Source organism: Amycolatopsis sp. NPDC104775, assembly GCF_055583325.1.
The window spans coordinates 113,398-169,612 of record NZ_JBVJOE010000003.1; the positions used below are offsets into that span (position 1 = coordinate 113,398).

Below are 56,215 nucleotides of genomic sequence, written 5' to 3' on the forward strand. Positions count from 1 at the left end.
CCTCCCAGCAGTACATCGCGCTCGCGGTCTGGTTCGACAACGAGGACCTGCCGCAGCTCGCGAAGCACTTCTACAAGCAGTCGGTGGAAGAGCGCAATCACGCGATGGCGCTCGTGCAGTACATGCTCGACCGGGACCACCACGTCGAGATCCCCGGCACCGGCGAGGTCCGCAACGAGTTCTCCGCCCCGCTCGAGCTGCTTGAGCTCGCGCTGGAGCAGGAGAAGGGCGTCGCCGCCGACATTTCCGCGATGGCGAAGGCTGCCCGGGCCGAGGAGGACTACATCAGCGAGCAGTTCACCCAGTGGTTCCTCAAGGAGCAGGTCGAGGAGATCTCCCAGATGTCGACGCTCGTCACGGTCGCGCGGCGCGCGGGTGACAACGTCTACGAGATCGAGAAGTTCCTGCACCGCGAGGCCGTCGGCGACGCCGGAGCCGACTCCGGGATGCCCCCGGTCGCGGGTGGCGCGCTGTAACGCCCGGAACAGGCCTGGAGCCCGGTTGTCCCCAGTGTGGACAACCGGGCTTCCCCATGTGGATAACTTCATCGCCGCGCGTAGTGCGTGATGAGTACGCCGGTGGTGGTCGCGACGCTTCCCGTCAGCGAGAACTCGGTCAGCGGGGCCGGTCCCTCGAACAGTCGCGCGCCGCGGCCGAGCGTCAGCGGATGGATCAAAAGCGTGTAGTTGTCGATCAGTCCGGCGGTGTGCAGCGAGCGCACGAGCGAAACGCTGCCGATGATCGAAAGGTCCTTGCCCGGCAACGCTTTCAGCTCCGCCACGGTCTCCATCGCGGATCCGCGCAGCAGCACCGAATTCTGCCAGGCGTCCGCGTTTTCCAGGGTGGTGGAGACGACGTACTTCGTCGCGGCGTTCATATGCGTGGTGAACGGATTCCCGTCCGTCCGCGGCCCCCATGCCGTGGTGAAGTCCTCCCAGGTACGCCGTCCGAACAGCATGTCTCCGGGGCGGCTCATACCCTTACCCATCTCACGGGCCATGACGTCGTCGCTGTAGCCGGTGCCCCAGCCGCCTAGGTCGAACCCACCGCGCGTGTCCTCGTCGCTGCGGCCGAGGCCTTGGACGACGCCGTCGAGAGTGATGCTCAGGGTGACGCTGATCGAACGCATCAGGATGTCCTTCCGCTTCCGCGGGCCGCCGACCGGCCCGTCACCCGCTACACGAGCGGCGCGGAGCCACATCGACATCGCCCCGGCGGAATTTTCAGCTGGCGCAATCCTGTGTCTTCGCCCGGACCTCGATGCCCTGGACCGCCCCGTCCGAATTCAGCGTGAAGTGATACGCGCCGTCGTCACCGGTCGGCGACACGAGCGCGCTCCCTGACTCCGACGTGCCCGGGTAGATCGCGGTGACCTGGTCCTTCGGCGATCCCTCGCCCACGCCTTCCGGGGTGTGCGCGGCACCGTCGGGCTTCACCGCGACGACGCCGTTCTTCTGCGACACGACCGCCGTCGCATCGGGCACTCCGGCACCGCTGACGTCGTAGTAAGTGCAGCCAGCCGACTCTTTCACCGCCGTGAGCTTCATGCCCTGGTCCGCAAGCTGCTGCTCGGTCATGCCGAGCTTCACCGCACCGAGACCGTCCGCGGTCACCAGCGCTCCGGACGCGGCTTTCGGCAGTGTGGTCTGCGGCGGCGCGGGCTTCGTGTGGTGCGGACGCGCGGGCGGTACCGGCGGATCGGCCACGCTGGTCTCCATCGGCGCGGACGGCGCTTCCACCTGCGTCGATTCGGCACTCGACGGGGGTTCGGCTGCCAAGGAAGGCGTCGTGGGCTGAGCCGAAGCGACCTGCCGGGCGGCGACGTCAGATGCCGTGGGCTGCGTCCGCAACTGGAGCGCCACCAGTCCGGCCGACGCCACCGCCAGCACGCACGCCGCCCCGGCCGCGGACGTCAGGATCCGCTGCCTGCGCCGCCGCCGGCGCGCGCCCGCCACGATGGCCGACGCGGCGTCCTCGGCTGGTTCGACGGCTAGCCGGTCGTCGGCGAGGAGGGCGCGGAGCCGCTGTTCCAGATCGTCGGGCGCGCTCACCCAGCGTCGCCTCCTTCCTGGTTCCTCAGTTTCGCCCGCAGGGACGCGATCGCCTTGCTCGCTTGGCTTTTCACCGTCCCCTGGCTGATGTTCAGCGCCTTGGCGATTTCCACTTCGGACAGTCCTTCGTAGTACCGCAACACCATCACCGTGCGCTGCCGCGGCGGGAGGTCGCGCAGCGCCTGCCACAGCGGCTCGTGCTCGAACGGATCCTTCGGCGCGCACGGGCTGGTGTCGGGCAGGTCCGCGACCAGGTTCTCCCGGCGCGTCCGGCGCCAACGGCTGACGTGCGCGTTCGCCATCGAACGCCGCACGTACGCCAGCGGGTCGCCGGTCTTCTCCTGCACGTACGACCAGCGTGCGCCGATCTTTTCGAGCACGGTCTGGACGAGGTCCGCGGCGTCGTGCGGATTTCCGGTGAGCACGTGGCCGTAGCGGAGCAGCCCGGGCAGCGCCTCGCGCACGAAGTCGCCGAAGTCCGCGATGGCGTTGACGGCTTCCGCCTGCTGGCCAGCCCAGGGCGGATCCCCGCTCGCCAGGGGCAATGCGGCTGCCGTCACCGTATCGCCCCCTCCCCGGATGACCGCGTCCAGCGACGGTTCCTCGTCATCCCCACCACGCATGAGCGCCCCCGAGGGTTGTCCCGGCTCCGTCGCTACTTTCCGTAGCTGTGGACAACCGAGGTCAGCGCACGGAAAGAGACTCGGGCAGCTGCAGGGAGCCGCCGGAGTCAGTGGGGAAATCGTGGACCGCGACCACAGCGTTTCGCGGGATCGGGCCGTAGATGTGCGGGAACTGGATTCCGCGCGGGTCCGGCGGCGCCCCGTCCTCCCAGCGGACCGGCGCGTCGACCAGCTTGGGATCGATTTCCAGCAGCACCAGGTCGGTTCGGCCGCGGTAGAGCGCGTTGGCGGGCAAGGCGACCGTGCCCGGGTCCGAGCAGTGGATGAATCCGGCGTCTTCGAGCGACGGCGCGCGGTATTCGCCGTCGGCGGGCACCGCGGCCCACTCGTCACGAGTGCAGATGTGGAGGATCACGGGGCGATCATCCACCTGTGGACAACTCAGGTCGAGGTGTCCACAGGTGGATGACTCAGCGGATGGTGAGCTGCCGCCCGATCAGGCCGTCGCGGGCACGCCGCTCGGCGGCGTTGAGCGGCTCGTGCTCGAGCGACTTGAGCGCCTCGTCCAGCCGGGAGCCGAGCTGGTCCTTGGGCTCGGCCCACTCGCGGGCGTGCGCCTCCGGGTCGAGGTCCCACACCGGGACGAGCAGGCCGTGCGCGCGGAACGATCCGGCGTAGCGGGTGCCCTCGCCGAGGCCGAGCGTGCCCGCCGCGGACAGCCGCGCAAGCGCTTGCAGCAGCAGGTTCTCCGGTTCCGGGCGGACCCAGCGCAGGTGCGCCTTCTCGCCGGCGAGCACCCAGTACGCGCCGGAGCCGAGCCGGTCGGTGGGCATGATCGCGGCGTTCGCGCGCTCCAGGGACACCGCGACGTCACCGGTCGCGTCCGCGTCCTCGGGCAGCCACCACGCGAAGTCGGTGTGGAGAGCGACCTCCAGTTCCGCGCTCGGCACGAGCAGGTCCTGGAGCCGGTTGTGCTCGTCCGGATCGGTGGGCGACGTCGTGTCCGGCACCGACAGCACGTCACCCGGTTCGGCGTCGAGCAGCCAGCGCAGCGCGCGGCCGAGGTCGCGGCTGATGTCGGAGGACCGCGTCTGCACCTGCAGGCCGAGGAAGCGCTCGCCGTCCGAGCGGACGAACGCCGCCGCGGCCATGGGCAGCACCGTGCCGAGCGTGACGTCGCCGCCGTCGGCGAGCGTGAGCTTCGCCGTGGCCGACGGGACGAACTCGCGCAGCGCGATCAGCTCCGGCTCCGCCGCCAGACCCTCGAACGGCTGGCCGACGAAGACGTCGCGCACCTTCGGCTTGCGGTCCGGCTTGGGACCCTTCTTACGCGCGCCTTTACCCATTTCAGCCTCCTTGGAACTCAATGCCAGACGCTATCGAAGCGACTGGCCGCGCGGGCTCGCGGGTTAGAGTCAGCTCGTGTTCGACCCTCGCGATCCCGCCTTCCTCGCCGACCCGTATCCCGCGTTCGCCGCGCTGCGCGCCGAAGGCGAGGTGCACCAGCACGAGGGCCTCGGCATCGCGATCACGGTTTCGCACGCCGCGTCCGCCGCCGTGCTCCGCCACCGCGGGCTCGGCCGGATCTGGACCGACGCGCAGCCGCTCGAACGGTTCGCGTCCTTCAACCTGCTGCACCGCAACTCGTTGCTGGAGAACGAACCGCCCGCGCACACCCGTCTGCGCCGCGTCATCGCCGGCGAATTCGGCCGGGGCCACGTGCAACGGCTGCGTCCGATGGTCGCGGAACTCGCGGAGTCCATGGTGGACACTCTGGCCGCGAAAATCGCCGCCGACGGCAGCGCGGACCTGCTCGAACACCTCGCGCAGCCGCTACCGGTCGCGGTCATCGCCGAACTGCTCGGCGTCCCGACGTCGGACGGCTCGCAGCTGGTGACGTGGAGCAACGCCATCGTCAAGATGTACGAATACGGCCTGTCCGAGGACGGCCGCGATGCCGCCGAGCAAGCCGCCGCCGATTTCGTCGCGTATCTGCGCGACGTCGTCGCTGGCTCCCCGAGCGGGATCGTCCGCGACCTGACCGCGAGCGAGCTGACCCCCGACGAGGTCGTCGCGACCGCGGTGCTGCTGCTGATGGCCGGGCACGAGGCGACGGTGAACGTGATCGGCAACGGGGTGACCGCGCTGCTGACCCACCGCACCGAATGGGAACGGCTTAGGTCCGACCCAACGTTGCTGGACTCGGCTGTGGAAGAACTGATCCGCTTCGACTCTCCGTTGCAGCTGTTCGAGCGCACCGCGACCGAGGACGTGGAAATCGCCGGTCACCGGGTCGCGAAAGGCTCGAAGATCGGTGCGCTGCTCGGTGCCGCGGCGCGCGACCCGAAGGTGTTCGACGCCCCGGACACGCTGGATGTCGGCCGGTCGCCGAACGCACACCTCGGGTTCGGGATGGGGATCCATTACTGCGTCGGGGCGCCGCTGGCCCGGGTCGAGATCGCGGCCGCGTTGACGGCGTTGACGAAGCGGCTCCCGGACCTGCGGCTGGCGGCTGAGCCGGAGCGGAGGCCAGAGTTCGTGATCCGGGGACTGCGGACATTGCCGGTGACTGCCTGAGCTGCGCGATTCAGGTGGCGAGCGCTGCACAATCGCGCCTCCGCGAGGCAGCATCAGCGCCGTCCGACCGCGATCTCGCCTGGCGGTGAAGCGGCTTCCGGACCCTGCGGCTGGCGGCCGAGCCGGAGCGGAGGCCAGAGTTCGTGATCCGGGGACTGCGAACATTGCCGGTGACTGCCTGAGCTGCGCGGTTCGAGTGGCGAGCGCTGCACAATCGCGCCTCCGCGAGGCAGCATCGGCGCCGTCCGACCGCGATCTCGCCTGACGGCGAAGCGGCTCCCGGACCTCCGGCTGGCGGCTGAGCCGGAGCGGAGGCCGGAGTTCGTGATCCGGGGATTGCGCACGTTGCCGGTGACTGCCTGAGCCTCAGCGCAAACCCGCGAACAAGTCGTCCTCCACTCCACTGCCGAGCTCGACCGCGCCATTCGTGCGAGCTAGGTGGTAGTCCTCCCACGGCCATGCTTTTCGCTCAATCTCGCGGGAGTGAGCGAAAAACGGATGACCTGGATCCATCTGCGTAGCGTGCGCGCGCAACGCGGCGTCCCGGGTCGCGAAGTGCTCTTCACAGCGGATGCGAGTGGTCACGGTGAGCACGTCGGTCGGCGGCAGTTCTTCCAGGACCGGTCCCATCAACGACTCTTGACCAGCGGCAAGGGTCGCCTCGTGCATGGCTTCGAACCAGGATCGGCTGAGTGTGGCCAGGTAGTAGAGCTTGCGCGGGGATCCGTCGTCGGATTCGTCGAACGCCGCGCTCGTGACCTCGTGCGTGCGGATGTGGTCGGGGTGTGGATAACCGCCCGTCTCGTCATAGGTGACCACTACCTGTGGACGGAATTCCCGCATCAACTTCAGCAACGGTTTTGTCGCGTCGGCCAAGGGAATCCGCGCGAAGCTTCCGGCGGGAGACGGCTGATCCATCCCGGAGTCCTCGTGGCCGAGGAACGTCTGGCGGATGCCGAGAATCCTTGCCGCATCAGCCATTTCCCGGCGGCGGATAGCAGGCAGATCCCGCCGGACCTCCTCTCGATCCCAAGCCGGGTTGAGGACATCGCCGCGTTCGCCGCCGGTGCAGGTGGCGACCAGGACGTCGACGCCTTCGGCCGCGTAGCGGGCCAAGGTCGCGGCGCCTTTGCTGGATTCATCGTCAGGATGGGCGTGCACTGCCAGGAGGCGGAGCGTCATGCGCGAGTTCCTTTCGGGAAGAACAGGGCGGGGATAAAGCTCAGCAGGGAAAGCCCGAGTGCCCAGGTGAACGTGGTGCCGAACGCGGCGGCACCGGCTGGTTGCGCGTGCAGGACAGCCACCAGCAACGCCGTGCCCAGCGAGCCGCCGATGCGGTTGACGACGTTGATCGCGCTCGACGCGCGCGGGATTTGGCTGCGCTCCAGCGAGGTGTAGAGCATTGTCATGCCCGGGGTAGTCGTCGCGCCTAGGCCGAACCCACGGATCAGCAGCGAAACTGTCAACAGGGTCGGGCTTGGGGAATCGCCGAGTTGGGTGAAGGCGATCGTTCCTACCAACGACAGCGCGATGCCGGTGAGCATGACCGTCCGCGAGCCGAAGCGGGCCAACAGTCTTCCGCCCGCGATGAGAACGACAGCGGAACCTAGAGCCTGCGGTGCGAGCAGAAGTCCGGCAGTGAGGGCGGACGTGTGCTGGATTTGCTGGTAGTAAAGCGGAAGCAGCAACATCGAGCTGTACAGCGACGCGCCCAGCAAGAAGGTGCTCGCGCTCGCGACGGTAAAAGCCTTGTGCGCGAACAACTTCAAGTCGAGCAGTGGTGCTTGCGCACGACGGGCATGCCAGGCGTACGCGATCAGCAGGACGGCTCCGGCGATGGCGAACGTGGTGGAACCTTCGCCTAGACCGTAGCCGAGCGCGCCGAGCCCGGGCGGGAGCAGCAGGAGGCCGCGGACGTCGAGCGGATCGCGGGTGCCAGCGGGTTCCTCGCGTGGCAGCACCCGGACGGCCAGCAGCAAAGTCGCTACCCCGAACGGCACGAGCCCGAAGAACAGCCAGCGCCAGCCAAGGTCCTGGACAAGCGCACCGCCGAGCATCGGACCGAGCACCGGCGCGACGGTGGCGGGCAACGTGACGACGCCGATCATCCGGCCCAGCCGAGGACCGGCTGTCTGCGCGAAAATCGCCTGGCCCACGGGTTGCATGAGCCCTCCGCCGAGCCCGTGCAGCACGCGGAACGCGATCAGCGCCGGAGCCGACCAGACGAACCCGCACAGCACCGTCCCCAGCGTGAACAGCCCGACGGCCGCGAGCCACACCTGACGGCCGCCGAACCGGTCGGAGAGCCAGCCGGACAGCGGGATGGTGAGCGACGCGGCCAGCAAGTACGCGCTGGCGACCCACTGCATGGTCGGCAGCGAACTGTCCAGATCCCGCGCCATCACGCCGATCCCGACCGACACGATCGTCGCGTCGAGGATCGACAACACCGCGCCCAGGATCAGCACCCCGCCGAGCCGGCGAAGCCCGGAATCGGAGACCGGAAGTTGCGTGGTCATCGAATCACCCCCTTCGTTAGGTCGGACCTGAGATTAGGTCGAACCCAGTTAATGGGTCAAGCACAAATTTAGGTCGGACCTAGTACACTGGCCGGGGTGAGCCTCAGGGAGCAGAAGAAGCTGGAGACGCGGCAGACGATCTCGGCGGTGGCGACGCGGCTGTTCATCCAGCGCGGGTTCGACCAGGTGACGATCGCCGAGGTGGCGGAGGCGGCGCGGGTCGCCAAGATGACCGTGACGAATCACTTCAGCCGCAAGGAAGACCTGGTCTTCGACATCCGGAACGACTTCGTGGACTGGCCGGCGAACCTGGTCCGGGCCGATCCAGACACGCCCGCGCTGATCGCCGTGCGGGACGGATGCTTCGCGGAGCTGGACAAAGCGAGCGCGCTGCTCGGGTTCGCGGACGTGTCCTTCGTGCGGATGGTGCGGCAAAGCGAACGCCTCACGTCCGCGCTTCGGGACATGCACGCCGACCGGGAAACCCAGCTCGTCGCCGCGCTGCTGGACCGGCATCCAGACCGGGAAATGCTGTCGCGGACGGCCGGGGCGCACCTCACGTCAGTGCTGCGGCTTCTTCTCGACGACGTCTGGCAGCTGACCTGGCAGGACGTCAAGCTGGACAAGCTGGTGGAGCAGATCCGGGACTCCGCGGCAGTCGCGTTCGGCCAGCTGGAACCGGCGCTCGGCGATCTTTAACGCGCGGCGCCGACCGGACGCGCGGTCCGCAGCTCCGGCTCCGGCGCGCCCTCGATCTTGAGCACGCGGAAGTCGCGCAGCCGTTCCGGGGCGATCGGCATCAGCAGATGCGAGAACCGCCGGATCACCAGCGCGGTGACGATCGCGAGCCCGGCCGCGGCGAGGTCGGTGAACGCGACCAGCAGGACGCTGTCCGCCATCGCCTGCACCCCCGGCCGGATCCGCCAGATGATCGTGACGACCAGCAGCACCCAGTTCGCCACCCATGCGCCCCACCAGCCGAGCACGAGCCGCGAGGGCTTCGGCCGCTGGTCGCGGGGACGGCGCAGCACAGCGTGCTCCAGCTCGCCGATCACGGACAACGCGAGCGGCAGGTTCACGATCGGCACCAGCACGCCCACGAGGACCTGCCAGACCGGCCGCGGCGGCGCTTCCCCGGCTTCGTCGGCGGCGGCTTGCCGCGCGACCAGCAGCCACCAGACCGACAGCCCCGCAGGCAGCAGCGAGAAGATCGTGGTGAGCAGACCGGCGAGCATGACGAAGGCGTCGGAGAACCCGACGACACCGGTGTTCAGCGCGGAATCGCGGCTTTCCACGAGCAGCGCGTACCGCCAGACCTCCGCCGCGGCCGCGGTCACGGCGAGAACGGCGAACGTCCAGAGGATCGTCGTGAGGCTCCGCGCGAGCACCGGAATGCGGTCGATCGGCCGGATCTCGCCGGACGCGGTGCCCGGCACGTTCGTCGGGCGGCGCCAGGTCAGGTTCGGGAAGCCCCAGCGCGGCGGCACCGGATAGGACGGCGGGCCGGAGTAAGGCGTCGCGGGCACGGCGCGGCGGCGCGAGACGGCACTCGGCGGCGGCGAAGCGACCCAGCGCAGTTTGGCCGCTCGCTTCGGCGGGGACGGCTGCGGCTGGTGCGGAGCGGGCCGATGGATCGTGCCTTGCGGAGCGGCGGTGAACGGGCGCGCGTACGCCGGATGCTGCGCCGCGTACTGCGGAGGCGCGGGGTACTGCGGCGGGTACGGATACTGCTGGCCAGGATGCGGGGCTTGCGGCGGCGGCCAGTGCCCGGGTTGCGGCGGCACGGGACGCGGCTGCTGGGCCCAGCCCGGGATCGGCCCGTTCACCGGCGGCACCCCAGCCTGCCCGGGGTTCCCCGGACGAGATACCGGCTGCCCGGATCCAGCGTCACCCGGAGGGGAACCGTGCCCAGCGTCCCCCTCGTCCCGGCCGAAGCCAGGGACGAAGGACGCCGGATCCGAGGATTCCGGCGGCTCGGGGACAGACTGGGCAGGCATCCGTCAGAGGACCTCGGGTTCGGCGTCGGGGTTTTCGCTCACCATGCGGCGGCCTTCGCGGGCCCAGGCGCCCATGCCGCCCGCGACGTTGACCGCGTCCCAGCCGCTCGCGTTCAGCCAGGCCGTGGCGCGCGCCGAACGGCCGCCGGAGCGGCAGATGACGTACACCGGGTTGTCCTCGGGGAATTCGGCGAGTTCGCCGACCCGCGCGGGCAGTTCGCCGAGCGGGATGTGCACCGCGGCGGGGGCGTGCCCGGCGGCCCATTCGTCGTCCTCGCGGACGTCGAGCAGGGCCACGTCCGCGGGCAGGTCGCGGACTTCGGCGGTCGGAATTTCAGCAGGGCTCACCACAGGTCCATGCTCCCATGTCATGACGTTGTACGCGTGTGAGGAACGCTAGCCGCTACGCCTTGCGGTGGCGTCCCCGGCCGGTGCGCAGCTTCTCGTCGGCCTGGCCGAACCGGGCGACGGCGCGGTCGCGCATCAGGCCGAGCGGGTCGGGGGCGTGCAGGCGCAGCATGATGTCGTTCACCAGTTCCGGGCGGCCGGACCGGGTCAGCCGGCTCACCACATAGGTCGCCAGGAACGCCGCGGGCACCGAGATCAGCGCTGGCTGCACGGTGTACCACGTCATCTTGGCTCCGGTGTACTCGCACACGATGTTGTACGCCAGCGCGCCGAGCACCAGTCCGCCGCCGACGATCATCCCGGCCAGCGCGCCCGGCCAGCTGAGCTTGCGCCACCAGATGCCCAGCAGCAGCAGCGGGCTGAACGTGGACGCGGCGAGCGCGAACGTCATCCCGATCGACAGCGAGATGTCCTCGGTGCGGAAGATCAGCGTGAGCACCATCGGGCACACCGCGACCAGCAGCGTCGCCACCCGGAAGTCCCGGACCCGGCCGGGCAGCAGGTCCGTCGACACCACGCCGGCGACGCTCACCAGCAGCCCCGAGCAACTGGAGAGGAACGCCGCGAACGCGCCCGCGGCCGTCACCGCGGCGAGGATCTGCCCCGGCCAGCCAGGCAACACCGCGGTCGGCAGCAACAACACTGCCGCGTCGGTGTTGCCGGTGAGCAACAGCTGCGGCACGTACATCCGCGAGAGCGCGCCCAGCATCGTCGGGAACAGGTAGAACAGCCCGAGCAGCAGCAGCACGTGCACGGTGGTGCGGCGCGCGGCCTTGCCGTCGGGGTTGGTGTAGAAGCGGACCAGGACGTGCGGCAGGCCCATGGTGCCGAGGAAGAGCGCGAAAATCAGCGAGTACGTCTGCAGCAGGTCGCTAAGACCGCTCGACGCCGGATGCAGCCAGGCGTCGTTCGTCGTGGGCGCGTCGCTCACGATCGGCACCGGCGTACCCGCGGCGAATTGCAGCGTGGTCCCCGCGGACACCTTGTGCGGCACCAGCGGCGACCAGCGCGCCAGGCCGCCTGCCGGACCGTTGTCGATGTGGCCGTGGGCGTAGAAGAACGTCTCGGTGGTGACCTTCACGGTCACGTCGGTTTGCACCGTCACCTTGGTGTCCGACGGGAAGACCGGCGGCGCGGGAGCACCGAGCGCACGCACGCCGCCCGGACCGCCGCCAGCGAAGAAAACCATGCACAGCACGAAAGTCGGCACGGCGATCGCGAACAGCTTGAGCCAGTACTGGAACGCCTGGACCACGGTGATCGCCCGCATCCCGCCGGCCATCACGTTGACCGCGACCAGGACGATGACGAGAAGCGCACCCGCCCACGCCGGTACCGGAACGATCTGCGCGAGCGTCAAACCAGCGGCCTGCAGCTGCGGGACCATGTAGAGAATCCCGATGAACACCGCGCCCGCGGTCGCGAACCGGCGCAGGCCGATCGAACCGAGCCGCGCTTCCACGAAGTCCGGCAGCGTGTACGCACCCGACCGGCGCAGCGGCGCGGCGACGAACAGCATCAGCGCGAGGTACCCGGCGGTGAAGCCGATCGGGTACCAGGTCGCGTCGGCACCCTGTTTGAGCACCATGCCCGCGACCCCGAGGAACGAGGCGGCGGACAGGTATTCGCCGGAAATCGCCGCCGCGTTGCGGCTGGAGCGCACGGTCCGGCGGGCGACGAGGAAATCGTGCGTGCTGGTGGCGCCGCGCGACGAACGGAAACCCAGGTAGTAGGTCGCGAAGGCGACCAGCGCGAGGCCGGTCAACGTCCACGGGGTCAGCTGCACGGCGTGAATCCTCGCACGACCACACGCTTCCGGGACGCGCCGCCACCAGGCAAGGCATCCCCCGCGCGGGTCAGTTCTCGATCATGTCGACGAAGTCGCGTTCGTGCCGTTCGGCCAGCCGGTTGTACCAGAGGCCGACGGCGAAGAGGAACGGGAACGGAAGCAGGCCGAGCACGAGCCACGGGATCGGGATGCCGATCACGGTGAACCGGGCGACCGCAGGGAGGAAGTAGAACAACGCGGGCAGCGTCCCGAGCACGACCAGCACGAGCACCGCCAGCCACACCGACGTCCGCAACTGCACCTTCACCAGGTCGCGGACCAGCAGTTTTCCCCAGCTGGTCTGCTCTTCCAGCTCGATCCGCCCGCGCATCCGGCCCGACGACTGCCGCGAATCGGCGAGCACCACCTTTTCTCGCTTCGGCCGCACGTGCGCGGGTTCGGCAGACCGCGGGGCCGGTTCGGGGGCGGGCGGCACCGGTTCGACCACCGCGCGGTCCTCCGGCCGCACGCCCAGCGTCGGGTCCGGTTTGCGGACTCCGTTGGAGAGCCGGTGGTAAGGATCTTCGGGCGAGGACATCGACGGCTAGCCGCCCCGGCCGGAGCCGACGATCCGGTCCTTCAACGCCCGGGTGTGCCGCCGGCTGACCGGCAGCACTTTTTCTTCGTTGCCGATCACGACCTGGTAGCCGCCCTGCCCCATCCGCATTTCGGTGATCAGCGGCAGCGCGACCAGGAACGACCGGTGGATCCGCACGAATCCGGCCTTCTCCCAGCGTTCTTCCAGCTGGGCGAGCGGGATCCGGACCAGGTGGCTGCCCTCGGTGGTGAACAGCCGCGCGTAGTCGCCCTGCGCTTCCACCCAGCGCACCGACGAGCGCGGGATCAGCTTCGTGGTGCCGGCCAGTTCGACCGGAATCACCTCGTCGTCGTTCTTCACCGGCTCGGCTCCGCCTTGGCCGGCGGGCGGGCCCGCGACCGTGGCCAGCTTCTCGCGCACGCGGGCGACCGACCGGTCGAGCCGGTCCTGCTGGAACGGCTTGAGGACGTAGTCGACCGCACCGAGGTCGAACGCGTTCACCGCTTCCTCGGCGTGCCCGGTGACGAACACCAGTACCGGCGACGGGTTCATCGCCGCGATCACCCGCGACATCTCCATCCCGGACAGGCCGGGCATGTCGATGTCGGCGAACACGGCGTCGACCGTCGGCAGGCCGTTCGCCCGCCGGGCAGTCAGTTCCGGGTCGTCGTGGGAGAACAGCCGCAGCGCGTCGGAGGCGTCCGAGGCCTGGAAAACGCGGTGGATGTGCGGGTTGTTCTGGAGTCCGTGGCTGAGTTCGTCCAGCCCGGCCAGCTCGTCGTCCACGGCAAGGACGATGAGTTTCCGGGTGTCGTCGTGAGCACTCACAGTGAGACGCATCCTGCCGATTGCGAGGTGCGTTGTCCAGACCCGATTGAAGAGAGCCGCTTGTGAGTGGCGTACCGGAGTCGCCACTCACCTCCGGTCAGAGCCCGAACCGCGACCAGGCGGCCTTCGTGGTCACCGCGTCCAGCAGCGCGCTCGCCGCCGCGGGTGCCCCGATGCCGAGCCGGGCGAGCAGCGGTTTCTTGGGCTCCGCCACGGAAATCTCGGCGTCCGGGTACCGCTTGCGGATGATCTCGCGCAGCGAACCGAGCCCGTCGACCAGCCCGAGGTCGACGGCTTTCTGCCCGAGCCAGACGTCGCCGGTGAACAGATCGGTGGAGTCGGACAGCCGGTCGCCGCGGCGTTCCTTGACCCATTCGACGAACAGTTCGTGCAGCTGTCCGTGCATGTTTTTCAGCCACTCGACGTCCTCGGGCTTCTCCGGGCTGAACGGGTCGAGCCGGGATTTGTTCGCTCCCGCGGTGTGCAGCCTGCGCTCGATGCCGAACCGCTCGAGCAGCCCGGTGAACCCGAACCCGCCGCTGATGACGCCGATCGAGCCGACCATGGACGTCCGGTGCGCGTAGATCTCGTCGGCCGCGCAGGCCAGCCAGTACCCGCCGGACGCGGCGACGTCCTCGGCGAAGGCCAGCACCGGCACGCCCTTCTCGTCGGCCAGCTGCCGGATCCGTTCCGCGACCAGCCCGGACTGCGTCGGCGCACCACCGGGCGAGTTGATCTGCAACGCGACGGCCTTGAGCCGGTCGTGCGCGAACGCCCTGGTGAGCGCGGATTCGACGGCAGCGAGGTTGATCGCCCCGCGAGCCAGCGGCGACGGCGTCGGCGTGATCACGCCGTGCAGCTTCACGACGGCGACCACGTCCTTGCGGTCGCCCCGGTCGCCGAGCACGGGAAGGCGGGAAGTCAGCTTGTCGGTGACGCTCATCTGCCCAGGCTAACCAGTTCAGTGCGCGGGCAGCATTCCCGAACGCGAGCCGTGCACTCCGTCGGGTTCCGGCTCCGGCTCAACCGGCACCGGCGGCTGCGGGACGTCCGCGGAGTAGTCCGGCATGTTCGGCCGCACACCGAGCTTGAACTTCGGCACCCGCAACGCGACCTTCATCCCCGCCCCCGGCGCGGTCTCGACCGTGAGCGCATAGTCCTCGCCGAACACCTGCCGCATCCGCTGGTTGATGTTGCCAAGCCCGACGTGCGCGCCGGTGCGATGCGCGTTGCGCAGATCGGTGAGCTGCCGCGGGTCCATGCCGATGCCGTCGTCCTCGACCGTGATCAGCGCTTCGTGCCCGTCGTCCCGCGCGATCACCGTGACACAACCGCCGCTCGGTTTGCTGGCCAGCCCGTGTTTGACAGCGTTCTCCACGAGCGGCTGAATGATCAGGAACGGCACTACGACGCTCAGCACCTCAGGCGCGATCTTCATCCGCACCTCAAGCCTGCCGCCGAATCGCGCGTTCTCGATCGTCAGGTAACGGTCGATGTTGCGCAGTTCCTCGGCGAGCGTGGTGTACATACCTGAGGTGCGGAACGAATAACGCGTGAAGTCCGCGAAGTCCTGCAGCAGTTCGCGCGCTTCCTCCGGATCGGTGCGGATCAGCGCGGAGATCGTATTGAGCGCGTTGTAGACGAAGTGCGGCGAGATCTGCGCGCGCAATGCCTTGATTTCCGCCTGCTGCAACTGATTGCGCGATTCTTCGAGCCGCGCGAGCTCGAACTGCGTGCAGACGAACTGCCCCACCGCCTCGGCCATCTGCACCAGCTTGCCGCGCGTACGCCCGACGACGATCAGCGTCGCCTCAGCCTCACCCTCAACAAGAATGGGAACGATCGCGGCGGTCTTCATCTTGCAAGTGCCACGGTGATTGCACGGCATCTTATTGTGGTCAGCAACAGCCCGACGATGCTTACGCAGCGCGGTGCCAATGTCCTCCACGACGTCCAGGTAGTGATCGGTGGCCTCGCCCGCCCAAGACAGCAACGTGCCTTCACTGTCGGTGATCCCGACGGCAAGACAGTCGAGCACCTCGAGCAACTCCGCCGTCATCCGGTTGGCGGCCTCCTCGTCAAGCCCCGCCCGCAAGTTCGGCGTGGCCTTGGACATCCGGTGGACAGCCTGGAGAACGGCGTCCTGGATGACTCCCTTGGGCCGCCGCGCCCGGAAGGCGAGGACCAGCACCACGATCACCAGGATGCCGACCAGGACCCACGGGACGACCAGCGCATAGGGGAAGTCGGACACGACGTCCATGCTCTGCGCTCGACCGACCGGGTGCAAGGTCTGCTTCCCACTTTCTGTCCAGTAGCGACGACCGAGGGTGGGCAAACCCTACCGTCACTCCCGGTGAGCGTGAGGATCTTGCGCCATTCGAGTGGTGGCAGTGGCTGTGGGTCGCCGAAGAGTGGGGTGAAGGGACCCTTCATCACTACGCAAGGTTAGAAGTGAAGGTCCCCTTCATTGCATGGCTAGTGCGGATGAGGGTTCTTAGGCGGAGGGCCGAACCTGGTTTCCGGTGGAGGCTGGGCCGCCCCTGGCTTCCCGGGGGACGGCCCGACCAAGCTTCCTCGGGGGCGGACCGAGCCGAGCTTCCCCCGGGGGTGGATCGACCCAGGCTTCCCGGGGGCTGCGCAGATCTTGGCTTCTAGGCGGGGCCGATCTTGACTTCTGGGAGGCTGCGCCGACCTTGGCTTCTAGGCGGGCCGATCTTGACTTCCCGGGCGCGGGCCGACCTTGGCATCCCGGGGGCGGGCCCACCTTGGCTTCTAGGCGGAGCCGATCTTGGTTTCTGGGAGGCTGGGCAGATCTTGGCCTCCCGGGAGGCCAAGCCGAACCTGGCCTCTTGGGGGATTGGGCCGACCATGGGCTTCTTGGCGGCTCGGGCCGCCCCTGCTTTCCGGGAAGCTGGATCCCCAACGCTCGCGACGCCCCCACCGCATGCCGTGAGGGCCACCTTCACGGCCCCTGATTCCCTCAGGGGTCCCCTCACGACCTGCAGCCCTCGCGGGAAAGCCCACAACCGACGATCGCGCAGTCAGCACGCGGCCGACCATGACAAGTCAGGCGAATAAGCGCCTGTTCGGGCAAGTCAGCGCCATCAATGCGCCACAACTCGGAGCCGCAAATACCAGCTAAGCGCGCAACAACACTGCCCGCTCAGGTTCTCCAACGCCTGCCAACGCCCGTCAAACACAGCCTCAGCATCACGCCCAAACCGCCACCACCGCACTCACGGCCCCAGGCAGCCACACCTGGCCCTGCACCCCGATACGAAGCCTCCCCTGCGGTTCGGGGTGCCCCCACGCACGAACCAGGCGCAATGTCGCCCCCCGGGCGACGAGCCGCCCGGCACCCCTCACTTCAACAACCGAGACATCCGCCGATCAGCCAACGGCTTCCCCCCAGTCTGACAAGTCGCGCAATACTGAAACGACTTATCCGCAAACGAAATCTCCCGAATAACATCCCCACAAACCGGACAAGGCAACCCAGTCCGAGCATGCACCCGCAGCCCAGACCGCTTCTCCCCCTTCAACCTCGCCGCCTTCTGCCCCACCGACCGCTCGACCGCGTCCGTCTCCACCTCCCGGATCGCCTCGGCCAGCACCTCCAGCGCCCCGTCGTCCAACTTCCCCACCGTCGCGTAAGGCGACAACTTCGCCCGATGCATGATCTCGTCCGAATAAGCGTTCCCGATCCCCGCGATCACCGACTGATCAGTCAACGCCCATTTCAACCGAGTCCCCTTGCCCTGGAACAACTCCCGCAACTGCGAAGCATCAACCGCCAGCGCATCCGGCCCCAACCGGGCAACACTCGCCACCTCGGCCGGATCGGCGACGATCCACACCGCCAGCCCCTTCTTCGTCCCCGCCTCGGTCAGATCGAAGCCAGGACCGGACGCCGACTCCAGATGCACCCGCAGCGAAATCGGCCCCTTCCCCGGCTTCAACGGAGCTGGGGACAACGCGTCCGACCACCGCAACCACCCCGCGCGCGCCAGATGGATCACCAGGTGGAGATCACCGAGGACCACGTCCAGATGCTTGCCGTGCCGGGTCGCGTCCGTGATCTCGCGGCCGTGCAGCTCGGTGTAGGGCGGCACCGCCGTCTTCAACACGCTGAGCGAGGCGACGTCGAGCCGGAAAACGGTGCTCCCCACGGCGTGTTCACGCAGGTGATGGGCCAGTGCTTCGACCTCGGGCAACTCGGGCATGGCACCAGTCTCGCGCGCCGGCCGAGTTCCGGCCAAGTCTATTCGACCGGGTGCAGCGGACCGTCGAAGTCCGGCAGCGAATGCCTCTGGATCGTCTTCGAGATCCGCTTGACCTCGCCGGACACGGTGAACATGCCGCGGATCGTGCCGACCCAGCGCTCCGACGGCCGGTCGCCCGCGACGTCGCCCTCGGTCTCGGCGACCACCGTCCACGGGCGGCGCAGGATCCACCGCAGCGGGAAGAACAACACCACCAGCAGCAACGCCAGCAGCACCCACGCGGGCACCTTCACGACATCCGGGGTCCAGACCACCAGCGCGATCACCAGGAACCCCATGACCACGATCATCGCGATGCCAGGTCCGTAACTGCCCGCGACGTCGTGTTCGAAATCGTCTGCGGTGGCGGGAGCCCGCCACTCCATCTGGGCACGGACCACCCAATGGCGACCGTCTTCGCCGCGCACCAGCCGGTTCATCCTGTTGCCTCCCGGGCGACGTCGAACTCGGTCAACGTTACCGTGACCGTGCCGTCGAGCGCGAGGTGCTCACTGAGAGTTACTGGTGGTTTGCCGGGTTTTGGCTGTTCGGGAGCTTGGGTCCGCTGAGGAATCGGCCGAACCGGTGACATCGTTCCCGGACGGGGAGTCCGTCCTGGCCGACGTCTCGGGCTTGGCCGCTTCGGAAGACGGCACCGGCTTGACCGGCTTGGCGGGCCTGCCCGGCCGGGAAGACTTCGAGTCCTTCGGGCAGGACGAGTAGGGGGAAGACCGCGGCGAGGACGGAGGGAGGTGCCGCGACCCGGCCGGTGTCGTCGTGACCGACGGCGGCACGTACGAATCCGGCGACGGCACATACGACGAGCGCGGCGGAGCGAACGTCGGAGAAGTCGTGTCGTCGGTCGTCGTGCTCAGCACGCCCGGGCTGGACGAGTTCGTGGACGTGTCCAGATCCGACCGGGACTCCGTGCTCGACGACCGGCTCGTCATCGGCGAACCCGAATGCGTGCCGTCCTGACCAGGAAGATCGTCCCGCGGCGTCGAATCAGTCGAACCGGTCGAACCCGACGTCGATGACGAGGACGACTCCTCCCCGGAAACCTGCTGATGCGAGGGCGGCAAATGCGGCAATTCAGCCACGCCCACATGCGGCGAACCACCACCCTGATGAACCGCCACGTGCACCGGCCGCGCGCTGCCGTACAGCTTCCCGGCGATCACCCGCGGACCCTGCTGCTCCGGCGGCTGAGGCTGCTCCGGCGGCTGCAACGCCAGCTCCGGCGCCCCACCGCCCAACCCGACGTCCTGCACCGGATGCGACCCGAACACCAGCGGACCCGCGGTCAAACTCACCGCACCCGCCGCCGCGGTCGACGCCAACGCCAGCCCGATCTTCACCTTCGAGCCGAACACCACGCTCTTCACCGTGGCGAGCGCACCGGCGGCCTTCCCGACCCCGGCCAACGCCGGAACCGCGAGCACCAGCACCTCGGCGTGCGCCCGCAGCGAAGAACACACATCCCGCAGCTCATCCTGCGTCGCCCGGCACGACGGACACCCCAGCAAATGCGCCTTGATCCGCTCCGCCTCCGCGCCGGTGACACTGCCCGCGGTGAACCCGCCCAGCTTCTCCACCACCGCCCGGCACGTCTCCGGCCCCCGGTTCACCGACAAATGCGCCTGCAGATACGCCGCCCGCAACCCCTGCCGCGCCCGCCGCGCCAACGCCGCCGTCGCGTTCGCCGACAACCCGAAATGCGGAGCCACCATCGCCGGCTGCTCGCCCTCGACCTCGGTCTGCCACAAAACCGTGCGCCACCGCTCCGGCAAACTCGTGAACGCCGTCGTGATCAACGTGTGCTCAGCCGTCCGAGCAGGCGTATCCACCCCAGCGCCCGCCCGGAACGTCAACTCGTCATCAGTCACCGGCACATCGCGCCGCGCCCCATGCCACTCCCACGACACCCGGCGCGCGACCGTCAGCAGATAAGCCCGGATGTAGTCCCGCGGACCCGCTCCGCGGCGCAACGCCTGCAGCACGCGGAAGAAAGTCTCCGCGGTGATGTCCTCAGCCTCAGAGCGATCCGCGGCAAGACTCTGCGCCAATCTGCGCACCGCCGCGGCATGCAGCTCGAACAACTCCCCGAACGCGGCATCCTCGCCGTCGCGCAGCCGCTTCAAAAGTGCCTGCTCGTCGGATTCCGAGGCCGCTGGTGGCGGCGCCGTGCCCAGCTCGGTCATCCGGCAAGGCACCTCCTCCCCCGAAGGACTCACCACTGAAGTCGATTGGGGACACCATACGGAGCAGAGCGCCCGTCGTCACCCCTTGTGCGCTCAACGTGACGCGCGAGCACCGCGTCTCAGCAGGTCCACGGCAAAAACGGGGGCCCCGAAAGTGTCACCGAGACGACGGTATAGAGTGTCTTCAACACCGAGCACCAAGCGGTTAACGCGGATGTAGCGCAGCTGGTAGCGCATCACCTTGCCAAGGTGAGGGTCGCGGGTTCGAATCCCGTCATCCGCTCAGGTCTGAAGGGCCCGTATCCACGGAAAGCGTGGATACGGGCCCTTCGCCATATCACCCGGGGGGCCGAGCCCCCCGGACCCCCGCGGTGCCAGTGGGTGGCGGATGGGTAGTGGGGCCAGCTTTGTAGCTTGCGGAGCAAGCGGAGAAGCGTGTAGCTCGCGGAGCGAGCGGAAAAGGCGGGGAGCGGGCGGAGAAGGTCCCAGAAGGTCCCAGAAGGTTCTCCGGAAATTGCCTGAGTTATAGCTCGTAGGTGTCCAGGAGGGTGGGGGCTACTGGGGACAGGTGTGGGTCGGGCAGGGGGGTTACTTGGCCTCTTGCCATTCGGTAGGTCTGGAAGGCGTTGTCGTTTTCTGGGTCTTGGTCGTCCCAGATGTGCAGGAGGCCGTAGGAGCCGGGGGCCAGTTCTCCTACTCGGGCGAAGGTTTCCAGGAGTTGCGGGGTGATGGCTCCGCCGTGTTTGTCTAGACCACCCAGATGGAGCATGGGGAGGCCCGCGCTCCAGCGGAGGTCTACCAGGTCCAGCAGGGTTGTGTTGCTGAGGGAGCGGTGGACTCGTTCGACCAGGCGCTCCAGCAGGGCGGCGTCGTCGTCGCCGGTTGTGGTGGCGGCGATGGTCACCCAGCCGTGGTATTCGAACACGAGCGAGACGGTAGCAGCGGCGATGGTCAGCGGGTCAGCGCAGAGGGCTGGCCGTCCCGGCGGAGCTGGTTCGTGAGGATGCCGTCGGCGTGCTTTTCGACTGCGGGAAGCAGTTTTTCGCCGAAGACGCACAGGGTGCGTTCCCACGGATGGCCGAGCGTGCCGTAGCTGAAGTCGGCGGCCAGGAACAGGTGGTAGTCGCCGCGCGGGAAGATCGGGACTGGCCAAGGCGCGTTGTGCTGCATGCGGTGCGGCCAGAATTTGAACGACTGGTGCTGCCAGTGCAGGACCCACAGCCAATCGTCCTCCGCGGTGACCTCCTGCAGGGCAGCCAGCACCACGCGGGCCACGTCGTGTTCTTCCACCGCGTACGGGCCGAGGCGGAACTCGGCCGAGGCGCGGTCGTATTCGCCGGTGGAGAGATCCCAGGCAGCCGACGGGCACGGCTCCTGGAAACCCGGCCAATCGTGCGCGAAGGTGCTCGGCCAGAACCTGAGCTTGTCGTGCACCCAATACCAAGCGGGTTCGTCAGCCACTCGCGAGAGCGGCTCCCAGGCTGCGGCAGCGTTCACTTGGCGACCTCGAAGTCATCGGCCGGGCTCGAAACTGCCGAAAGCTTCGTGTCCGGGGCCGGGATTGTCCAGTCCACTGGAGCCGAGCGCCAAGCTCTCACTCGACCGGGTGGCCCGCGGACCGGGAAACGCCGCCCGGTCCGCAGGTTCCTTACCCGATACCCCCGCCGGTCATGCACGCAGCCGTCATGCGGCACGCCACAGCGTGACGAACGCCGACGCCTCGCTGAACGCCCACGGCCGCAGCCGCTCCCGGTCCCGCGCCGACAAGGTGAACTCCTTCGCCCGGCGCACGTCCACCACCAGCGCTTCCCCGCCCGGGAGCAGCTCCGGCATGCCCTCGGTGAGCAGCCACAACGCGAGCTGCGCGGCGTCCCGGGTGAGTGGCTCCTCCTTGAAATACAGCCAGGTGGCGAACCGGCGGCCGTTCGACTTGCGCAACCCCAGCTGCGGGCTGATCCCGATTTCCAGCTCGCCGAGCGAGAACTTCGCCCGCCCGACCTCGATCAGCTTCGGATCGCGCCTGCCGAGATAGCGCAGCCAGCCCTCGGCGATCGCGGCGTAATGCGGACGCGTGCGCTCGTCGGCGTTGTTGACCAGCGCGCGCATCGCCACCTCGTCCTGCCGCGCCGCCCGGCCAGCACGGATCGCGTTCGCCGCGCGCCGGTAGTAGTTGAACGCCGCCCGCGCCGGGTCCTCGTACAACCGGCGCTGCCTTCGGACGAACGACGAACGCGACGGACCCTTGCTGGCGCTGTACCCGACGAAGGTGGGCAAGGTGACGTAAGCCGGCTTGGGAGAGGTCATGGGCGGCCGCCTTCCGGTGGATGGTTTCCCCAGTACACGGCCAATTTTAGAACATATGTACGACAGTTTTCGCCGCTTAACGGGTGACCGGCGGCCACGGACCGGCGAGTACCGCGCGTGCCTGCTGCAAAACCTGTTGCTCGCAGTAGCTGACCGGCGTGACGTCGGTCGGGATCCAGGTCGCGAGCATCGCCAGCCACTGGCGCAGCTCGGTGAGCGCGGCTGGGTGCCCGAGCCGTCCGTCGAGCGCTTTGACGCTCTTCGCCGCTTCGGCGAGCCGGACGTCGCCGCGCACCATCTCGCCGAGGTGCCCGCCGAGCAGCTGCCATTGGGCCGCGGTCGCGTCGGCCGGGAGTTCGATGCCCAGCTCCTCGACCACGTGCGAGAAGGCGTCGGAAACCGCCTGGTGGTTGCGGTGGTCGAGGGCGGCCAGTTCGGGAAGGGAGGGCGCGTCGAGGCCCTCGCCGACGGCCCGTGCCCCGGCCTCGACGAGTTCGGCGGAGGTGATGTCGAGACCGGCGAGCCGATCCACGGCAAGGGCGGCGAGCGCACCGCGCGCGGAGGACATGCTCCCGATCGTACGGAGCCGCCGCGGGTTCCCAGCCGATCCGGGAAGCGGGTGCCTGATCTGGGCAGATCTGGGCTGATCTTGCGCACCTGAGCCCCACGGAACCGGAGCGCGTGGAACACTATCGCCCGAACCGGTGACAGGGGGTTGCGTGATGAGCTGGCAGGAAGAACTCCGTCGTTTGGACGCGGAGTTGGCCGCCGGCCGCCTGGGACACGCCGAACACCGCCGCCAGCGCGACGAACTGCTCGCCGAGGCGTCGGGCGGCGGGGCGGCTTCGCCGGTGGCGTCGCCATTGCGGCAAGACACGCCTTCGCCCGCACCCACGTGGAGCACCCCGGCTCCCCAGGCGACTCCCAGCAGCGCGAACACCGCTGGACCGGACAGCCCGGCAGCGAGCACGGAAAACCCGTCCGCGGAACCGAGTGCCGCTGGCACTTCGCCGGGCGTCGCGACGATCGCCGAACCGGGCGCCAAGACCCCGGAGCCGCCCGCGGCCCCCTTCTTCTCCCCGCCGCAGAGCACGGCGGGCCAGGTCAGCCCGCCCGCACCGCATCAGCCCCAGCCGCAGCTCCCCGCGCAGCCGGGCACCTGGCCGGGCGTCGCTCCCGTGCAGTGGCATACCCCCGGCCAGCCGCACCAGCAGAGCCAGCCAGCCGTCGGATGGGCCAGCACCAACCCGGCGATGCCCGCGCCGGAGCCGCCCGCGGTCGAATCGTTCCTGAACTCCGGGGCCGCGGTCCCGTCGGCCGAGAAGACCCAGCCCGCCTTCTCGCACACCCCGGGCACCCCGTTCTCCACCGACCGGCCCACCACCGCGCCGAGCCCCGCCGACGACCGGCCCACCGCGGTCTTCGGCGCGATTCCCGCGAACGGGAACCAGCCGGAACCACGGCGGCTGTGGGAGGACGACGCCAAACCGCGGCGCGGGAAGCCGACCTGGCTGTTTTTGTCGCTCGCCGTGCTGGTGGTGCTGGCGCTGGTCGTCGGCGGCATCTGGTTCCTCGGCACCAAGAAGGATTCGAACGACACCGCAGCCCCGCCGCCCGCCGGTTCGTCCGCGCCGAACACCCAGCCGGCGTCCCTTGAGGACAAGCTGCCCGCGCTGCCGGGCACGCCCAACCCGGAAAACTCGACCATGGCGCTGGACAAAGCAGTCCAAGCCAAGGCGGTGTCCGACGCCGACGCGAACCTGATGCGCGCGGCGGGCGCGGACCAGCTCGTCTACCACGCCTATGCCGTCGCCGACGGCGGCACGACGGTTCTCGCCGTCCCGACGCCGTCGAAGGCGCAGGCCGGTCAGCTCGTCCAGGGCCTGCGGCAGAACCTCGTCACCGGCGGGTTCGACAGCAGCCCGCTCGGCCCGGCGGCCACCGATCTGCTCTACACCGGAAGCAGCCCGGCCGGACGGGTCATGGCCTTCTGGTACACCTCCGGCGGCGTGTCGGTCGGCATCGGCGTGTCGGGCCCGGTCGGCCAGGATCCGGCGGCGCTGCGGTCCCGGATGGAAGAGATCCGCGCGAAGGTCGCGGCCGCGCTGCCCGCGAGCTGAACACACCCCGGCGCACAAGGCGACCCGCCAGGTCACGTGGGGTCGCACCCGTGCACAATGTCCACGTCGTCACACACAATCGGGTAGCGGCGACGCATTGACCGTCGCCATGCCGACAGATAAGGGGGGCCCTGGTGTCCTGGCAGGAGGAGCTGCGCCGGCTGGACGAGGAGCTCGCGTCAGGGCGACTGTCCGCGGACGACTATCGCATCCGGCGTGATCAGGTGCTGTCCTCGGCCGTCGGCCAGCAGGACCAGCCCGCCCCGCCGCCGCCGAGCCAGAGCGCGGACTCGACGCAGGTGATCGCCCCGGTCAGCCCGCCCGGCGGGATGCCGCAGCAGCCGCCGCAGGCCCCGCCCGCCGACGGCGGAGCCGAGCGCACCCAGGTCGTGCAGTCGTGGCAGACCCAGCAGCCGCCCGCCGACGCCGGTCCCGAGCGCACCCAGGTGGTGCAGCCGCAGCAGCACCAGCCGCAGGCGCACTACTCCCCGCCCGGCGGGTTCCCGCAGGGCACGCCGGCCTCGCCGCCCGGGGGCTTCCCGCAGCAGCAGCCGTGGAACGCGGCCGAGAGCGACCAGACCCCGCCGTGGGGCGGCGGCGATCTTCCCCCGCTCGGCCCGTCCGGCGGCGACTCCGAATGGGTCCGCCAGGGTCCGGAGTACTTCACCGACAAGCCGAAGAAGAGCAACGGCAAGAAGATCGGCGCGATCGTCGGCGCGGTCATCGTGCTCGCCGGCATCGCGTTCGGCGCCTACTGGCTGTGGGGCCGCGACAGCGGAGGCGGCGGCACCGACCAGACCACCGCGCAGCACCAGCCCGGTCCGTCGTCGGCTCCGAAGCCGCCGGACCCCCTCGGCGTCGCGAGCATGCCGGGCAAGGCCGAGACACACGACGACATCACGTCGTTCTCGCAGGTCGACACCCTCAAGTACCTCAACCCGCAGGAACTGAGCGCCTACCAGGCGGCGGGCACCTCCAAGGTCAAGTTCGTCGTGTACCACCTCGACGACGGCAACCTGATCACGCTCTTCCTCGCACAGGCCAGCAGCCCGACCGCGGCGAAGACCGCGGCCGAGAAGCTGATGGAGGTGCAGACCACGAACGGGGCCAAGCGCGACACCACCGCGCCGAACGGCGTCTACGCGACCGCGATCGACCCGAAGGAAGGCCAGTCGGCCCAGTCGCGCGGGCACTACGCGCACGGGAACGTGATCGTCCGCGTCGAGGTGTCCGGCAAGTCCGCCGACCAGACGAAGACCGACTTCACCACCGCGCTGAACCAGCAGCTCACGGTGCTGACCGCCGATGCCTGAGCCCGGCGCCACCGCCTGCACGATCGTCGCCCGCAACTACGTGCCCGCCGCGCGCGTGCTGGCCCGGTCCTACCTCGAGCACCATCCGGGCGGCCGCTTCGTCATCGCGGTCATCGACGCCCCGCGCGAGCAGTCGGAACAAGCCGGCGACGGGCTCACCGTCGTCGGCCCGGCCGCGTTCGGCATCGACGAGGACGACTACCTGCGGATGGCGACCGCGTACTCGGTCACCGAACTCGCCACGTCGGTGAAGCCGTACCTGCTGCGCGAGCTGCTGAAAGAGTCCGAGGCCGCGATCTACCTCGACCCGGACATCGAACTGTTCGCGCCGATCCCCGAGGTCGCCGAACTCGCCCGCGAACACGACATCGTGCTCGCGCCGCACTTCCTGACCCCGTTGCCGCAGGACGGCATGGAGCCAGACGACGCGGTGATCATGGGCACCGGGATGTTCAACCTCGGCTTCATCGGGGTCGGCCGCGGCGCCGGGGCGTTCCTCGACTTCTGGGCGGGCCGGCTGCGCCACGACGCGATCGTCGCGCCCGAGCAGCAGCTGTTCACCGACCAGCGCTGGGTCGACCAGGTGCCGTCGCTGTTCCGGCACCACGTCGTCACCGACCCCGGGTTCGACGTCGCGTACTGGAACCTCCACGAGCGGCCGATCGGCCGTGACGAGGACGGAAACCTGACCGCGGGCGGCGCGAAGCTGCGCTTCTTCCATTTCAGCGGTTACCGGCCGGAGAAGCCGTGGCTGCTCAGCTTCCACTGCGCGCGCAAGCCGCGCGTGCTGCTGTCGCACAACGATGACCTTCGCGCCATCTGCGATTCGTACGGCACGAAGCTGCGCGAAGCGGGGTACGCCGAGTCGCTCGACTCGATTCCGTACGGCTTCAAGGACTTCCAGGACGGCACGCCGGTGCCGAAGCTCGCGCGGCGCGTTTTCCGCGAGGGCTGGATCAAGGCCGAGCGCAAGAAGAAGCCCGCGCCGCCGCACGCGTACGGCGAGGACGGTGGGCTCGCGCTGCGCGAATGGCTCGCCACGCCCGAGGACCAGGGCCAGGCCGCGGCCGGGCTGAACCGGCTGACGCACGCGATCTGGGCGTCGCGGATCGACCTGCAGATGGCGTTCCCGCATCCCTACGGCGACGACGCCGACGCGTTCCGGCACTGGTGCACCGGGTCCGGCGTCTCCGAGGTCGGGCTGCCGGAGTGGGCGCTGCCGGCCGAACCGGTCGCGACCCGTCCACCGCACGACCAGTTCGGCGTGAACCTGCTCGGCTACCTGACCGCTGAGCTGGGGCTCGGCGAGATGGGCCGGATCGTGCTCGAAGCGATCGAGACCGGCGGCGTACCGGTGGCCACGGTGCTGGAGGAGAAGGCGGTCTCGAACCGCACCGGCATCGAGCGGCCGGCGACGGTCGGCGATCCGCGGTTCCCGGTCAGCGTGTTCGCGGTGAACGCGGACCAGACCCGCACGATCCTGACCAACCACCCCGAGGTCGGGGCCGGGCGCTACCGGATCGGGCTGTGGGCGTGGGAGCTCGAGGATTTCCCGCAGTGGCAGCACGAAGCGTTCGGGATGCTCGACGAGATCTGGACGGTCAGCGACTTCTGCCGTCGTGCGTTCGCGGCGCATTCGCCGATCCCGGTCAAGACGATTCCGGTGCCGGTACGCGATCCGGGCGAGCCTTCCCCGCCCGCGCGCGAAAAGGGCGAACCGGTGCGGTTCCTGTTCGCCTTCGACTTCAACAGCGTCGCGGAGCGCAAAAACCCTTGGGGCGCGGTCGAAGCGTTCCAACGCGCCTTCCCCGGCCGCGAGGACGTCCGGCTCACCGTCAAGGCGATCAACGCGAAGCTGCACCCGCAGGCCGCCGAACGGCTGCGCGCGGTGGTTCGCGGCGACGACCGGATCGAACTGATCGAGCGCTATCTCAGCGTCGCTGAGCTGCACGAGCTGTACGAAACAAGCACCGCTTACGTTTCGCTGCACCGCAGCGAGGGCTTCGGGCTGACCGTCGCCGAGGCGATGGCGCGCGCGATGCCGGTGATCTCGACGGATTACTCCAGCACCACCGAATTCCTCGACGCGTCCACCGGCTGGCCCATCCCGTACCAGCTGGTCCCGGTCGGCGAGGGCAACTACCCGTACCACGCCGACGCGGTCTGGGCGGAGCCCGATCTGGACGCCGCCGCGGCCGCCATGGTGCAGATCGCCGACGATCCGGCCGAGGCGACCGCCCGCGGCCGGCGCGCGCGGGAGGTCATCCTGCGCGAGCGGTCGATGGCGACCGCGGCCGAGTGGATGCGGCGCGAACTGGAGCAGGCGCACGAGAAATGGCAGGAGCGGCAGCGCACCGCGGCACCGGCGCCGGAGCATCCGCTCAGCCCGCTGCAGCAGGCGACCGAGGCGTTGCGCTGGCGTCCGGAAGCGGGCGCGCCGTCGCGGCTGCCGCTCGCGCCCGCGCTGCGCAAGGCCGTGCTGCGCGCGATCGACCACTACGACGTGCACCAGCGCCACGTCATGGGCGCACTGCTCGCGGCCACCGAGGAAAGCAACCGGCGGTTGCTGGACCGGATCGAAGGCCTGGAACGCAACATCGACGAATCGCGCCGGGCCGCGCTGTCCACGCGTGCGCTCGGCGAACGGCTCGAAGCGTTGCGCGGCACGGTCGACCAGCTGCGTCGGCAGGCTCCGGAAACGGACGTCGCGCTGCGCAATCTCGAAGCAGACGTGGCGAAGCTGGCCGAGGGCTACGACGGCGTCGGCGCGGAGGTCGAAGCCGCGGCGGGGACCGTGCACAAGATGTTCGCGCGCCGCGACGAGCGCCTCGACGCTGACGAGAAGGCCATCCAGCGGGTGACCCTCGACGTCAGCGCGATGCGGGACGCGGCCCGGCTCCGGCACGCTCCGGTGCCGCGCGGGGCGGACGTCGTCCAGTGCGACGTCGGCGCGCTGCTGATGCCGGTCGACGAGGTCATGCTGCCGTGGATCCTGTTCCACCGGTCCTGGGAGGACAGCGAGGCCGAGCTGATGGCGTCGCTGGCCGAGGGCGCTTTCCTCGACATCGGCGCGCACGTCGGCTACCACACGCTGCGGCTGCTGCGCGCCACGCCGGAAGTGACCAGGGTGATCGCGGTGGAGGCCGACCCGGTCAACGCCGCGTACCTGCGCCGCAACGTCGAGGTCAACCTTCCGGCCGCGGCCGGTGCGCTGGTCACCGTGGTCGAATCGGCCGCGTGGGACGAGCCCGGCACCGTGCATCTGGCGCAGGCGACGCCGGGCAACAGCGGCGACAACCGGGTCACCACGGACGGCTCCGGCGTCGAGGTCCCGGCGGTGCGGCTGGACTCCGTGCCCGAGGTGACCGAGCAGCGGATCGGCCTGGTGAAGGTCGACCTGCAGGGCCGCGACCACCGAGCGCTGGCGGGGCTGGCCGAGGTGCTGCGCCGCGACCGGCCGCACGTCGTGTGCGAGTTCGACCCGGGCGCGATCACGGAGCTGGGCGACGACCCGGCCGCCGTGCTCGCCGGGTACCGCTCGCTCGGCTACACGCCGAAGGTGGTCACCGACGACGGTCCGGCCGAGAAGGTGCTTGAAGACGCGGCGATCATCGCGGCGGCGAAAGCGGACGAGAAGGAATTCGTCACGCTCTGGCTGGCGCCCTGAGCTGATCGCGCACGTGGTTCCTCAGGGAGCCACGTGCGCGATGGTCAGCAGGAACGCGCCGTACCAGGCGCTTCCGATGGTGATCACCGGCAACAGCACCGCCAGTACCCGGTTCGGCAGCTTCGCCAGCATGAGCGCGACCGGAACGGTCAGCACGAACGCGGGCAGCAGGAAACGCGCGCGGGACTGGAAGAAGTTCGAAGAGCACAGCGCGATCACCACGGTGAGCGTGCCGTAGATCTGCCACGGCAACGGCAGCCGCGTCGCCCACGTCCAGAACTGCAGCACCACCGCGGCGAGCACGACGAGCGCGGTCACCGTGATCCAGCTGGCCTCGTCCGAGGTGAGGCCTTCGCGGACCTGGGTCCAGGTGAAGACGCCGAAATCGAAGTGCATCAGCCAGGCGTTCTGCAGCCAGAACCAGCCGTCCGGGCGGCCCGTCTGGATCCAGACGTAGCCGAGGTAGCCGAGCAGGCCGAGCGGCGCGATCAGCCCGCCGACCCACGGCCGCCAGCCGTCGCGGCGCTGGAAAACCGCGATGAGCGCGGCGACGCCGACAGCGGCGATCAAAGCCCCGGAACTCGCCCGGGTCAGCCCGGCCAGCACCGCGATCCCGCCCGCGGCCAGCCATTCGCGGCGGCCGAGCAGCACCAACGTCCAGGCCACGAGCGCCATCAGCAGCGATTCCGAGTACGCCAGGTGCAGCGCTGTCGAACCCGGCCCGATCGACCAAAGCACAGCGACCAGCAGCCCCACCCGCGGCCCGGCCAGGTCGCGGCCCAGCACGAACAGGCCCCACGCGGCCGCGCAACCGGCCAGCAGCGAGATCGTCATGCCGGCCACCAGCGGCGGGATCCCGATCAACGTCAGCAACGCGACCGTCGCCGGGTACAGCGGGAAGAACACCAGGCTGTTCTCGACCGGCAGGCCGTCGGTGCCGAGCGTGACCGGCTGGTCGTAGCCGTGCTGGGCGACCGAGAGGAACCAGTTCGCGTCGAAGTTGTCGATGAACCGGCCTGGCGACACGTCGGCCTTCCAGCTCATCATCCACAGCACGCCGAACGCGACGATTTGGAACAGCAGGTAGAGGCTGATCGCCGGGGCGGCTTGGCGGAAAGCGGCTCGCAGGGTCGGTGAACGCTCGACGGCGCCGTCGAGACTGGACTGCTGCACGCTCCCCGAACTCCTGAACTACCTAGCGCAAAGCGGACGAATTCCTGCCTGATCGTACCTTCCGACTGCATAATCCGAGGCCAGACCGCATTTTGTGACTTATCCCCAGCGTGGCCGCGAATTCCGGGGAGTACGTCCTGGCGCGGCCGGGCAGGCGGTAACCTTCACCAGGTTTGCCGGTGCGGAAGACGGGGGTGAGCACGCTGGCCGAGCCGAATTCCGCTGCCTTGGCCGAGCCGCCCGCACTGCCGAAGAAGACCCGGATCGTCTTCATCGACATCGGTCGCGGCCTCGGCGCGCTGCTGGTCTTCTACAGCCATATCGCCCACCCGTGGGTCATCGCGAAGAACGACAAAGCCCCGTACGTCGACTTCATCGAGGCGCTCACGAGCGGTCCGATGCACATGTCGAAGCAGGGCATCGGGCAGATCGCGGTGCCGTTCTTCTTCCTGGTCAGCGGTTTCGTCGTGACGCCGATCGCGTTGCGCCAGGGTACCGGGCGGTTCGCGCTCAACCGGTTCATCCGGGTGTACGCGCCGATGCTGTTCGTGGTGCTGCTGACGGCGTTCCTGCTGCTGGTGAACCTGCATCCGCCGTCGACCGGGCAGTCGCAGACGCTGAACCCGCTCACCGTCCTGACCAACACCGCGCTGGTCAACTACCTGATTTTCCCGCAGGTCGTGCTGGTGCCGGTGGCCTGGACGATGATCGTCGAGGTCATTTTCTACCTGCTGCTGATGGCGGTGCTGCCGCTGCTGCGCCGGTGGGTGTGGCTCGCGATCGCGGTGGAGCTGACGTTCATCTTCGTGGTGATGATGAGCCGGTCGCAGTTCGGACCGTCGTGGTCGCTGTTCGCGGTGAACGTCTCGTACCTGCCCGCGATGGTGATCGGCCAGGTCATCTGGGCGACGACCAAAAAGCAGATCCCGCTCTGGACCGGCGCGCTCTACGGCGGCTGCGCGTGGTCGCTGTACGTGCTGGCGGACATCATCAACGTCGGCCGCGTGGACAGCTCGTACAACCTCGCGCTGGCGTTCGCCGTCGCCTGCTTCCTGATGGGGATGTTCGCCGAGGACCGGCTGAAACAGCGCAAGATCTGGACCATGCTGTCCGAGCGCAGCTACTCGATCTACCTGCTGCACATGCTGGTCACGTTCGTGCTGCTGCAGCTGCTGCGCCCGGCGGTGCCGTTGCCCATCGCGCTGCTGATCGTGATCCCGGCGGTGTTCGGCGTGGTCGAGTTCAGCTACCGGTTCGTGGAACGGCCGAGCCACTCGCTGGCGCGGCGGTTGTCGCACCGGCCGAAGCCGCCTCCGCCCGCGCCGGTGACGCCCGAACCTCCGGTCGAGCCGCCGGTCGAAACGCCGGGGACTGCCGCTCAGTTCGTGGACGACACCGAGGTGACCATCGAGATTCCGAGGATTCCCGCCGAACCGCTGCCGCCGCGGCGTCCGGCGCCTCGGCCGCGTCCAGTGCAGAACGGGCGGACGCCGGGCAACGGTGCTCCGCCGCCGAGCGACGCTCCGCGCGCGATGCCGCCGCGGGCGAACGGTGGCGCGCACCGGGCGCGTCCCGTCGAATCGGGCTTCGACCGCACCGCTGAACCGCCGGTGCGCCGTGCGATGCCGCCGCGGCGTCCGTCAGCTCCGCCGGAGCTGCGCCACCAGCCGGACCAGGAAAACCAGGCCCAGCGCGGCGACCAGGACGATCTCCCACGCCACCGGAACTCCTTCCGCCACACCCCTCGCTGAGGTGTGATGCTCTGCCGGTAAGGCGTGCGAGGGTGGGACGACGTTCACCGACACGGCGTAACTCACACTCCCGGCTTAGCTCATTCGTGCGAGCCGCGGCGCGGGGTGACGAGGCCGGATTCGTACGCGAGCACCACCAGCTGGGCCCGGTCGCGCGCGCCGATCTTGGTCATGATGCGGCTGACGTGCGTGCGCGCCGTCGCGGCGGAGATCACCAGGTGGGCGGCGATTTCGTCGTTCGACAGCCCGCCCGCGACCAGCGCCAGCACCTCGCGTTCGCGTTCGGTCACCGCTTGCACGGCCGAGGTGTCGATCCGCCGGTGCTCCGGCCGTCCGACGATCTCGGCGATCAACCGGCGCGTGACGGTCGGGGCGAGCAACGCCTCCCCCGCCGCGACGACCCGCAGCGCGTGCAGGAGTTCGACGGGTTCGGTGTCCTTCAGCAGGAAGCCGCTGGCCCCGGCGCGGAGTGCCTCGTAGACGTACTCGTCGACGTCGAACGTGGTCAGGACCAGTACTTTCACCCCGCGCAGGTCGGGATGCGAGGTGATCCGGCGGGTCGCTTCGAGGCCGTCGGTGCCGGGCATCCGGACGTCCATCACGACGATGTCCGGCCGGTGCTCGACCGCCTGCGCGACGGCCTGTTCGCCGTCGCTCGCCTCGCCGGCCACCTCGAAGCCGTCCTCGGTGTCCAGCAGCAGCCGGAATCCGGCACGGACCAGGGCCTGGTCGTCGGCCAGCACGACGCGGATGGTCATTTCTCCCCCTCCACGGGCAGTTCCGCCCGCACCTGGAAACCCTGCCCGGTGACGCTCGCCTCGACGCTGCCGCCGAGTGCGGTCGCGCGTTCCCGCATGCCGCGCAGACCGTGGCCGGGCGTCGGCTGGCCGGTGCCGCGGCCGTCGTCGCGCACGATCAGGACCAGCGTGCCCGGCTTCCGCTCGAAGCGGACCTCGACGCGCTGAGCTCCGTCGGCATGCCGGACGACATTGGTCAGCGACTCCTGCAGGATCCGGTAAGCCGCGCCGTCCACTGGCGCGGGCAGGTCGCCGGCTTCGCCGTGCAATTCGACTTCCAACCCAGCGGCGCGTGCGTGATCGAGCAGTTCGTCGACCTGCGCGAGGCTCGGCGCGGGCGCACGGTTCTCGCCGGAACGCAGCACGGCGAGCGTCGCGCGGAGGTCGTTGAGCGCGGACGCGCTGGCCGCCTTGATGTTGAGCAGCGCCTCTTTCGCCTGCTCCGGCCGCCGATCCGCGACGTGCGCCGCGACGCCTGCCTGGACGTTGATCATCGCGAGGCTGTGCGCGACGACGTCGTGCACTTCGCGGGCGATGCGGAGCCGCTCCTGCTCGGCCATCCGATGCCGGTGCTCGTTGGCCTGCTCGCGCCGGGCGGCGACGGCCGCGAACTGGAACCGCACCGCGGTCGCGATGCCGATCACCGCGGCCATCCAGACCACGGCGAAAAGCGCCCAAGCACTGACCGCAAACGTTTGCGCGGTGATGATGCGGACTACATACGCTCCCGCTAGGACAGTCGCCCCGGTGCTCCCGGCGACGACCGGTCCCTTCTTCCGCGTGAGGACGAAGAGCGCGACGGTGGGGACGATAATCACCGGGCCGCCGGGCTCTGGCGACAGGTAGTACGCGTACGCCGAGGCCGCGGTGAGCACAAACAGCGGCAGCGGGTACCGGTGGACGAGCAGCAGGGTGGGCACGGTCGCGGCGAGCCAGGCGGCGCCGAGCGGGCTCAGCGGGTGCGGGGCATGTTGCCAGCGGCCGGACGCGCTGGAGCCGCCGAGCACGAAGGCGAGCACCACGAAGGTCCGGAACACCCGCCCGAACCACGGGTTCTGAGCCCGCCACCAGTAGTGCATGGAGCGAAAGCTACCGGGGAAGACGGCTGGGCGCGTCCGTCGTGGAGCGCGGAATCCGGCTACGCGTGGCGAGGTATGTCGAGGACGTTCGTCCGGCTCCGTTCACTGGGTAACTGGCGGAAAAAGATCTGCTCTCGGCTGGAACGCCCCCGCGGAGGTCCCGGCCAGCACGAAGGCCGACGGCCGCGCGGCACGCCCGAAGTCACCTCCGGCGAGGGCGTGACCCACCTGCGCTACCGCGTCTTGGGCACGAACTCCAGCAGCTTCTCCCGCGTCTCGTCGTTCGCCGGGGTGTAGACCGACATCCGGATCTCCGAGCGGCGGCCGGCGTAGAGGTAGGTGAAGTCGAACGTCAGCAGGCCCGCGTCCGGGTGCAGGTAGCGCTTGCTCTTGGCCTGCTCGGTGTTCACGTCGTGCTGGCTCCACAGCTCCGCGAAGCACGGCGACTCCGCCATGAGCCGTTTGACCAGCGACTTCCACCCGGGTTCACCCATGTGCTCGGCCATCGCCGCGCGGAAGGACGAGACCATCCGCGGCACGTTCTGCTCCCAGTCGACCATCCGCTCTTTCCACTGTGGATTGAGCAGGCATTGGACGAGCGTGTTGCGTTCCTCGTACGGGATCTTGTCGACGCCGCCCATCAGCCAGTCGTAGCCGGCGTTGTGGCCGATCACGTCGAAGCGCGCGTTGCGGACCGCGACCGGGAACGGCTCCAGCTGGACCATCATGTCCCGCATCGAGGGTGTGATCGCGGAGCAGTTCTTCTTCTCGGTCACCGGTTCCGGCGCGCCGGCGAGGGTGAACAGGTGCACGTGCTCGTGCGGGTCGAGCCGGAGCGTGCGGGAGATCGCGCTGAGCACCTGCTCGGAGGCGTTGATGTCGCGGCCCTGTTCGAGCCACGTGTACCAGGTGACGCCCACCCCGGCGAGCTGCGCGACTTCCTCGCGGCGCAGCCCTGGCGTGCGACGGCGGCCGCCGAGCGGCAGTCCTACCTGCTCCGGCGTGATGCGCCCGCGCCGGTTGCGGAGGAACTCTCCCAGCTCGGTCCGGCGGAGGCGGTCTTCGATGCCACTGGTCACGAGTACCAGGTAAGCACACCGCCGACCCTGTTACCAGGTAGTCGCAGTACCAGGATAGAAGCACACCTGGTACCAGGGTTTGCGGCAGCGGAACGTAGTACTCATGACGACTACCACCACCGCCCCGGCAATGGCTACCGCCGCTGTCGGGACGCCGGAGCGGACGGGACTCACGTCCGCCGGCTTGATCACTGTGCTGCTGGGGGCGGCGCTGCCGATCATCGACTTCTTCATCGTCAACGTCGCCCTGCCGACCATCGATGCCGACCTGCACGCGTCCACCGCGACCCTCGAACTGGTCGTCGCGGGCTACGGCATCGCGTACGCGGTGTTGCTCGTGCTCGGCGGCCGGCTTGGCGACACCTTCGGCCGCCGCAAGCTCTTCCTGCTCGGCCTCACGCTCTTCACGCTCACCTCGCTGGCGTGCGGGGTCGCCCCGGACGCCGCGACGCTGGTCATCGCCCGGGTCGCGCAGGGCGCGGCTTCGGCGATGCTGCTCCCGCAAGTGCTCTCGATCATCCAGGCCGGCACCACCGGCGAACGCCGCTCGCGGGCGATCGGCCTCTACGGCGCGACCGGCGGGATCGCCACCGTCATCGGGCAGCTGCTCGGCGGCGCACTGGTGGCCGCCAACCTGTGGGACCTGAGCTGGCGGCCGATCTTCCTGGTCAACGTGCCGATCGGGATCATCGGGCTGCTGCTCGCGCGCCGCACGGTGCCGGACAGCCGGGCGAACAACCCGCTCGGCGTCGACCGCTGGGGAACCGTGCTGCTGGCCGTTTCGCTGCTGTCGCTGCTGATCCCGATCATGGAAGGCCGCGCGCTCGGCTGGCCGTGGTGGAGCATCGCGCTGCTGGTGCTCTTCCCGTTCGCGGCTTTCGGCTTCGCCCGGGTCGAGCGGAAGCTCGAAGCCGTGGGCGGTACGCCATTGCTGCCGCCCGCCCTGCTGCGCACCGCGAGCGTCCGGCACGGCTTGACCGTCGCGGTCCCGTTCTTCGCCACCTTCGGCTCGTTCATGTTCGTCTACGCGGTGACGCTGCAGAACGGCCTGCACCTCGGCCCGCTCGGCGCCGGGCTGGCGTTGACCCCGATGGCCGTCGCGTACTTCACGACGTCGCTGGTCAGCAGCCATCTGGTCGCCCGGTTCGGGCGCAAGATCGTGCCGGTCGGCGGGCTGATCCTCACCGTCGGGCTGCTCGCGCTCGCCGGAACCGCGCTGCTGGACTGGCCCGACCTGTCGATCTGGCAGCTGGCCCCGGCGATGGTGCTGATCGGCGTCGGCAACGGGCTGACGATGAGCACGCTGTTCCGGGTGGTGCTGTCCCGGGTGCCCGCCGACCTGGCCGGAGTCGGCGGAGGCGTGCTGACCACCACCCAGCAGACCTCGCTGGCGCTGGGCGTCGCGGTGCTGGGCAGCCTGTTCGCCAGCCTGAGCGTGCCGGGCGCGATGGGGTATCAGGGGGCGTTCGTGCTGGTCATCGGGATTCTGGCGGCACTGGCGGTGCTGGTCAGCGGGCTGGCGCGCAAGCTTCCCGACCCGCGCTGAGAAATTCGTCCGACGGAAAACCCCGCTCCCGGACGACGATGGGGATGTGACGGAACCTCGGGTGCAGCCAGACCCGGCCTTCGCGCTGCTCGGCCTCTACGAACGGGCCCTGCCGGAGGTCTATGGCTACCTGCTCGCGAGGTGCGGCGACCGCGTGCTGGCGGAGGAACTGACGTCGGAGACGTTCCTCGGCGCAGTCGCCGCCTGCCGCAAGGAGCACGCGCCGCCGGTGAGCACGCCCTGGCTGATCGGGGTGGCCCGGCACAAACTGGCCGACCACTGGCGGCGGGCCGAACGGGAACAGCGCGGGCTGCGGCTCGTGCACGACGCCGAAGGCGACGTCGAGGATCCCTGGGACGAGCAGCTCGACGCCCTGCGCGCGAGGCAGGTGCTCGAATCGCTGACGGTCTCGCATCGGGCGGTGCTCACCTTGCGGTATGTCGACGGCCTGCCAGTGCGCGACGTCGCCGCGCATCTGGGCCGGACCATCCACGCGACGGAGGCGTTGCTGACGCGGGCCAAAACCGCGTTCCGCCGCAGCTACGAGGAGAAGGAGGGACGCGATGGCTGAGCCCTTCGACGCGCTCGCGCTGCCCTCGACTCCGGCCGACCCCGATCCGGCCTTCGCCGAGCAGCTGCGGGACGACCTCCGCCGCCTGATCCTGAACGGAGCGGAGATGACCACCACTGAAACCCAGCAGGCCCGAGCCGGTGCGCTGACGCCGTACCTGGTCGTGACCGACGCCCGGGCCGCGCTCGACTTCTACGTCGAGGTCTTCGGGGCACGACGCCGGTCCGAGCCGATCGTGATGGACGACGGCCGGGTCGGACACGCCGAACTGGACATCGGCGGCAGCGTGCTGATGCTGGCCGAGGAATTCCCCGAACTGGGCAACGTCGTCGCTCCGGAGGGCGGCGCGCTGGTGCGGGTCGAGGTGCCCGACCCCCGGCGTGCGGCGCGGCGGGCGGTGGAACTGGGCGCGGAACTGCTGCGTCCGGTCGAGGACCGCGGCTACGGGCTGAACGGCGTGATCCGCGACCCGTACGGCCAGCGCTGGCTGGTCGGAAAGGCCGCGCCGAGCGCGCAAACGCCCGGGGAGCGCACCTATCGGCACGGCGAGGCCGGTTATTTCACCTTCCAGGTACCCGACGACGTCCGGGCCAAGGCGTTCTACGGCGCGGTGCTCGGCTGGCAGTTCAACCAGGGCAGCCTGCCGACCGCGTGGCGCATCGAAGGAGACGGTCTTCCCGGCGGGCTGTGGGGCGGGCCGGAACTGCAGCCCGGCTGGAAGCTGATGTTCGCCGTCGACGACCTCGACGCGGCGCTGCGCCGGGTGCGCGAGGCGGGCGGGCAGGCAGGCGAGGTGGAGCACCAGCCGTACGGCCGAACGGCCGATTGTGCCGACGACCAGGGGATCGAGTTCTGGCTGTGGGAACAACCACGCACGTGACCTCGGCCAAAACCTCGGCGGCAAACCGGCCGCCGGGGCGCACACTCGGGAAGATGAGCCCGCACTGGACGCCTCGAGACGAAGCCGAACTGACTGCCGGCTGGCAGCTGTGGCTCGCGCTGGACTCCTGCGCCTGGCCGGGACCGGACTGGGACGGCACGCCCGCCGAGGCCGTCCGCGGCCTGGAGCGGTGCTTCACCGCCTGCGACGAGATCCTCGCCGCGTACGGCCAACCGGATTCGGCGGTCGCCGGGCTGGTGCGTTCGATGCTGCTGGCCGCCAACTGGACGCTCGGACTCTGGCGCGACGACGCGGACCCGCTCGATTCCGAGCGGGCCGCGCTGCTGCACGCCGATCTCGCCGCGTTCTCCGATCACGCGGAGAGCGTCCGGACCTTGCTGGCCGCGGGCGGCGGGTGGGCCTCGCTTCCGCTGTGACCCGCCCGCCGACTGTCTACATAGGACTTACCAGCGCGCGGGCCGCTTCCGCTCCGGCTCGTACGGCTGCGTGATGACCTCGATCCCGTTTCCGCCCGGGTCAAGGAAATACACGCCGCGGCCGCCGTGGTTGTGGTTGATCTCGCCGACCTGCTTGCCCATCGGATCGGCGTGGTAGGCGACCCCGGATTCCTTCAACCGCGCGAAAAACGCGTCGAAGTCGTCCTCGGGGATGAGGAAACAGTAGTGCTGCAGCTTGCGGTCCTCGTCGGGGATCGTGGCGAAGTCGAGCCGGACGCCGTTGCTGGTTTCGACGGGGATGAACGGGCCCCATTCCTCGCCGACCTCGAAGCCCAGCAGGTTCGCGAAGAATTCGGCGGATTCCCGGTTGTCCCGGGACGGGACCATGAGGTGATTCAGTTCAAGTGAAACGGACACGAAGCAATGCCTCCAGAAGGCATCCCAGCACCTCCATGCCTCACCCAGCCGGTGACCGACACGCGATGCCGCGCAAGAGCATAGCGCAGTTCGCGCGATTTTCCGATCAGGAAACCGGAACCCGCCGCCGGGCCGCGCGCGGGCGGCCGACGCCCTGCCAGGACAGCCCGGCGTCGAGAATCATGCCCGGGTCAAGGAGATTGCGGGTGTCGACGACGTCGTCGCCCTCCATCGCGTCCGCGATCGCCACCCAGTCCAGGTTCCGGAACTCGGCCCATTCGGTAAGCACCACAACGACATCCGCGTCCTTGGCGACCTGGTACGGATCGTCCACGACGGTCATCCCAGCGATCCCGCCGGACACCGCCGGGTCGTACGCGGTGATCTCCGCGCCGAGCGCACCCAGCACCGAAGACACTGCCAGCGCGGGAGAATCGCGCAGATCGTTCGTGCCCGCCTTGAACGCCAGGCCCAGCACGCCGATCCGCGCACCGGCCAGCGTTCCGCCGCAGGCACCGGCGATCTTCGCCACGATGCGGTCGCGCTGGGCGATGTTCTCGTCGATCGCCGAGGTCAGCATGCGGAAGTCGTAGTCCACCGATTCGGCGACCTTGACCAGCGCGCTGGTGTCCTTGGGCAGGCACGAACCGCCCCAGCCAGGGCCGGGCTTGAGGAACGTGCGGCCGATCCGCCGGTCGTAGCCCATGCCTTCGGTGACCAGGTCGATGTCCGCGCCGAGCCGTTCGCACAATTCGGCGATCGAGTTCACATAGGACAGTTTGAGCGCGAGAAAGCAGTTCGCCGCGTACTTGACCAGTTCCGCGCTCGCCGCGTCGGCGACCACGATCGGGGCGGCGAGGTCGCCGTACAACTGCCCGACCCACGCGGCGGCGGCCCGCGAATCGGACCCGACCACGATCCGGTCCGGGTTCAGGAAGTCTTGCACCGCAGTGCCTTCGCGCAGGAATTCCGGATTGGACACGACCGGCACGTCGTCGCGGCCGACCATCGCTTGGATCCGTTTCGCGGTGCCGACCGGCACCGTCGACTTCGTGATCAGCGCGCAGCCGGGCGGCAGCACGTCGCCGATCTCCTCGGTCACCGCCTCCACCGCGCGCAAATCCGCGGACCCGCCCGCGCCCATCGGCGTCGGCACGCAGAGGAACACGCCCTCCGCGCCGCGAACGGCTTCCCGCGCGCCGACGACGAACGACAGCCGTCCGTTCGCCAGTCCGCGGGAGACCAGTTCGGCCAGTCCAGGTTCGAGGATGTCCACGCGCCCGGCCGACAGCCGGTTCACTTTCGCCACGTCCACGTCCACGCAGGTGACGCGGTGCCCGAGGCTCGCGAGACAAGCCCCCGTGGTCAATCCGACGTATCCCGTCCCTACCACCACGATCCGAGCTGAGCTCATGACGTGAAGGTGACAGCCGGAGTTGACCTCAGTGCTAACGGAAGCGGTCGCGGCCGAATACTCCTCGCGACGAGAAGCGGGTGAGGCGACACACTCCGGCCGGCGTGCGAACGAGCGTTAACCTGGGCGCGGAGGTGCACCGCGGCACCCGAGAGCAGGAGGAAGGCTGAAGATGCAGATCACCGACACCGCAGCGCTCGTCACGGGCGGCGCTTCCGGGCTCGGCGGCGCGACCGCCAAGGCGCTGGCCGCGAAAGGCGCGCGGGTGTTCGCCCTTGACCTCGCGCCCTCGATCGAGAAGGCCGAACGGGTCGATGGCGTCACCTATGTCGAGGCCGATGTGACCGACCCGGACCAGGTGCAGGGCGCCGTCGACACCGCGGCCGGCTCGGGCGTCCCGCTGCGCACGGTGGTCAACTGCGCGGGCATCGGGCCGTCCGCGCGCATCCTGTCCCGCAAGGGCCGCCACGACCTCGGGCTGTACGCGAAGGTCATCCAGATCAACCTGATCGGCACCTTCAACGTCGTCACCATCGCCTCCGAGGCGATCGCGAAGACCGAGCCGCTGGCCGACGACGCCCGCGGCGTCATCATCAACACCGCGTCCGTCGCCGCGTTCGACGGCCAGATCGGGCAGGTGGCGTACGCGTCGTCCAAGGGCGGCGTGGTCGGCATGACGCTGCCCGCCGCGCGCGACCTCGCCTCGCACGGCATCCGCGTGCTGACGATCGCGCCCGGCATCGTCGACACCCCGATGCTCGCCACCGTCAGCGACGAGTTCCGCGCCGGACTCGCCGCCGGGGTGCCGTTCCCGAAGCGGCTGGCGCGGCCGGACGAGTACGCGCAGCTCGCCCTGTCGCTGATCGACCACGACTACCTCAACGGCGAGGTCGTCCGCATGGACGGTTCGCTGCGGATGGCCCCGCGCTGACCTGCTAGCGAGTGGCTGTGCCGCCCCCTCGGCGGCACAGCCACCCGGCCGGTCACTCCTTGCGCAGCCGCACTTCGAGACCGATCCCGTCCGGGGTCACCTCGCAGGTGCGGAACTTGCTCTCCGCGACCGTCGCGCTGAACTGCTCGGGCGTGTACGCCCGCCGCCGCAGCCCACGGAGCGTGCGGACGGTGGTGAACGTGGCCACTGGACCGAGATCCATCCGCGCGACCTCAGCGTCCAGCTCCGCGTCCGTGGTGCTCTTGCTCAGGTCCTGGATCAGCGCGACGCCGCCCGGCCGCAGCACCCGGTGCATCTCGTCGAGCGCGTCCACCGGGTCGGCGAAGTTCTTGAACGCCGCCTGGCACACCAGGAAGTCGAACGATCCGTCCACGAACGGCATCGCCGCCACGTCGCCGCGGCGGAAGTCCACCGAGACGCCCTGTTCCCTCGCATACTCCTTGGCCAGCTGGACAAAGGTCCGGCTGACGTCCAGCCCGGTCACCGTGCAGCGACCGGTGCGGGCCAGCTCCACCGCGAAGAAACCCGGACCGGGCGCGACCTCGAGCACGTCGGAGCCTTCGGCCAGCTCCGAAGCCAGCATTTCGGCCGTTTCGCGGTACTGCACCAGCTGCGGTTCGGTGCCCCGCCCCCGCGCGTAAGCCCGGGCGACCGGCCCCTCCATCTCCGGCAGCAGCTTCGTGCGATGGCGTTTGACCTGGGTGTTCCCCATGTGCTTTCTCCCTGTTCGGTTGAGACCGAACCGGGCGCCGCGGGGCCGGTATCCTTCTCGACGCAGCCCGAGGACAGGTATCCGCACCCGCGGTTTCCGGTTCGACGGTTCCCGGTCCCGGGGGGCGGTGTGCCAGCACCTCCTCCGGGACCTCTTCATTCGCCTTCGTTCGCGATGAAGGCGGCCATGTCCGGCAGCTCCCCGGTTTCCCGGTAACGCCGCCATTCCTCGACCCCCGGTATCGCACCGGTGGCCAGCTCTTCGCGCAGCCCGCGGATCCATTCGGCTTCCGCGCGCCACATCGCCAGTTGGTACTCCGCCTCGACGAGGACCAGCCTCGGCAGCTCGGCCCGCATCTTCACCAGCGCCTCGACGCGCTCGCCGATCAGCCGGTCCAGCGCGCCGACCCGGTGCTCCAGCTGCTGGTCGACGACCTCCGGCCGGAGCGCGAGCATCACCGACAGCCCGGTGTGAAACCGCGTGGGCTCCGGATCCGGGACCCCGATCAGCTCGGCGATCCAGTCCTCCATCTCGGCCTGGCCCGCCTCGGTGAGCCGGTACACGGTCCGCTCCGGCCGGGCCCCGTCCCGCACGTTCTCGACCGCTTCGAGGAAACCGTGCTTTTCGAGATTGCCGACGACCGTGTAGAGCGAACCCCACTTGATTTTCAGGTCGCCTTCCTTGCCGCGTTCCCGCAGCAGAGTGGCGACTTCGTACGGATGCATCGGGCGCTCGAACACGGTGCTCAGCACGGCGAGGCCCAGCAGGTTGGACACCTTCCGCCGCTTCACTCCGCGCCTCCTCGTGGACGAGTACTCGCCGACGAGTATACGCAGAAGCGCGCTGAACCGGCAACGACGAAACCGAGAGATGCCGCGAGGCACCGCCGAAGGGTCAGATGTCCAGCATGTACGGGACCTCGTCCTGCGCCCGCTCGCTCATCCACTCCCGGAGGGCCTTGGTCGCCAGGACGTCGTCCTCGTTGTAGCGCAGCAGCCGCTCGCGCTGTTCGTCGTCGGGGACCGCGCCGTCCATGCCGACCGCGTCGCGATACCACCGCATCGACGCCTCGCCGCCCGCCTCCGGATCCCGCCAGGAGAACCCGGCCACCGGTGCGATCACCTTGAGCCCCTTGCCCCGCGAGCACAGGAATTGATCCGTCACGCTGCGGAAAAGATCCACCCACTCGTCGGAGTCCACAAAGGACTGAACCGTGCGCTTCTCCGGAATCCCGGAATACTCCCCGAACCGCTCGACCGAACCGAACAGCCACCGGTTCTCCGCGAGCGCGTTGTAGCAATACGCCCGGAAAGTCAGCCCGGCCGCGAGGGTCCGCTCCCGGACATCGGTGAACCAGGCCCAGAACTCGGCGAACGACCGCGCCTCGTCGACCGTCGGCAACGGCTCCCAGGTCGCGAACGCCCGATACCCCCGCGGCACGCCGATGTCCGCCCCGGACAGCAGCGTTCCCCACAGATAAGCCCCGGAATCACCGAAGCTTTCCATGTCCACGTCGACTTCGACGTCCGCGCGCGGCACCTCGACCTCCGGTGTCCGCCGCACCACCGTCAGGTCCGCCAGCCACGCCCGCGCCAGCATGATCGCGTCGGAGAACGTGCCGCCCGTCCAGTTCATCGGCGGCATCTCGGCGGCCGGGTCCAGCGCGGCCAGCTTGTCCACAGTGGACACTCCGACGCGGCGCAGCTCTCCCGCGTCCTCGCCGCGCACCACCAGGCTCACGTCCCGGGTTTCGGTGAGCACGACCTCGCAGGTGGCCCAGAACGGACACCTGCGGCACTCCAGAACCCGGGAAGGCGCGGCCAATGCCTCCGCACCGGTCGCCGCCGCGGTCGCCACGGCGAGCCGGTCCGCGAAGCGCGCGTCGTATTCGTCCAGCGCGCTGCGGCCGCCCGGCCAGGTGCCCGCGGTGAGGTCGTGCCAGACGACGACATCCGCGTCGAGACCGATCACGCCGCCGACCGCGCGTCCGCTGGCCGCTTTGCCGTAGGTCTCCAGCATCCGCCGCAGATGCGCGAGCCGCAGCTGGTCCCGCGGCTGCGACCGCACCTTGCGCAGCTCGTCCGGCGAACGGCGGGCCGGATCCAGCTCGGTCATCGCGGTGGTGGGCGCGCCCTGGCCGCGGTCGGTGATCCGGTGCCGGACCACCAGCACCGGCACGTATCCGTCGCCGACACGCACCAGCAGGTCGATTCCGCCGCGCCGGTGCCCGACCGGGTCGGCGGGCAGCAGCGCGCCCCAGATGTACTGAATGCCCTCGGCGAACGCCTGCTCGGTGAGCCGCACCCGCTCGCCCGCCGGCGCGGTGCGCGGCACCCGCGCCCACGTGACGTCCGGACCCGAGGCCGCGACCAGCTGTTCGAGGATTTCCTCGCGATGCGCGGTCGCGTCGTCGATGCGCTGCTGCGCGGTCGGATCCGGCGGCGGCAGCGGCACGTCGCGCATCGCCGGGTCGTGTTCCAGGTGCACCCGGCGGCGGCAACGGCTCACCGCTCCCGCGTCGAGCAACACCTCGTCTCCCATAGCGATCACAATAGATCGTGGGTACGACATTCCCCGCGCGAGCCGACATGCCCGTCAGGTCGGGGACCAGTAAGTTCATCCGGAGAAGGCGTGGGAGGTAACGGCCATGGCGCGCAAGGCCAAGCAGGACAAGGCCAAGCAGGACGAGGGTGAAGCCCGGTTCACCCCGAAGAAGGCGAAGAACGCGGTCGCGGTGGCCAAGGTCATCGGGCCCGCGGTGCTGCCGGTGCTCGCGCCGTACGCGGTCCGCGCCGCGGGCGCGGTGCGGGAGGCGTACGACCGCTACCAGGCCCGCAAGCTGGGCGTGGCGGTCGATCAGCTCGGCGAGTACACCGGCCGCGGCGCGGCGCTGCACGCCCGGATCGCGGGTCTCGTGCAGGGGCTCGGCGAGCTGAAGAAGTCGGCGAAGGCGACCGACGCGGATCAGAAGTTCGCCGCCGAAACGCAGTCGACGCTGGAGCAGCTGTCGGCCACGGTGCGTGCCGCCGAGCGCATGCCCGCCGCTCGGCGCAAGGCCGCGCACCGCGCGGTGACCGGCGAACTCGACCGGCTGGAAGAACAGCTGCTGCACCGGTTGGGCATCTGAAAAAGGCTCCTTGCGGGAAGCTGATTCCCGCAAGGAGCCCTTCCCGGCTTCGGGCGCTACTTGATGAAGCCCTTCCGCAGCATCCAGTCGTGCGCGACGGTTCCGGCGTCCTTGCCGTCCACGTCGACCTGCTTGCACAACTCGACCATCTGCTTGTTGTCGATCGCCGCCGCCACCGTCTCCAGCGGCCCGCGAATTTCCGGATGCTGGTTCAGGAACTCCGTTCGCAGCGTCGCCGCCGCGTTGTACTGCGGGAACGCCTTCTTGTCGTCCTCGAGCACGCGCAGGTTCAGCCCGGAGATCCGGCCGTCGGTGGTGAACACCTCGCCGACCGGGCAGGTGCCGTTGGCCACCGCCGAATAAATGGTGCCGATCCCGAAATTCTCGACCTTCGGGTTCTTGAACCCGTACGCCTTGACCGCCGCCGGGAACCCGTCCTGGCGGCTGGTGAACTCCGTTTCCAGGCAGAACCGGTTCTGGTCCGGATGCGAGGTGAGGAATTTCGCCAGATCCGAGGTGGACTTGAGGTTGTTCTTCGCCGCGTATGCCTCGGTGGTGGCGAACGCGTACTGGTCGTTCAGCGGCGAGTAGTTCAGCCAGGTGACGCCGTACTTCTCCGCGTCGGCCTTCGCCGTGGCCTCGTACTGCGCCTTCTCGCCGCCCGGCACCGGCAGTTCGTTGCCCTGGTAGTTGATCCAGCCGGTGCCGGTGTACTCCCAAGTCACGTCGGTCTGCCCATTGAGCAGCGCCTGCCGCGACGAGTTCGACCCCTTGATGTCGGTGAGGTCGATGACGTCCGCGCCCGCCGCGCTCAGCGCCATTTCGGCCATGTAGCCGAGGATGATGTTCTCGGTGAAGTCCTTCGACCCGACCACCACGCGCTGGCCCTGCAGCGACGGGATCGGCCGGATCGAGCCTGGTTCGATCTTGAACGGGATCGAGGTGTTGACGTCGAGCCCGCACGCCGAGAGCGTCCCGGCGAGCAGGGCGGCGCCGACCAGCGCGCCCGCCTTTTTCAGGACGTTCATCAGCGCAGTCCCTTCGGTCCGAAGTACTGCTCGGCGACCGCGCCCAGCCAGTCCACCAGCAGCGCCAGCGCGACGGCCAGCACCGAACCGGTGATCAGCACCTTGGTCAGGTTGAGCTTGTAGCCGGTGTCGATCAGCAGGCCGAACCCGCCCGCGTTGACGAACATGCCGAACGTCGCGGTGCCGACCGCCAGCACGAGCGACGTGCGCAGACCGGCGAGGATCAGCGGAACCGCGAGCGGGAATTCCACCCGCCACAGCACCTTCTGCGCGGACATCCCGATGCCGCGGCCGGCGTCGATGAGCGACGGGTCCACCTGCTGGATGCCGACCATCGTGTTGCGCAGCACCGGGAGCAGCGAATAGAACGCCAGCGGCAGCGCGGCGACCCAGAGCCCGCCGGTCGCGCCGGTGAAGATGAACCACAGCACCAGCACGCCGAGGGCGGGCGCGGCCTGTCCGATGTTCGCGACGGCGAGGAAGATCGGCGCGAGCCACTTCGCCCACGGCCGGGTCACGACGATGCCGAGCGGCACCGCCACCAGCACCACGATCGCGGTGACCACGACGGTCATCGCCAGATGGTCGCGCAGTGCGGTGAGCAGCGACTCCGCGTTGAGCGTTTCCTTTTCGGTCGCGGTGAGCCCGCTGGCGAACACCCAGACGAGCGTGGCCGCGACGATCAGCACGACCACGACGGGCTGGGCGAACAGCCGGACGCGTTCCGCGCGGCGGGAGCCCGACTCGGTGCTGAATCCGGTATCGACGGCAGCGGTCATGCCGTAGCCCCGTCCTCGTCGACGTGGTCGTCGGCGTGCTCGTCGCGCAGCTGCTGGATCGTCGCGATGACCGTGTCCAGCTTGATCGTGCCCGCGTATTCGCCGCGCGGGCCGGTGACCGGCACCGAACCGCCTTCGGCGAGCATCGCCTCGAGCGCGTCCTGCAGCGTCGACTGGAGGCTCACGATGTCGCGCAGCGGCTTGCCGACCGAGCCCAGCGACGTGGCGTTGGTCAGCTCGCGCACGTGCACCCAGCGGATCGGCCGCCGCCGCTGGTCGAGCACCAGCGCGAACGGCTTGCGCGATTTGCTCAGCTTCTCCCGCACGTCGGCGGGCGATTCGTCGATCGTCGTGGTGAGCGCGTCCTGCTGCAGTTCGACGTCGCGCACCCGCAGCAGAGTCAGCTGCTTGAGCGAAGCGCCGGCTCCGACGAATCCGGCGACGGTGTCGTCCGCCGGGTTCGCCAGGATCGACTCCGGGGTGTCGTACTGCAGGATCTTCGACTGGTTGCCGAGCACCGCGATCCGGTCGCCGAGCTTGACCGCCTCGTCGAAGTCGTGCGTGACGAAGACGATGGTCTTCTTCAAATCGGTCTGCAGCCGGAGCAGTTCGTCCTGCAGGTTGCCGCGGGTGATCGGGTCGACCGCGCCGAACGGCTCGTCCATCAGCAGCACCGGCGGGTCGGCGGCGAGCGCGCGAGCCACGCCGACACGCTGCTGCTGCCCACCAGAAAGCTGACGCGGATAGCGGTCGCGGAATTCGGCCGGGTCGAGCCCGACCAGGTCCAGCATTTCCTCGACCCGCGCGGTCACCTTCTTCTTGTCCCAGCCGAGCAGGCCGGGGACGACGGCGACGTTCTGCGCCACGGTGAAGTGCGGGAACAGCCCGGCCTGCTGAATCGCGTAGCCGATCTGGCGGCGCAGGGTGTCCACGTCGAGTTTCAGCGCGTCCTGCCCGCCGATGGTGATCCGGCCGGACGTCGGCTCGATCAAGCGGTTGATCATCCGCATCGTGGTGGTCTTGCCGCAGCCGGACGGGCCGACGAACACCACGATCTTGCCCGCGGGCACGGTCATCGAGAAATCGTCGACGGCCGGGACGCGGGTGCCGGAGTAGCGCTTGGTGACGTGGTCCAGTTCGATTTCGACGCCGGAGACGTTTTCTTCGGTCGCAGTGTGCTCAGCCACGGACACCCCTAGAAACGGTGAATCGCTTGATCAGGACATAGATGCCGTCGAGCACCAGCGCGAGGATGACCACGCCGACGGTGCCGGTGAGGGCCTGGTTGAGGGAGTTCGTGCTCCCGGCGTTGGTGAGGCCGGAGAAGACCTCCGCGCCGAGGCCGGGCCCCTTGGCGTAGGCCGCGATCACCGCGATGCCCATCAGCATCTGGGTGGCGACCCGCATCCCGGTGAGGATCGCCGGCCAGGCCAGCCGCAGTTCGACCCGGGTGAGCACCGACAGCCTGCTCATCCCGATGCCGCGGGCGGCGTCGGTGATCGCCGGGTCGACCGCGTCGAGGCCGACGATCGTGTTGCGGACGATGGGCAGCAGGCCGTACAGCACGAGCGCGATCACCGCGGTGGTCGAGCCGAGGCCCGAAAGCGGGATCAGCAGACCCAGCAGGGCGAACGACGGGACGGTGAGGATCGTGCTGGCCAGCGCCGTGGCCACGGCGGAGCCGATGGGGCTGCGATAGACGGCGATGCCGATCAGCACGCCGAGGATCGCGGCGAGGATCGTGCACTGCACGACCATGCTGGTGTGCAGCCACGCCTGGAGCAGCAGCCTTCCCCACCGGTCCGAGATGTACTCGAAGAGGTTCATCCGTATTCGTTCTCCCGCCAGCTTGCGAGCCCCGGACGTCACCCGTTCGGAGTAGCCCGACAATCGGCAGGGTGACTACCCGAAACGGATACGGTCGAAACCCCCACTTCTCGGTTGTGTTCACCACCGTTTCGCATCAGCGAGGGGTCGGCAACCGAAACCACGGGCCCCACCGAGCGGTTTTTACCGGATCGAGACCCGCCTACCTGGACGTTTTCCGCGGTTGCTCACCATTCGAGACGCTTCAGTCACCCACCGGAGTGCCGTTAAGCTGCCCGAATGAGCACACCGGCCCGGCACCGCGGCGCACTCGCCGCTGTCCGCGGCGGACTGCTCGCACTGAGTTCGGCGTCACTCGCCGTCACCGCGCACGCGGTCGCTGACGGCGGACTGCCGGATCCCGCGCTCACTCTTCTGCTGACCGGCCTGCTCGGCTGGACCGCCACCGCGCTCGCCGATCGGGCCCGCGGACCGCTCGGCACGATCGCCGTCCTCGGCGGCGGACAGCTCGTCATGCACCTGGTGCTGACGACCCTCGGCGGGCACGACCCGTCCGGAGCGGCCGCCGCGCCGGACGGCTGGGCGATGACCGCGGCGCACGCCGTCGCGACCCTGCTCACCGCGCTGGTGCTGGCGCGGGCGGACGCGATGCTGCTCGCGGTGCTGCGCGTGGTGCGGATATTTCTTCCGCTGCTGGTCCGGCCGGTGCCGGTGCCGGTGGCGGCGAGCGGGGTCGCGCGGTCTCGGCCCGAGCGGGCGGTGCCGGTGCTGACCGTGCAGCTGCGGCGCGTGCGTGGGCGGCGTGGGCCGCCGGGGTGCTCCTGAACTTCTCGTGAGCCGGTTCTCCCCGAGATCAGCGCTCACCACCCCCCTTCCCCTTTTCCGGCGCAGGCGTTGCCCTTCGCCGGCCCTTCCCTGTTCAGGAGCAGTTGTGTCCCACCATGTCTTCCGTCGCGCCGGCGTGCTCGCCGCGACCGTCGCCGCCACCGGTCTGCTCGGAGCTGGCATCGCGTCCGCGCACGTGACCGCCAACGTCTACGGCGACCAGCCGGCCAAGGGCGGCTACGGCACGATCTTCTTCCGCGTTCCGAACGAGGACGCGAAGCTCGGCACGATCAAGGTCGAGATCGACGTCAAACCGGACTACGGCATCGGCAACTTCCGCACCAAGCCGATCCCCGGCTGGACCGCCGAGGTCACCAAGTCGAAGCTGCCGCAGCCGGTGACCACCGCGTCCGGCACGAAGATCACCGAGGCGGTCACGAAGGTCGTCTGGACCGCACAGCCGGGCACGAAGATCGGTTCGACCGAATTCCAGGAGTTCGAGGTCAGCGGCGGCCCGCTGCCGTCCAATGTGGACCAGCTGGAGTTCCCGGCGGTCCAGACCTACGAGGGTGGCAAAGTGGTGGACTGGAACCAGCCCACCCCGCCCAGCGGTGAGGAGCCGGAGCACCCGGCCCCGACGATCAAGCTCGCCGCCGCCGAATCCTCGGAGCACGGCGGACACGCGCAGACCACAGCTGCCGGAGAGAACGCCGAGGCCGCGTCGTCGTCGGACAACACGGCGCGCTGGCTCGGCGGAGCCGGCCTCGTGGTCGGCGCGCTCGGACTCGGCGTCGGCGCGGGCGCGGTGCTGCGCTCCCGCCGTCCCGCAGCCGGAAAGACCGAAGGAACCAAGTAATGCGTAAAGCGCTTCTCGCGCTGGCGATTTCCGGGGTGGCCCTGCTCGGCACGGCCACCCCGGCGCTGGCGCACAACGTGCTGATCAACTCCGATCCGGCCAGCGGCGCGTCCGTCGCCAAGGGACCGGCGAAGGTCACGCTCACGTTCGACCAGTACGTGCAGAACGCCGACGTCAACCAGATCGCGGTGACCGGACCGGACGGCAGCCAGTGGGCCGAGGGTCCGGTGACGGTGGAGAACAACGTGCTCAGCGCTCCGCTGCGGCCGCTCGGCCCGGCGGGCAAGTACACCGTCGGCTACCGGGTGCTTTCCGCCGACGGGCATCCGGTGTCCGGCGAGATCCCGTTCACCCTCACCACCGCGGGCACCGGCACCCCGGCCAAGGGCGACGCGGCCAAGGCGGCCGGGGCTCCCGCCCAGTCGGCCCCGGCGGGCGCCTCGTCGTCGAGCGGGGTGCCGATCTGGGTGTGGATCGCCGGTGCGGTGGTGCTGCTCGCGATCGGCCTCACCGTCGCGCTGCGCACCGGCCGCGACCCCGGATCGGACAAGGCGGACCAGTGACGCGAGCCGAGACCACCTCCGCCGTCCGCTGGGCCACGCTCGCCTGCGTGGTCATCGCGGGATTCCTGGGCGCGCTGATCGGCATCGCGCTCACCGCGTCCTCGCCCATTCCGGGCGTGGTGGAACCCAGCGAGGTGGTCTCGGCTGCCATCCCGATCGTGCGCGTGCTGCTGGATCTGGCGGCGGTCGCGACGATCGGGCTGGCCCTGTTGTCCGTGCTGGTCGGCTACGACCGGCCCAAGCTCACCGAACCGGTCATGCGCCGGGCTCGTCCCGCCGCGGTCGCCGCCGCGCTGATCTGGGCGGCGACCGCGGTGGTCGCGCTGATCCTGCAGACCGCGGAGTACAAACCGGGGAAACGGATGCTGACCGCGGGCGACATCGGCAGCTACATCGCCGAGGTCGGCGCGGGCAAGGCGCTGGTGATCGTGGCGGTGCTCGCGCTGCTGCACGCCGCGCTCGGGTTCGTCGCGCTGCGCAAGGGCGAGAAGGTGCCCGCCGAGGTGCGAGTGGGCCTCGGCATGTTCGCGCTGCTGCCGCTGCCGGTCACCGGCCACGCGTCGAACTGGGCTTATCACGACTACACGATGATCTCGATGGAGTTGCACGTGATGAGCGCGGTCGCCTGGTGCGGCGGCCTCGGCGCGATGATCGTGCTGCTCGCGGCCAACCGGACGCTGCTCGCGCACGCGCTGCCCCGGTTTTCCAAACTGGCGACGCTGTGCCTGGTGCTGTCCGCGGTGACCGGCCTGTTCAACGGCATCGTGGAAATCCTGGCCAACCCGACGATCGGCTTCTGGGCGGGCGTGTTCACCACGCCGTACGGCCAGCTGATGGTGTTGAAGGTGCTGTGCACCGGCGCGATCGCGCTGCTGGCCGCCAACTTGCGGTGGCGGCTGATGCCGCGCATCGTCCGGCATCAGCGGACGGCGCTCGCTTCGTGGGCGACGCTGGAACTGACCGTTATGGGCCTCGCTTTCGGCTTCGCCGTGGTGCTCACTCGAGCCCCGGTCGCGGTGTCCTGACGGCAGAAGTGACCGCGGGTAGCCGCAACTTGCACAATGGGACTAGCAGTACGCTGAGTGGGGCGATCTGCCGGACCGAATTATCGCTGCGCAGCGATACCTCGTCAGCCATCGACGGAAAGCGGCGAACGGTCATCTGCAGTCGGCGAATGCACGTGCAGAATCCCGCTCAACGGTATCTCGTCCACGCGGTGGCCGTCCGGCCGGCGCGAAGGTCGGCCAGGCGGCGGCGCAGTTCAGCCCGCACCGGCGGATGACTGCGCAGGATCGGCAGCACGCTCGTCGTCAGCTTCAGCTCCCGGACCGCCCGGAGCACCGAAAACCCTGGCCAGGCCGTCACGTCGAAGCCATAGGCGGCGGCGAACTCCGCGTACCGGGCAGGCGGGTCCCCGAACCGTTCGCGGCCGACGGCGAGCGGCGTCAGATCCCATTCCGGCGGGCCGACGCAGGACGAATCGAAATCGCACAGCACCGGACCGTCCGGGCCGGGCAGCACATTCCCCGGATGCGCGTCGCCGTGCACGAACCCCCTGGCCAGCGGGAATTCCAGGGCGTCGAGCTGGTCCCGCACCCGCGCGCAGCGCTCCAGCAGGAACCGCCGGTCGGCCTCGGCGAGTTCCTCGGCGTCGGCGACGCGAGCCTCGATCGAACTCAGCGGATCCCATTCGGGCAGGCCCTCCGGCGGGGGCAGGGCGTGCACCTGCCGCAGCAATCCGGCCAGGTCGGCAGGCGTCGGCCGCGGTCCGGCGAACGGCACCAGATCCCACACGGTGACGAGGTGTCCGTGCACGTCCAGCGGCTGTTCGAGCCCGGACAGCAGCCGGACGGCGGGCACGTCGTGCCGGGCGAAATGCTCGGCGACGCGCACGACGGTGCCGACGCGGTGGCGCAATCGGGTGGAGCCGACGATCCGAATGACGACCGGTGCCCCGTTCAGTACGAACACCGCGTTGTTGGTGAACCGGAGCAGCCGCGCGCCCGCCGGATCGAGTCCGAGCCGAGCGCAGACAGCAGCCACTACCTGGCGCAGTTTCGCAGGGGTGAACCTGCCTTCGGGCAAGGCGAATCCGGTCGGCTCAGGCCGCGTAGAAGATCTTGAGCCGGTCGGCGAGGTCGCGGGCGTCGGGGTTGTTGCGCCGCCGTTCGGCTTCGGCCAGCAGCGGCCGCATCCGGTCCTTGACCCGCGCGGATTTGATGCTTTCCGCACATTCGATGGCCTTGCCGCCGATCTTCACGCCGTGGTCGATATCGCCCTCGAGCAGGTGGTTCGTGGCGAGCGCGCTGAGCATGAACGCCTTGCTGCGCGCCATGTCGTCGGTGTAGGTGTCGACCGCCCGGCTCAGCGCCGGGATCGCGTACTTCGTGTGCTCGGGGTTCTTCATCGCCAGCACGGTGTGCACGGTGCCGGTCATCGCGTAGACGTCGGTCTCGTTGAAGAACTTGACCCACGATTCGGCGGTGGCCAGGTCGGCGCGCGCGAATTCGTCCTTGCACCGGCCGAGCAGTTTCACCGACTGCTCCTCGTTGCCCATCATCGCGTAGGCCCACGCCTCGTTGGCGCAGAGCACGGCGACGGCCAGTTCGGAACCGGATTCCTGCGCGGCGATCTGACCGAGCTGGAACAGCTTGAGCGCGTCGTTCGCGGCGTCCTGGTGCAGGTAAACGCGGCCCATCCGGTACAGCACGTTGGCCACCAGATGGTGGTCGCCGCCCTGTTTGGCCAGGTCGAGCGCTTGCGCGAAATGACCGCGGGCGGAATCCATCAGGCCGGTGTCGAACGACGTCCACCCGGCGAGGCTGTGCAGGTCGGCGATCGCGGTGTACAGCCGCTGCTTCACCTTGTCCGCCGCGCTGGAGTCGAGCATCTGCTGTCCCCAGGACAGCTGCGCGACGACCGCGTCGCGGCAGAAACCGCCGCCGTACTGGTAATCGAGCGCGCGCAGCGCTCTGGTCGCCGCCTCCACCTGGCGCACGTCGGTCGTCCCGATGCGCCCGGGGGCGGGAGTGCGCGCGGGCGCCTCCGACCACGTGCCGGATTCCGGACCGAACACCGCCGCACCCATCGTGACCTGGGCGGCGTGCGCGAGGAACCTCCGTCGCTTCACGGACTCGTCCTCCTCAGCCTGCCGGCCGTCGGACGCGCCGACGACCCGTATCGCCGTGGTCTCGTCATAGGCGAGACCCATGTATCCACGGGGGACACCCAGGCCGTCGGCGATTCTCGTGAGCACGTCGTAGGCCATGACCTGGCGACCCTTGAGGATCTCCGACACCTCGGACTGCGACTGGCCGGTCATCGCGGCGATTTGGCGCTGCGATACTCCGTGTTTGCGCAACAGCCGGTACACGGCACTGACCTCGCGGGCGGCGAGCGCCTCCCGCATCTCGGGCTGTTCCCAGGCGTCGGCCGGAACCGGATTGCCTGACCGGGTGTCCGCGTGAGCGGTTCCGGAACCACTGCCAGCACTGGCATCCATTGCCATTGCGCCCCCTCACCGTCTCCTGGGCGTCTGATCAGCACCCTAAGCACACGCGAGAACCTTGTGAAACGCGCGGAGAACGGGGTTGATCGGCCGGGCCGAACTCCGTTGACCGCTTACCGTGGAACGCGGTCCGGTCACCGCTATGACGCGGTTTCGACCTTCTCTCGCCCCCGGTTTCACTTCACTGTAGTTGCCAGATCTCCGTCAGCGCCCGGACACCCGGTGCGATCACGGAGAGCGATGGACCCGACAACACAGATCTGCCGGCGCGGATGCATCCCGCAAGGTGCACCGGCCGGGCCGAGAAAGCGTGGAGGGACAGTGGAGCTCGTGGATTCGCTCGGTGGAGGACAAGGGGGGACCGCGGTGCGGTCCGTTCGCCCCGCCCCGGGAATCGCCACGGCACGTCCGGTGCCGCCTACTGTCGCTTCCGCCGTCGCCGCCTCGGTGTCCGCTGACCCGCGTACCGCGGGCGTGCGGCACTTCGAGGGCGGCCAGGTCGTGTGGCGCGTGCAATGCGGGGATCTGATCAGCCGCGAGCGCGCCGTCACGGTGTTCGTCGAGGACGACGAGGTCGTCGTGGTTTCCCCTCCCGGGGAGACCGCCCGTCTCACGTCCGGCCAGCTCGGCCAGCTCCGGGCCGCGCTCAACGAAGCCGCCACTATGGCGGAAAGGTGACGGTGAGTTTCTCCATGGATCAGGTTCTCGGCCAGGTTCTCCGCAACGCCGTATGGGAGCGCCTCGACATGCTGTCCGACCTGGCGGAACGCGCCGACGCCCCGTCGCTGGTCTCGGTCGCCCGCTCGGAACTGCCCCGGCTCGCCGAAGGCTGGCGCGCGATGCTGCAGGCGCACGAGCCCGACGAGCGCGGCGACTGCCCCACCTGCTCGACGCGCTGGCACCGGTGCAAGGCCCCGTGCTCGGTGTGGCAGGTAGCGCACGAGCACCTGGTCGCGGGCGGTCTTGCCCCGCAGGCGCTGTCCGCGGCCGGGCACCGTCCGGCCCGCCGCCGCGCCGCGGTCGCCGCCGTTCCCGGGCAGAACCGGCGGGCCGAATCCCCCGCGGAGACCACCGGCAGGCACGCGCTGGTGAAGCCGCGCGCGGTCAGCGCCTGATCTTCCGGGTGGGGTGCTTCCGGGCGGAGCACCTCACCCGGTCTCGACTGGCGAGCGCGCGACCTCCGGAAGCCCCAACCGGACTGGTCGCCCGGCATCCTCGCCCGGCCGAGGGCTGGTCCGTCCGTCCCCCCGAGCGAGACGGGCCGCCCTCGGCCACCCCCGCCCCTAAACGCGATTAATCGAAAAATGTCCGGCAGAACACCTAGCGGACGCAGTAATCGGACGCTAGGTTGAAGATCATCGCGCTGGCGCTCATCCGCTGGCCGCGACTCAGAACTCCGCGGGCCGGTGCCGTTGCACTCCCCTCCCCCGACCGGCACCGGCCCGCGGTTCCACTTCCCGAAACCCGTCGGCTCGTCCGGCGGGTTTCGGCGTTCGCACCGCTGGACAACGCTTTACGCGACGGCGCGTGGGTGCACTGACAAGGTAATTCCGCGCAACACCAGGACAACCCCCGCGGAACTGTCGGTAACCTGCCCAGGGGGGACCGTGCTTTCGAATTCGGCTGCGCGCCCA

The 56,215-nt window shown here is 69.4% G+C and carries 55 protein-coding genes and 1 tRNA gene (1 of these 56 cut by a window edge); 20 read left to right on the top strand and 36 right to left on the bottom strand.

Going from position 1 to position 56,215, the window contains the following annotated elements; genetic code table 11:
- On the top strand, positions 1-476 hold the 3' portion of the coding sequence (locus ACZ63D_RS14830; protein WP_465354861.1) for a ferritin. The gene continues 76 nt to the left of window position 1, outside the view; only the last 476 of its 552 coding nucleotides appear in the window; its start codon lies off the left edge, out of view; it ends in the stop codon at positions 474-476.
- A gap of 68 nt (positions 477-544) precedes the next feature.
- On the opposite strand, the gene ACZ63D_RS14835 is transcribed toward ACZ63D_RS14830, so the two are convergent.
- The 5 genes from ACZ63D_RS14835 to ACZ63D_RS14855 all read right to left on the bottom strand — a co-directional run bounded on the left by ACZ63D_RS14835 (position 545) and on the right by ACZ63D_RS14855 (position 4,020).
- Positions 545-1,129, bottom strand: a complete 585-nt coding sequence (locus tag ACZ63D_RS14835) for a dihydrofolate reductase family protein (RefSeq protein ID WP_465354862.1) — start codon at positions 1,127-1,129, stop codon at positions 545-547.
- Positions 1,130-1,223: 94 nt separating this feature from the next.
- Complete coding sequence (locus ACZ63D_RS14840) at positions 1,224-2,051, bottom strand: hypothetical protein (protein ID WP_465354863.1); 828 nt, start codon at positions 2,049-2,051, stop codon at positions 1,224-1,226.
- Entirely contained in the window at positions 2,048-2,674 is a 627-nt protein-coding gene (locus ACZ63D_RS14845; protein WP_465354864.1) for a SigE family RNA polymerase sigma factor, read from the bottom strand. Before ACZ63D_RS14845 ends, ACZ63D_RS14840 begins: the two co-directional genes overlap by 4 nt.
- Positions 2,675-2,735: 61 nt before the next feature.
- Positions 2,736-3,089, bottom strand: coding sequence for a DUF952 domain-containing protein (locus ACZ63D_RS14850; protein WP_465354865.1), 354 nt, complete (start codon positions 3,087-3,089; stop codon positions 2,736-2,738).
- 55 nt (positions 3,090-3,144) lie between these two features.
- Positions 3,145-4,020 carry a DUF5926 family protein gene (locus ACZ63D_RS14855; RefSeq protein ID WP_465354866.1) on the bottom strand — a complete coding sequence of 292 codons (876 nt, stop codon included), beginning with the start codon at positions 4,018-4,020 and terminating at the stop codon, positions 3,145-3,147.
- A 76-nt stretch (positions 4,021-4,096) separates the two neighbouring features.
- Between ACZ63D_RS14855 and ACZ63D_RS14860 the strand changes: the two genes are divergently transcribed.
- Entirely contained in the window at positions 4,097-5,251 is a 1,155-nt protein-coding gene (locus ACZ63D_RS14860) for a cytochrome P450 (protein ID WP_465354867.1), read from the top strand.
- 366 nt (positions 5,252-5,617) lie between these two features.
- Here the strand turns inward: ACZ63D_RS14860 and mca are convergent, their stop codons facing one another.
- Both mca and ACZ63D_RS14870 read right to left on the bottom strand, forming a co-directional pair.
- Entirely contained in the window at positions 5,618-6,433 is an 816-nt protein-coding gene (gene mca / locus ACZ63D_RS14865) for a mycothiol conjugate amidase Mca (protein WP_465354868.1), read from the bottom strand.
- Entirely contained in the window at positions 6,430-7,770 is a 1,341-nt protein-coding gene (locus ACZ63D_RS14870; protein WP_465354869.1) for an MDR family MFS transporter, read from the bottom strand. Before ACZ63D_RS14870 ends, mca begins: the two co-directional genes overlap by 4 nt.
- 96 nt (positions 7,771-7,866) lie before the next feature.
- On the opposite strand from ACZ63D_RS14870, the gene ACZ63D_RS14875 reads away from it, so the two are divergent.
- Positions 7,867-8,469 (top strand): TetR/AcrR family transcriptional regulator, encoded by a 603-nt coding sequence (locus ACZ63D_RS14875; RefSeq protein WP_465354870.1) that lies wholly within the window; start codon positions 7,867-7,869, stop codon positions 8,467-8,469.
- Here ACZ63D_RS14875 and ACZ63D_RS14880 read toward each other — a convergent pair.
- The 10 genes from ACZ63D_RS14880 to ACZ63D_RS14925 all read right to left on the bottom strand — a co-directional run bounded on the left by ACZ63D_RS14880 (position 8,466) and on the right by ACZ63D_RS14925 (position 19,835).
- Positions 8,466-9,554 carry a DUF4328 domain-containing protein gene (locus ACZ63D_RS14880; RefSeq protein WP_465355545.1) on the bottom strand — a complete coding sequence of 363 codons (1,089 nt, stop codon included), beginning with the start codon at positions 9,552-9,554 and terminating at the stop codon, positions 8,466-8,468. The two genes, ACZ63D_RS14875 and ACZ63D_RS14880, sit on opposite strands and share 4 nt — an antisense overlap.
- 216 nt (positions 9,555-9,770) lie before the next feature.
- Positions 9,771-10,139 carry a rhodanese-like domain-containing protein gene (locus ACZ63D_RS14885; protein WP_452076592.1) on the bottom strand — a complete coding sequence of 123 codons (369 nt, stop codon included), beginning with the start codon at positions 10,137-10,139 and terminating at the stop codon, positions 9,771-9,773.
- A gap of 31 nt (positions 10,140-10,170) precedes the next feature.
- Entirely contained in the window at positions 10,171-11,961 is a 1,791-nt protein-coding gene (locus ACZ63D_RS14890; RefSeq protein ID WP_465354871.1) for a sodium/solute symporter, read from the bottom strand.
- Positions 11,962-12,031: 70 nt separating this feature from the next.
- The gene (locus ACZ63D_RS14895) at positions 12,032-12,541 is read right to left on the bottom strand and encodes a hypothetical protein (RefSeq protein ID WP_465354872.1); all 510 of its coding nucleotides are present in this window, start codon (positions 12,539-12,541) and stop codon (positions 12,032-12,034) included.
- Between the two features lie 6 nt (positions 12,542-12,547).
- Positions 12,548-13,381 carry a LytR/AlgR family response regulator transcription factor gene (locus ACZ63D_RS14900; RefSeq protein ID WP_465354873.1) on the bottom strand — a complete coding sequence of 278 codons (834 nt, stop codon included), beginning with the start codon at positions 13,379-13,381 and terminating at the stop codon, positions 12,548-12,550.
- A gap of 85 nt (positions 13,382-13,466) precedes the next feature.
- Positions 13,467-14,312, bottom strand: a complete 846-nt coding sequence (locus ACZ63D_RS14905) for a S49 family peptidase (protein WP_465354874.1) — start codon at positions 14,310-14,312, stop codon at positions 13,467-13,469.
- A gap of 18 nt (positions 14,313-14,330) precedes the next feature.
- On the bottom strand, positions 14,331-15,632 hold the full coding sequence (locus ACZ63D_RS14910) for a sensor histidine kinase (protein ID WP_465354875.1): 1,302 nt from the start codon (positions 15,630-15,632) through the stop codon (positions 14,331-14,333).
- A gap of 1,102 nt (positions 15,633-16,734) precedes the next feature.
- A complete protein-coding gene (locus ACZ63D_RS14915; protein WP_465354876.1) occupies positions 16,735-17,595 on the bottom strand; it encodes an Fpg/Nei family DNA glycosylase in 861 nt (286 codons plus the stop codon).
- 38 nt (positions 17,596-17,633) lie between these two features.
- Positions 17,634-18,074: a DUF983 domain-containing protein gene (locus ACZ63D_RS14920; protein WP_009085725.1), complete on the bottom strand. Its 441-nt coding sequence runs from the start codon at positions 18,072-18,074 to the stop codon at positions 17,634-17,636.
- Positions 18,075-18,143: 69 nt separating this feature from the next.
- Entirely contained in the window at positions 18,144-19,835 is a 1,692-nt protein-coding gene (locus ACZ63D_RS14925) for a zf-HC2 domain-containing protein (RefSeq protein WP_465354877.1), read from the bottom strand.
- A gap of 210 nt (positions 19,836-20,045) precedes the next feature.
- Here ACZ63D_RS14925 and ACZ63D_RS14930 point away from each other — a divergent pair.
- A tRNA-Gly gene (locus ACZ63D_RS14930) sits at positions 20,046-20,118 on the top strand.
- Positions 20,119-20,358: 240 nt separating this feature from the next.
- Here ACZ63D_RS14930 and ACZ63D_RS14935 read toward each other — a convergent pair.
- The 4 genes from ACZ63D_RS14935 to ACZ63D_RS14950 form a co-directional block, all read right to left on the bottom strand.
- A complete protein-coding gene (locus tag ACZ63D_RS14935) occupies positions 20,359-20,760 on the bottom strand; it encodes an Imm7 family immunity protein (protein ID WP_465354878.1) in 402 nt (133 codons plus the stop codon).
- A 26-nt stretch (positions 20,761-20,786) separates the two neighbouring features.
- On the bottom strand, positions 20,787-21,296 hold the full coding sequence (locus tag ACZ63D_RS14940) for a DUF2716 domain-containing protein (protein ID WP_465355546.1): 510 nt from the start codon (positions 21,294-21,296) through the stop codon (positions 20,787-20,789).
- A gap of 222 nt (positions 21,297-21,518) precedes the next feature.
- Positions 21,519-22,139, bottom strand: coding sequence for a hypothetical protein (locus ACZ63D_RS14945; protein WP_465354879.1), 621 nt, complete (start codon positions 22,137-22,139; stop codon positions 21,519-21,521).
- 76 nt (positions 22,140-22,215) lie between these two features.
- A complete protein-coding gene (locus ACZ63D_RS14950; RefSeq protein WP_465354880.1) occupies positions 22,216-22,707 on the bottom strand; it encodes a hypothetical protein in 492 nt (163 codons plus the stop codon).
- A 154-nt stretch (positions 22,708-22,861) separates the two neighbouring features.
- Between ACZ63D_RS14950 and ACZ63D_RS14955 the strand changes: the two genes are divergently transcribed.
- From ACZ63D_RS14955 to ACZ63D_RS14965, 3 genes are all read left to right on the top strand, one after another.
- Positions 22,862-24,259: a hypothetical protein gene (locus ACZ63D_RS14955; protein WP_465354881.1), complete on the top strand. Its 1,398-nt coding sequence runs from the start codon at positions 22,862-22,864 to the stop codon at positions 24,257-24,259.
- A 134-nt stretch (positions 24,260-24,393) separates the two neighbouring features.
- Positions 24,394-25,572, top strand: a complete 1,179-nt coding sequence (locus ACZ63D_RS14960; RefSeq protein WP_465354882.1) for a flagellar basal body-associated FliL family protein — start codon at positions 24,394-24,396, stop codon at positions 25,570-25,572.
- Positions 25,565-29,239: an FkbM family methyltransferase gene (locus ACZ63D_RS14965; protein ID WP_465354883.1), complete on the top strand. Its 3,675-nt coding sequence runs from the start codon at positions 25,565-25,567 to the stop codon at positions 29,237-29,239. The genes ACZ63D_RS14960 and ACZ63D_RS14965 overlap by 8 nt, the downstream gene beginning before the upstream one ends.
- A 21-nt stretch (positions 29,240-29,260) precedes the next feature.
- On the opposite strand, the gene ACZ63D_RS14970 is transcribed toward ACZ63D_RS14965, so the two are convergent.
- Positions 29,261-30,412, bottom strand: a complete 1,152-nt coding sequence (locus ACZ63D_RS14970) for a hypothetical protein (protein WP_465354884.1) — start codon at positions 30,410-30,412, stop codon at positions 29,261-29,263.
- 179 nt (positions 30,413-30,591) lie between these two features.
- On the opposite strand from ACZ63D_RS14970, the gene ACZ63D_RS14975 reads away from it, so the two are divergent.
- Entirely contained in the window at positions 30,592-32,163 is a 1,572-nt protein-coding gene (locus ACZ63D_RS14975) for an acyltransferase family protein (RefSeq protein ID WP_465354885.1), read from the top strand.
- 80 nt (positions 32,164-32,243) lie between these two features.
- Here the strand turns inward: ACZ63D_RS14975 and ACZ63D_RS14980 are convergent, their stop codons facing one another.
- From ACZ63D_RS14980 to ACZ63D_RS14990, 3 genes are all read right to left on the bottom strand, one after another.
- On the bottom strand, positions 32,244-32,921 hold the full coding sequence (locus ACZ63D_RS14980) for a response regulator (RefSeq protein ID WP_465354886.1): 678 nt from the start codon (positions 32,919-32,921) through the stop codon (positions 32,244-32,246).
- On the bottom strand, positions 32,918-34,039 hold the full coding sequence (locus ACZ63D_RS14985) for a sensor histidine kinase (protein WP_465354887.1): 1,122 nt from the start codon (positions 34,037-34,039) through the stop codon (positions 32,918-32,920). The genes ACZ63D_RS14980 and ACZ63D_RS14985 overlap by 4 nt, the downstream gene beginning before the upstream one ends.
- A 233-nt stretch (positions 34,040-34,272) precedes the next feature.
- The gene (locus ACZ63D_RS14990) at positions 34,273-35,118 is read right to left on the bottom strand and encodes a helix-turn-helix transcriptional regulator (protein ID WP_465354888.1); all 846 of its coding nucleotides are present in this window, start codon (positions 35,116-35,118) and stop codon (positions 34,273-34,275) included.
- 103 nt (positions 35,119-35,221) lie between these two features.
- Between ACZ63D_RS14990 and ACZ63D_RS14995 the strand changes: the two genes are divergently transcribed.
- The 4 genes from ACZ63D_RS14995 to ACZ63D_RS15010 are packed head-to-tail and all read left to right on the top strand — an operon-like array spanning position 35,222 to position 38,552.
- Positions 35,222-36,664 carry an MFS transporter gene (locus ACZ63D_RS14995; protein ID WP_465354889.1) on the top strand — a complete coding sequence of 481 codons (1,443 nt, stop codon included), beginning with the start codon at positions 35,222-35,224 and terminating at the stop codon, positions 36,662-36,664.
- 46 nt (positions 36,665-36,710) lie between these two features.
- Positions 36,711-37,235, top strand: a complete 525-nt coding sequence (locus tag ACZ63D_RS15000) for an RNA polymerase sigma factor (RefSeq protein ID WP_465354890.1) — start codon at positions 36,711-36,713, stop codon at positions 37,233-37,235.
- The gene (locus ACZ63D_RS15005) at positions 37,228-38,115 is read left to right on the top strand and encodes a VOC family protein (protein ID WP_465354891.1); all 888 of its coding nucleotides are present in this window, start codon (positions 37,228-37,230) and stop codon (positions 38,113-38,115) included. The genes ACZ63D_RS15000 and ACZ63D_RS15005 overlap by 8 nt, the downstream gene beginning before the upstream one ends.
- A gap of 53 nt (positions 38,116-38,168) precedes the next feature.
- Positions 38,169-38,552: a hypothetical protein gene (locus ACZ63D_RS15010; protein ID WP_465354892.1), complete on the top strand. Its 384-nt coding sequence runs from the start codon at positions 38,169-38,171 to the stop codon at positions 38,550-38,552.
- Positions 38,553-38,579: 27 nt separating this feature from the next.
- Here ACZ63D_RS15010 and ACZ63D_RS15015 read toward each other — a convergent pair whose 3' ends face one another.
- Entirely contained in the window at positions 38,580-38,990 is a 411-nt protein-coding gene (locus ACZ63D_RS15015) for a VOC family protein (protein ID WP_465354893.1), read from the bottom strand.
- 106 nt (positions 38,991-39,096) lie between these two features.
- Positions 39,097-40,404 (bottom strand): UDP-glucose dehydrogenase family protein, encoded by a 1,308-nt coding sequence (locus ACZ63D_RS15020; protein ID WP_465354894.1) that lies wholly within the window; start codon positions 40,402-40,404, stop codon positions 39,097-39,099.
- A gap of 172 nt (positions 40,405-40,576) precedes the next feature.
- Here ACZ63D_RS15020 and ACZ63D_RS15025 point away from each other — a divergent pair, with 172 nt between their 5' ends.
- The gene (locus tag ACZ63D_RS15025; protein WP_465354895.1) at positions 40,577-41,335 is read left to right on the top strand and encodes an SDR family NAD(P)-dependent oxidoreductase; all 759 of its coding nucleotides are present in this window, start codon (positions 40,577-40,579) and stop codon (positions 41,333-41,335) included.
- Between the two features lie 52 nt (positions 41,336-41,387).
- Here ACZ63D_RS15025 and ACZ63D_RS15030 read toward each other — a convergent pair whose 3' ends face one another.
- The 3 genes from ACZ63D_RS15030 to ACZ63D_RS15040 form a co-directional block, all read right to left on the bottom strand.
- Complete coding sequence (locus ACZ63D_RS15030; protein ID WP_465354896.1) at positions 41,388-42,068, bottom strand: class I SAM-dependent methyltransferase; 681 nt, start codon at positions 42,066-42,068, stop codon at positions 41,388-41,390.
- Between the two features lie 155 nt (positions 42,069-42,223).
- Positions 42,224-42,859 carry a PadR family transcriptional regulator gene (locus tag ACZ63D_RS15035; protein WP_465354897.1) on the bottom strand — a complete coding sequence of 212 codons (636 nt, stop codon included), beginning with the start codon at positions 42,857-42,859 and terminating at the stop codon, positions 42,224-42,226.
- 103 nt (positions 42,860-42,962) lie between these two features.
- Positions 42,963-44,609, bottom strand: coding sequence for a TM0106 family RecB-like putative nuclease (locus ACZ63D_RS15040; protein WP_465354898.1), 1,647 nt, complete (start codon positions 44,607-44,609; stop codon positions 42,963-42,965).
- Between the two features lie 106 nt (positions 44,610-44,715).
- On the opposite strand from ACZ63D_RS15040, the gene ACZ63D_RS15045 reads away from it, so the two are divergent.
- Positions 44,716-45,195 carry a DUF6474 family protein gene (locus ACZ63D_RS15045; protein WP_465354899.1) on the top strand — a complete coding sequence of 160 codons (480 nt, stop codon included), beginning with the start codon at positions 44,716-44,718 and terminating at the stop codon, positions 45,193-45,195.
- Between the two features lie 56 nt (positions 45,196-45,251).
- Here the strand turns inward: ACZ63D_RS15045 and ACZ63D_RS15050 are convergent, their stop codons facing one another.
- From ACZ63D_RS15050 to ACZ63D_RS15065, 4 genes are read right to left on the bottom strand one after another with little or no spacing between them, the layout of a single operon-like run.
- Entirely contained in the window at positions 45,252-46,223 is a 972-nt protein-coding gene (locus ACZ63D_RS15050) for a glycine betaine ABC transporter substrate-binding protein (protein WP_465354900.1), read from the bottom strand.
- The gene (locus ACZ63D_RS15055) at positions 46,223-47,002 is read right to left on the bottom strand and encodes an ABC transporter permease (RefSeq protein WP_465354901.1); all 780 of its coding nucleotides are present in this window, start codon (positions 47,000-47,002) and stop codon (positions 46,223-46,225) included. Before ACZ63D_RS15055 ends, ACZ63D_RS15050 begins: the two co-directional genes overlap by 1 nt.
- Positions 46,999-48,195: an ABC transporter ATP-binding protein gene (locus tag ACZ63D_RS15060; RefSeq protein ID WP_465354902.1), complete on the bottom strand. Its 1,197-nt coding sequence runs from the start codon at positions 48,193-48,195 to the stop codon at positions 46,999-47,001. The genes ACZ63D_RS15055 and ACZ63D_RS15060 overlap by 4 nt, the downstream gene beginning before the upstream one ends.
- A complete protein-coding gene (locus tag ACZ63D_RS15065) occupies positions 48,182-48,829 on the bottom strand; it encodes an ABC transporter permease (RefSeq protein ID WP_009085672.1) in 648 nt (215 codons plus the stop codon). Before ACZ63D_RS15065 ends, ACZ63D_RS15060 begins: the two co-directional genes overlap by 14 nt.
- Positions 48,830-49,108: 279 nt before the next feature.
- Between ACZ63D_RS15065 and ACZ63D_RS15070 the strand changes: the two genes are divergently transcribed.
- The 4 genes from ACZ63D_RS15070 (at position 49,109) to ACZ63D_RS15085 (ending at position 52,098) form a co-directional block, all read left to right on the top strand.
- Positions 49,109-49,654 (top strand): hypothetical protein, encoded by a 546-nt coding sequence (locus ACZ63D_RS15070; RefSeq protein WP_465354903.1) that lies wholly within the window; start codon positions 49,109-49,111, stop codon positions 49,652-49,654.
- A gap of 106 nt (positions 49,655-49,760) precedes the next feature.
- Positions 49,761-50,510, top strand: coding sequence for a YcnI family copper-binding membrane protein (locus ACZ63D_RS15075; RefSeq protein WP_465354904.1), 750 nt, complete (start codon positions 49,761-49,763; stop codon positions 50,508-50,510).
- Positions 50,510-51,073 carry a copper resistance CopC family protein gene (locus ACZ63D_RS15080; protein WP_465354905.1) on the top strand — a complete coding sequence of 188 codons (564 nt, stop codon included), beginning with the start codon at positions 50,510-50,512 and terminating at the stop codon, positions 51,071-51,073. Before ACZ63D_RS15075 ends, ACZ63D_RS15080 begins: the two co-directional genes overlap by 1 nt.
- On the top strand, positions 51,070-52,098 hold the full coding sequence (locus tag ACZ63D_RS15085) for a copper resistance D family protein (RefSeq protein WP_465354906.1): 1,029 nt from the start codon (positions 51,070-51,072) through the stop codon (positions 52,096-52,098). The genes ACZ63D_RS15080 and ACZ63D_RS15085 overlap by 4 nt, the downstream gene beginning before the upstream one ends.
- Before the next feature lie 169 nt (positions 52,099-52,267).
- Here ACZ63D_RS15085 and ACZ63D_RS15090 read toward each other — a convergent pair whose 3' ends face one another.
- Complete coding sequence (locus ACZ63D_RS15090; protein ID WP_465354907.1) at positions 52,268-53,158, bottom strand: phosphotransferase enzyme family protein; 891 nt, start codon at positions 53,156-53,158, stop codon at positions 52,268-52,270.
- Between the two features lie 16 nt (positions 53,159-53,174).
- Positions 53,175-54,575 (bottom strand): tetratricopeptide repeat protein, encoded by a 1,401-nt coding sequence (locus ACZ63D_RS15095; protein WP_465355547.1) that lies wholly within the window; start codon positions 54,573-54,575, stop codon positions 53,175-53,177.
- A gap of 327 nt (positions 54,576-54,902) precedes the next feature.
- On the opposite strand from ACZ63D_RS15095, the gene ACZ63D_RS15100 reads away from it, so the two are divergent.
- Positions 54,903-55,259, top strand: a complete 357-nt coding sequence (locus ACZ63D_RS15100; protein WP_465354908.1) for a hypothetical protein — start codon at positions 54,903-54,905, stop codon at positions 55,257-55,259.
- A 14-nt stretch (positions 55,260-55,273) separates the two neighbouring features.
- Positions 55,274-55,696 carry a hypothetical protein gene (locus ACZ63D_RS15105; RefSeq protein ID WP_465355548.1) on the top strand — a complete coding sequence of 141 codons (423 nt, stop codon included), beginning with the start codon at positions 55,274-55,276 and terminating at the stop codon, positions 55,694-55,696.
- Positions 55,697-56,215: the final 519 nt, after the last annotated feature.

Coding starts and splice junctions, on each gene's coding strand:
- ACZ63D_RS14835 (WP_465354862.1), bottom strand. CDS start 1,129: ATGCGTTCGATCAGCGTCACCCTGAGCATCACTCTCGACGGCGTCGTC.
- ACZ63D_RS14845 (WP_465354864.1), bottom strand. CDS start 2,674: ATGCGTGGTGGGGATGACGAGGAACCGTCGCTGGACGCGGTCATCCGG.
- ACZ63D_RS14855 (WP_465354866.1), bottom strand. CDS start 4,020: ATGGGTAAAGGCGCGCGTAAGAAGGGTCCCAAGCCGGACCGCAAGCCG.
- mca (WP_465354868.1), bottom strand. CDS start 6,433: ATGACGCTCCGCCTCCTGGCAGTGCACGCCCATCCTGACGATGAATCC.
- ACZ63D_RS14870 (WP_465354869.1), bottom strand. CDS start 7,770: ATGACCACGCAACTTCCGGTCTCCGATTCCGGGCTTCGCCGGCTCGGC.
- ACZ63D_RS14885 (WP_452076592.1), bottom strand. CDS start 10,139: ATGACATGGGAGCATGGACCTGTGGTGAGCCCTGCTGAAATTCCGACC.
- ACZ63D_RS14895 (WP_465354872.1), bottom strand. CDS start 12,541: ATGTCCTCGCCCGAAGATCCTTACCACCGGCTCTCCAACGGAGTCCGC.
- ACZ63D_RS14900 (WP_465354873.1), bottom strand. CDS start 13,381: ATGCGTCTCACTGTGAGTGCTCACGACGACACCCGGAAACTCATCGTC.
- ACZ63D_RS14905 (WP_465354874.1), bottom strand. CDS start 14,312: ATGAGCGTCACCGACAAGCTGACTTCCCGCCTTCCCGTGCTCGGCGAC.
- ACZ63D_RS14910 (WP_465354875.1), bottom strand. CDS start 15,632: ATGGACGTCGTGTCCGACTTCCCCTATGCGCTGGTCGTCCCGTGGGTC.
- ACZ63D_RS14915 (WP_465354876.1), bottom strand. CDS start 17,595: ATGCCCGAGTTGCCCGAGGTCGAAGCACTGGCCCATCACCTGCGTGAA.
- ACZ63D_RS14920 (WP_009085725.1), bottom strand. CDS start 18,074: ATGAACCGGCTGGTGCGCGGCGAAGACGGTCGCCATTGGGTGGTCCGT.
- ACZ63D_RS14925 (WP_465354877.1), bottom strand. CDS start 19,835: ATGACCGAGCTGGGCACGGCGCCGCCACCAGCGGCCTCGGAATCCGAC.
- ACZ63D_RS14945 (WP_465354879.1), bottom strand. CDS start 22,139: ATGACCTCTCCCAAGCCGGCTTACGTCACCTTGCCCACCTTCGTCGGG.
- ACZ63D_RS14950 (WP_465354880.1), bottom strand. CDS start 22,707: ATGTCCTCCGCGCGCGGTGCGCTCGCCGCCCTTGCCGTGGATCGGCTC.
- ACZ63D_RS14955 (WP_465354881.1), top strand. CDS start 22,862: ATGAGCTGGCAGGAAGAACTCCGTCGTTTGGACGCGGAGTTGGCCGCC.
- ACZ63D_RS14965 (WP_465354883.1), top strand. CDS start 25,565: ATGCCTGAGCCCGGCGCCACCGCCTGCACGATCGTCGCCCGCAACTAC.
- ACZ63D_RS14980 (WP_465354886.1), bottom strand. CDS start 32,921: ATGACCATCCGCGTCGTGCTGGCCGACGACCAGGCCCTGGTCCGTGCC.
- ACZ63D_RS14985 (WP_465354887.1), bottom strand. CDS start 34,039: ATGCACTACTGGTGGCGGGCTCAGAACCCGTGGTTCGGGCGGGTGTTC.
- ACZ63D_RS14995 (WP_465354889.1), top strand. CDS start 35,222: ATGACGACTACCACCACCGCCCCGGCAATGGCTACCGCCGCTGTCGGG.
- ACZ63D_RS15005 (WP_465354891.1), top strand. CDS start 37,228: ATGGCTGAGCCCTTCGACGCGCTCGCGCTGCCCTCGACTCCGGCCGAC.
- ACZ63D_RS15010 (WP_465354892.1), top strand. CDS start 38,169: ATGAGCCCGCACTGGACGCCTCGAGACGAAGCCGAACTGACTGCCGGC.
- ACZ63D_RS15020 (WP_465354894.1), bottom strand. CDS start 40,404: ATGAGCTCAGCTCGGATCGTGGTGGTAGGGACGGGATACGTCGGATTG.
- ACZ63D_RS15025 (WP_465354895.1), top strand. CDS start 40,577: ATGCAGATCACCGACACCGCAGCGCTCGTCACGGGCGGCGCTTCCGGG.
- ACZ63D_RS15030 (WP_465354896.1), bottom strand. CDS start 42,068: ATGGGGAACACCCAGGTCAAACGCCATCGCACGAAGCTGCTGCCGGAG.
- ACZ63D_RS15040 (WP_465354898.1), bottom strand. CDS start 44,609: ATGGGAGACGAGGTGTTGCTCGACGCGGGAGCGGTGAGCCGTTGCCGC.
- ACZ63D_RS15045 (WP_465354899.1), top strand. CDS start 44,716: ATGGCGCGCAAGGCCAAGCAGGACAAGGCCAAGCAGGACGAGGGTGAA.
- ACZ63D_RS15050 (WP_465354900.1), bottom strand. CDS start 46,223: ATGAACGTCCTGAAAAAGGCGGGCGCGCTGGTCGGCGCCGCCCTGCTC.
- ACZ63D_RS15055 (WP_465354901.1), bottom strand. CDS start 47,002: ATGACCGCTGCCGTCGATACCGGATTCAGCACCGAGTCGGGCTCCCGC.
- ACZ63D_RS15065 (WP_009085672.1), bottom strand. CDS start 48,829: ATGAACCTCTTCGAGTACATCTCGGACCGGTGGGGAAGGCTGCTGCTC.
- ACZ63D_RS15070 (WP_465354903.1), top strand. CDS start 49,109: ATGAGCACACCGGCCCGGCACCGCGGCGCACTCGCCGCTGTCCGCGGC.
- ACZ63D_RS15080 (WP_465354905.1), top strand. CDS start 50,510: ATGCGTAAAGCGCTTCTCGCGCTGGCGATTTCCGGGGTGGCCCTGCTC.
- ACZ63D_RS15095 (WP_465355547.1), bottom strand. CDS start 54,575: ATGGATGCCAGTGCTGGCAGTGGTTCCGGAACCGCTCACGCGGACACC.
- ACZ63D_RS15105 (WP_465355548.1), top strand. CDS start 55,274: ATGGATCAGGTTCTCGGCCAGGTTCTCCGCAACGCCGTATGGGAGCGC.